Below are 42,114 nucleotides of genomic sequence, written 5' to 3' on the forward strand. Positions count from 1 at the left end.
GTCCGGCAGGCCCGGTTGCCCCGGTTGCGCCGGTTGCGCCGGCGTGACAGTCGCCATCGCCATCGCCGTAGGTCGGCTTGTCCCTGCACTCGTCGCCACCTGCGTGGCTCGGCACGCTCACGTGTGTGCCAAAAGTGTGTGCGGCTGAAGCTGCGGCTGGGCCTGCCACACCCGCTGCCAGAACCAGGACGAGCGAGGTGAGCGAGGCACCGGTAATCCACTTGTCTAGCCGGGGCAGCGGTCCCAGGCGGGATCCGGTCCTGTACTCAGGGCTCATGAACCTACTCCTCGTTCAACGGGATCGGGCACGTTCCCGAGCCCAGCAGCAGCAACCTTGACCCGTGTGCAGTTGATCCATCGCCACCCCCGCCGTAACGCGCCGATTATCAATAAATCGGAGCAATCGAGACTGTGCAGGGAACGTCCGCGGGCCATGCCGCCGAGGGGGAGGCAAAGTCGTCGTGGCTGCGGCGCCATTGGACGGCCGCCCGTCCGGCCCGGTCCGCTCCAGTTGCCCGGTCTGGGCCAGGTTCACGACGTCGCGGACAGACGGGGGGCGTTCTTCGGTGTCATGCCCACTCGACTTCGAGTTCGGCGAGTGCGACTCGTTGGTTGTCGTTCAGCTTGTCGCGGCGGGTCTTGGGGTTGGAGATCCAGGTGCCGAGTTTGACTTGGTGTTCCTGGCCGTCGAGGACGACGGTTTCCGTCCATCTCGTTCGCTCTTACCGCCTGTGCGGGCGGCTCTTGGAGGCCGTGGCAGGCCGCCAGACAGAGGCTCTCTCCCTCGGGCAGCATGTTCTGGCCGTGCGGGCGGTGTCTGGCCTATGCCGCGCCCTGCGGTGCCAGCAGCTCGAACAGGCTGGAGAAGCCCTGGTCGCCATGGCCGTCTGCGATGCGGCGGTCCATCAGTTTCTTGACCTCTCGCATCCGCACGGCCTCCACGCCGAGGGACTCGCGGTGGCCGATCAAGTCGTCCATCAGCGCCGCCTGGACGTCGAGCGAGCCGAGGTCCGGCCCGTACTTCCCGCTCTCGACCGCTTGGGCCATCGAGGTCAGCAGTGCCGGGAAGACGGCCAGGGAGGCGCCGAACCGCTCGGTGAATCCGGCCAGGTCGGCCCCCTCCGCGCGGAGCAGGCGGAGGGTGTGCAGGTAGCCGATGAGCAGTTCGTAGGAGGTGGCGACCTGGGCCAGGAACTCGACGGCGGCGGCGCCGGGTTCCTCGCCGTGGTAGGTGACGGTGCCCAGTTCCCGCAGGGTGGCCTCGTGGGCGGCGAAGGCGCTGCCGGAGCCACTGAAGGCGAAGAGGATGTTCGGGGTGCCCACGTAGGGCGGGTCTCCCATGACCTTGCCGTCGAGGTATCCGGCGGCGCCGTGGTCGCGCGCCCGGCGCTCATTGGCGCGGGCCTGGGAGGGCGAGCCGCTGGTGAGGTTGACCAGTGTGCGGCCGGTGATCGCGGTGCCGACGGAGGTCAGCACCTGCTCGACCGCGGTGCCGTCGAGCAGGGCGACCACCACGAGCGGGCTGGCCGCGACCGCCTCCGCGGCGGTGGGGGCGGTGGTGGCGCCTGCGTCGGTCAAGGGGGCGGCCTTGGCCGCGGTGCGGTTCCAGACGGTGGTGGGGTGCCCGTGTTCAAGGAATGTCCTGGCGATCGCCGAGCCCATGGCGCCGAGGCCGAGCACGGTGACGGGGCGCGCTTCGGCGGCCGTGGGGTTGTTGGTGTCCGTTGCTGTGGTCATGGGGGGACCTCCTGACAGTCAGAACGAGGAAGCAGAACGAGGAATCAGACGAAGAAGCTGTCGTGGCGGACGAAGAACTCCGCGCGCTCCTCCTCGCTGAGTCCTGCCAGCTCGGTGACGCCCTCGAAGTAGTCCTCGCGGGGTGCGCCGGGCGCGAAGAGCATGAGCATGGAGGCGGGTTCGCCGGACTCGTTGCGGAAGGCGTGCAGGCTACCGACCGGCACGTACAGGTAGTCGCCGGAAGTTGCGTCGACCCAGCGGCGGCCGTCGAACAGCCGCATGGTGCCGGACAGGATGAAGAACGACTCCGACATCGCCCTGTGGAAGTGCGTGCTCGGCCCACTGGCCTCCGGCCCCATGTCCACCCGGTAGAGGCCGTACTCGCCGTTGGTCGAGAGCGTGGTGGACAGGTAGTGGAACGCGGTGCCCTGCGAGACGGCGGGGTCGGTGGGCTTCGCGACGAAGTCAGGCGCGGTGCTCGCGGGCCGGAAACCGGCGCTGACCTCGCCGTGTTCACCGAAATAGCGAGGGTCGGGGTAGGACATGGGGATTCCTTTCGGGGTGCGTGGCGCCGACCTGGTCGCCGACCACTAACGGCCTCTGACCGGCCGTGGTGGCCGGCCAGGGCCAAGGGCAGCATGCACAGCCCCTGAGCCCCCTGCAGCGCTCCTTGTTCGTACGGCTGAAGACGTGACCAGCTTCGCCACCGCCGTGACCTGGAACAACACCGATCCGCTGAAGTACCGTGCAGTGCGGCTAAGCAATCGGGGGGCGGGGAGCATGGAGCGACAGGAGCTGGAGGCTTTCCTGACGCTGGCCGAGGAACTGCACTTCGGGCGCACCGCCCACCGCCTGGGTCTGTCGGCCGGACGGATCAGCCAGGTCATCCAGACACTGGAGCGCCGGGTCGGGGTGCCGCTGTTCGAGCGCACCAGCCGTCGCGTCACCCTCACCCCGGTCGGCGAACGGCTCCGCGACGACCTCCTGCCCGCGCAGCGGATCATCAGTGAGGCGCTCGCCCGCGCGGTCGCCGCGGGGCGCGGCGTCACCGGCTCCCTGCGGATCGGCTATTCCAGTTCGATGGCCGCCAACCTGCTGCTCAAAACCATTCAGAAGTTCCGCACGGCCTATCCGGACTGCGATGTGACGATCCAGGAGATCCAGCTCTCCGATCCCTACGGACCACTGCGCAGCGAGCAGGTGAACCTCCAGGTCACCGAACTGCCCGTGGACGAGCCGGACCTCGTCGCCGGACCCGTGCTCTACTCCTCCGAGCGGGCCCTCATGGTCTCCAGCTCCCACCCTCTGGCCCGACGCGAGACGGTCTCACTCGAAGACCTCACCCATGAAACCCTGCTGACCATCGGCGGCGCGGTCCCCCAGCACTGGCTCGACTACAACTTCCCGCGCCGGACGCCCTCCGGACGCCTGATCCCACAAGGCCACGCGGCGATCTCCTGGCAGGAAATCCCCTTCCTCGTCGCCGCGGGCGAGGGTGTCTCGCTCGCCTGCACCGAAGCCGAATCCCACTACTCCACTCCCGGCGTCACCTGGGTACCGATCGAGGAATCCCTCCCCTGCCGCTTCGCCCCCATCTGGCCGAAGCACGGCACGAGTGCCCGCGTACGGGCCTTTCTGGAGGCGCTGCACACCACGGCGCCAGTGGGGCGTCGATAGGGTCTATCAGGAATTGGCCACGCCGTTTCGCTTGGGTATGGCGGGTGATGGGGCAGAAATACGAAAGTGCCTTCCTGACCTGGGACGATGAGCCTTGCTGAGAGGTTCTGTCGGTCCAAGCGGAGGGCACTTTCTACGTGCAGGCTATCTTGCGTCCCCGGGTTCATGTCAGTACTGATGGCTGGGGTGTGGTCGGGTCATGCCGGGGCACGGTTGCTGGCAGATCTTGCCGATGCCACCGGGCTGACCAGCGCATATTCCACCGCGTTGCGCTCGCTTCGCCCGCGCGGGACCGGACATGATCCCGGCAGGATTGCCACCGATCTCGCGGTGATGCTCGCCGATGGCGGCGAGACCATCACAGATCTGGCCGTACTGCGTGACCAGGCCGAGGTGTTCGGCCCCATCGCTTCGACACCGACGGCCTGGCGGATGCTCGCCGACGTTGACGAGCGGGCGCTGGCTTCTTTGCGCTCGGCCCGAGCCCAGGCTCGGGAAGTCGCCTGGCTGCAGGCTGCCGGAGTGGTGATAGCGGGGCGGGCTTTGAACCACGTCCATGATGCGGGCGCCTGTTTGACCGACTTGCGCCGCCCCGGTTATGTTGCGCGCCATGCACCGATCCGCGTTTCTGACGACACGAGGTCATGTCGACCTGAAGCGTGTCTGCTCGGCAGCGTGTCGGAGGTCCTGACCGTCGGCGACCGCTCCGCGGACCCTTCGACCCGGCCCTGCCTCCTGGCGGCCACTCGAATTCCGCAGCGTTCTCGCGTACTGGTGAATCAGCGCTCCTCGCACGGAGCTCTCCGCGTATGCCCCTGCCCTGACCGTCGGATCCTGGAATCGGTCGCCTCCCGGGCTCATTCGGCATGACGCACCACCGCCCAGGATCTGGAAGGCCCCCTCGTGGACAGACCTACGACGTCCGCCAACTACCCCGCTCCGCTGCGCCGCTCCGACATACGGCCCGCGGCGACGCCCCTGCGTCGTGCATCCGGCACCGGTGCCGTACTCGGCGCGATTCTCGATCACGGCCCCGTCGCACGCAGCACCATCGCCCGGCTCACCGGGCTGTCACCCGCCTCAGTCAGCGCCCACTGTGGCGCGCTGATCACCAGAGGACTTGTCAGGGAAGGCCCGGAGACGGCCGGACCCCGAGGGCTGGGCCGCCCGCACATACCCGTCGAGGTCGACACCGGCCGTTACCTCCTCGCCGGTGCGCACATCGCGGTGACCCACACGACGCTTTCGCTGATGGACCTGACCGGGCGGATCGTCGCGGCGAACAGGGAGCCGCACGAAACCACGGAACCCAGCCAGGTAATCGCAGGCGCGGCAGCCGGACTCGCCCGCCTGCTGTCCGCACACGGCACGGACAGGACCGCCCTGGCACTGGGCGTCGCCACCGGGCACTGGGTGGATCCCGCCGCGGGGGTCGTGGTGCACCACCCCCAACTCGGTTGGCGTGGCGTGCCGGTGCGGGACGAACTCGCCCATGCGACGGGACTTCCTGTGCACGTCGACAGCCACTCGCGATCACTCGCACGTGCCGAGCAGCTCGTCGGAGAGGCAGCCACCCGGGCCAGTGCCGTCGTGCTCTTCATCGGCAATGTCGTCGACGCCGCGTTCGTCACGGCGGGCGGTGTACACCAGGGCCCCCGCTTCGGGGCGGGCAACGTGGCTCATCTCCCTGTCGGCTCGAGCGGCGCAGCCGCGTCCTGCACCTGCGGCACGGCAGGTTGCCTCCAGTCGCAGGTCTCGGAACCGGCCATGGTCCGGCGCGCGGCCGAACAGGGCCTGCCTGTTCCGTCGTTCGCCGCGCTGCTGGACCGCGCCGTCGGCGGTGATCCGGCCGCAGGGGAACTGTTCCGAGAACGTGCCCGCCTCGTCGGCAAGGCGGCGGCCGTCCTGCTCGACATGTTCGACCCCGAGGTGCTGGTCGTCGTCGAACCCGGCACCGGCCGGTTGCCCGGATGCATGGCGGAGTTGCGGGCGGAAGTAGGCCGGCGCTCCCTCGTGTGCGACGACGCCGAGCGGTCCGTGGTGCCCAGCAGCTTCACGGGCTCCGTACTCGCAACGGCCGGCGCTGCGGTTGCGCTGGGTGCCCTGCACGACGACCCGCTGGGGCCGTGGCCGGCGCTGCCCGCCGTGTCATGAAACGCCCGCGTCGCGAAGCCCAGCGTCAGGAACCCCTCTGCCATGAACCGCGGTGCCGTGCCCTTCTGGGCGCAACCGCCGTGCACCGCCCGGGAATTCGACTTAATTCAGAAAGTTGCATTGTTGACCGGCCCTGACGCGGAACGGGATGATGGATTCATGAGCAGCCCGCAGGGGATTCGACGGTACGCGCCCGACGTGGCGCGACACCGTTGTGTGATCCGGCCGGCAGAAGCTCGAATCCGGCGCTCCTGTTGTTGCTGTCGAGCAAGCCGGTAATTCTCTGGTCGCGGCCATGGCGCGCCGTCAGTCCGTCTACCGAACACCGGTGCCTCCCTTCGGCGTACCGAAAGACTTCCGGTACGTCACGGTGATCCACCGATGCCGCTGAGCAGGTGTTGTACAGAGTCGTACTCCACCATGCCCTTTTCTGCCTCGATCCGATTCCCGGCGCTGCTGTCCGCCGCATTCCGGCGCTGCCGCGGCCCGCCTCCTCACCCTGAGGGAAACATGACTGTCTCTGTGTCCTCGGACCCGGCGTCCGGCCTCGCGCCCACACGCTTCAGGAAGGCATTCCGCTCCTACCCGGCCGGTGTCGTCGTCATCACCGCCGACACCGGCGCCGGCCCCGTCGGCTTCACCGCCACCTCACTCACCTCGCTGTCCCTCGAGCCTCCGCTGGTCTCCTTCGGTATCGCGACCCGCTCATCCTCCTGGCCGCACATCGAGCAGGCCGACTCCGCGGTCGTCAACTTCCTCGGCGCGGAACAGGAGGAGCTGGCCCGGACCTTCGCGACCAGCGGCGTCGACCGGTTCGCGGCCCCGACCCGCTGGCGGCGCCTGCCGCAGGGCGACCCGGTGCTGGACGGTGTCACCGGCTGGCTGCGGCTCGCCGTCGAACAGTTCGTCCCCGCAGGCGACCACCGCATCGTCGTGGCGCGTGTCGTCGACGCGTGGTTGGACGAGGCCCGCAGGCCACTGCTGTTCCACGACGGCGCCTACCACTCGATCTGACCGGCGACGAGCAGTCGACGCCCCGTCACCAGACCAGGAACAGCCATGCCTTCCCCTTCTTCATATCCGCACCTTGGGCGCAGAGGATTTCTCGCCCTCGCCGGTGGCACCGTCTTGGCCGTCGCCGGATGCGCGCCCCAGGCCACCAACGCCGCTCATTCCGAGCCTGCCGCAGAACTCCCCACGGGTCCGCCGCCGGCCGGCACGTCACTGACCGTCGCCGTGCGCACGTCCCGTATTCAGTTCGCCGAATCCGGGCTCGGCAGGAGGCTGCCCTTCAAAGTCTCCCAATGGCCCAACCTCACCGCCGGCCCCGACATCATCCAGGGATTCCGGGCACGGTCCATCGACCTCGCGAGCAATGCGGGAATTCCGCCGATCCAGGCCGAGGCCATCGGCGTCAAGGCCAGAATCGTCGCCGTACAGGTCCGCAACCATCCCTCGTACGTGTTCGCCACCGCGCCCGGCTCGTCGATCAGAGGCGTCGAGGACTTCAGGGGCAAGAAGATCGGCTTCTCCCAGGGCCAGGCCCAAGGCGTGGTCGTGCTGCGTGCCCTCAAGAAGGCAGGGATCGCGCACGAGGACGTCGACCTCGTCGAGCTGCCGAGCACCCAGTTCCTCACCGCGCTCCAGTCCAAGCAGGTCGACGTGGCGCCGCTGGGCGAACCGACGCTGACCAAGTACCTGAGTCAGTACACCAAGGACGGTGCTCGCGGTGTGCGCACCGACGTCGTCGATCTGCTCACCGTGCTCTGGGCCCCCGTCGAGGTGCTGAACGACCCGGCGAAGGCCGCCGCCGTGCGCAGCTTCGTGGAGCTGTGGGCCAAGGGCCAGGTGTGGGCATGGGAGAACTCCGGACGTTGGATCGACGCCTACTACGTCAAGGACCAGGGCGTCAGCAGGGCCGACGGCCGGCGCATCGTCGACTCCCTCTCGAAGCCGCGGTTCCCGGCCTCCTGGAAGACGGCCGTGGCCTGGGAGCAGGAGACCGCCGACCTGCTCGCCGAGGGCGGCTTCGTGCCGAAGCTCGACGCCGCTTCCCTGTTCGACCGGCGCTTCGAGGGCATCGCAGCCGCTGCCGTGACGGCCCCGTACCGGGAGGGATCATGACAGAGGCACTGGCCGACGTCCGCACGGCACCGGTAGCCGTCGCCGAGCCCCCCGCGCCTCCCGGCGCGGCCGGTCCACCACCGGCCGGCGCTGTCACCGCCGTCGGACGCCGCCCGGCCGGCCGCCGCCGCGGACGGCGCCTCGGGCCGGGCCGCGGCATACGCTTCGGCAGGCTCCTGGGCCCCGCACTGCTCATCGCCGTCTGGTGGGCCGCGTCCGCCGGAGGCTTCCTCGACCCGCGCATCCTGTCAGGACCCGGATCCGTCCTGGCAACGGCCGCAGACCTGGTCGCCGACGGCCGGCTCCAGGGCAACGTGCTCATATCCCTGCAACGCGCCGGTCTCGGCCTGCTGTTCGGTGTCGCCGCGGGTGTCACACTCGCCGTGGTCGCCGGACTGAGCCGCACCGGCGAGTACCTGGTCGACGGCCCGCTCCAGATCAAGCGCGCCATCCCGTCGCTGGCGATGCTGCCCCTGCTCATCCTCTGGCTCGGCATCGGCGAACAGATGAAGGTCACGGTCATCGCGCTCGGTGTCGCCGTGAACATGTACATCAACACCTACGCCTCGCTCACGAGCATCGACAGCCGCCATGTGGAGCTCGCCGAGGTCCTCGGGCTGAGCCGCCGCCGGTTCCTGAGCAAGGTCGTCCTGCCCGGCTCCCTGCCCGGCTTCTTCGTGGGGCTGCGCCTCGGCGTCACCGCCTCCTGGCTGGGTTTGATCGTCGTCGAGCAGATCAACGCCACCAGCGGCATCGGCTACATGATGTTCCAGGCCCAGCAGTACGCCCAGTCCGACGTGATCATCGTCGGCCTGGTGGCGTACGGGATCTTCGGATTCGCCTCCGACGCCCTGGTACGAGCGATCGAGCGGAGGGCCCTGTCATGGCGACGCACCCTGGCGGGCTGACGAAGGACCGTCCCGCACCCGCTGCACCGGCCGCAGTGCGCACCACTCGACTGATCCGCCGCTTCGGCGACCGGACCATTCTCAAAGAGCTCGACCTGGCCCTCGCGCCCGGTGAGTTCACCGCACTCCTCGGCCGCAGCGGCTCCGGCAAATCGACCCTGCTGCGCGCCGTTGCCGGTCTCGACCACGGCGTCGAGGGATCGGGCCGGCTGACCGTCCCCGAGCGGGTCTCGCTCTCCTTCCAGGACTCCCGGCTGCTGCCCTGGCTGCGCGTCCTGGACAACGTGACCCTCGGCCTGCGCGGCTCCGGCGCCCGGGAGCGGGGCATTACCGCGCTCGTCGAGGTCGGCCTCGCAGGCCGGGAGCGCTCGTGGCCGCATGAGCTGTCCGGCGGCGAACAGCAGCGTGCCGCCCTCGCCCGCGCCCTCGTCCGCGAGCCCGAACTGCTGCTGGCGGACGAGCCGTTCGGGGCGCTCGACGCGCTGACCCGGATCAAGATGCACGGCCTGCTGCGCGAACTCTACGAACGCCACCGCCCTGCCGTCCTGCTCGTCACCCACGACGTCGACGAGGCAGTGGAGCTCGCCGACCGGGTCCTCGTCCTGGACGAGGGCCGGATCTCCGTCGATCTCGCCGTCGACCTCCCCACACCCCGCAGCCGGCGCGACCCGCGCTTCCAGGAATACCGCGACAGTCTGCTCGCCGCCCTCGGCGTTACGGAGCGCCCACAATCCACCGCCCCTCACCAGGAGGACCACTCCCATGTCCCGCGCGCCTGACCGCAAGCATCTCCACCTCAATGCCTTCCTGATGTCACTAGGGCACCACGAGGCCGCCTGGCGGCTGCCCGAAAGTCCGGCGCGTGCCGGGACCGGTATCGAGCACTTCACGAATCTGGCCCGCATCGCCGAACGGGGGAAGCTGGACTCGGTGTTCCTCGCGGACAGCCCCGTGCAGCAGGGCGACCCCGGCCGCCGCCCCGTGAGCAAGCTGGAGCCCACCGTCCTGCTGACCGCGCTGGCCGGCGCCACCCGCCGCATCGGTCTCATCGCCACCGCCTCCACCAGCTACAACGAGCCGTACAACCTCGCCCGGCGATTCGCCTCCCTCGACCATGTCTCGAACGGCCGGGCCGGCTGGAACATCGTCACAACGGCCGGAGCCGACGCCGCCCGCAACTTCGGCCTCGACGACACACCGCTGCACCGCGAGCGCTACCGGCGGGCAGCCGAGTTCGTCGACGTCGCCACCAAACTCTGGGACAGCTGGGCCGACGACGCGGTCGTGGCCGACAAGGAGCGCGGGATCCACGCCAGGGCCGACCGGGTCCGGCGCATCGACCACCGGGGCGAGTTCTTCCGCGTCGACGGACCGCTGAATGTGGAGCGCTCCCCGCAGGGCTACCCCCTGCTCGTGCAGGCCGGCTCCAGCCACGACGGAAAAGACTTCGCGGCGCGCTACGCGGAGGCGGTGTTCACCGCCCAGCAGACCCTCGAGGAGGGCACCGCCTTCTACAAGGACGTCAAGCAGCGCGCCCTCGCCATCGGCCGCGACCCCGACGACATCAAGATCCTGCCCGGCATCGTGCCCGTCATCGGCGACACCGAGGCCGAGGCCCGTGAACTCGACGCCGAGCTGGACCGGCTCATCGTCCCCGAGTACGCCAAGCACCAGCTCGCACAGCGGCTGCGCATCGCGCCCGAGGACCTCGACCTGGACGCCGAACTCCCCGACGACATCCCCACCGAGGAGGAGATCGAGGGCGCCAAGAGCCGCTACACACTCATTGTGGAGTTGGCCCGGCGCGAGCGGCTGACCGTACGGCAGCTCATCGGACGCCTCGGCGGCGGCCGCGGCCACCGCACCTTCGCAGGCACCGCGGAGCAGGTCGCCGACACCATCGAGCACTGGTACGAAAGCGGTGCGGCGGACGGTTTCAACATCATGCCCGCCGTTCTGCCGTCCGGGCTCGAAGCCTTCGTCGACCGCGTCGTACCAATCCTCCAGGAGCGCGGACTGTTCCGCACCGAGTACACCGGCACGACACTGCGCGAGCACTACGGTCTGCCGCGCCCGGCCAACCGCCTGTTCGACGCCGTGGACGTGACTCCGGCCACCGTTCATGATCGCGTGTCGTAGGGCCTGGGGATTGACGGTGGCCAGTGGGCCCGGCTTGAGCCGTTGCTGCCGCGCGGTATCAAGCCGGGCCGTCCGCCGGTGTCGACTCGGCGGCAGCTGAGAGACGTCGCACGGTGGCGTGACCCAGACCGGTCCCCGCTGACGGGGCGAGAGACACCCGCCGTGGAAGCTTCTCCAGATCCAGTAGCGCCGATCGTGCACACATCATTGAGGCTAGGCACCTTCAGTAAAGAGGACACGCAGTGACACCGATCGAGGCCTATGTTCGGCCGGACAACGGCCGCTTGGACGACTGGTCCAACCGGGTCGGCGCGACGCCTACATGGCCGACCTCGGCGTCAGCAGCGGCATGAGCCCGCACGAGTTCCTCGCCGCGATGGACGGCCACAAACAGAACGACCCGCAGATGGCGATCGTCCTGATGGCCATCAAGGCCACCGTCAAGGGCGGCATCGGCAAGCTCCGTGAGCGGCCCCGCGGCGGCGGCTGGCGGCCCGTCCAGTCGTGGCCCGCCCTTGGCCGGCCCACCTGGCGGCCGGACATCCGCGCGGCCGTCATCTCCAAGGCGGCGCATCAAACTGCGCGAGTGCGGCCCCGCGTACCGGCAGGCCCGCCGGTATTTCAGTAGCCCGGCTACAAAGGCAGCTACCAGCGCGTGCGCGCCTACCTGCACAAGAAGCGCACCTCACCGCAGCTGGTGACCGCCAGGCCGCGCGGATCTCCTACGCAAGCGAGTGCTGCTGGCGTGACGGCCTATACCGGCTCCTCGTACACATCGATCTCGGAGGGCCTGCGAGCAAGCAACAGTTCGAGGTGCCTCTCCATGGCGGCGAGCCACTCGTCGAGGTCCGCATTGGCGTCGTGGAAGAACCAGGAATCGAAGCTTCCCAGGGCATTCAGGACGGGTTCGCACTCGTAGCGAAGTTCGCAGTGAACCTGTACGTAGTGCTCGTGCTCACCCTCGTCGTCACTGATGCCGAACTGTCGCGTGAGGTCCACAGTAAACATCGGTCGCCCGCTGAAGGCGTACGTGCCGTACTGGAAGAGCAAGCCGTCTGAGTCGGGGCTGGGCGCGGTGGCAAAGCGCTGCCGCGCAAATCGCATGAAGGCCAGCCATGCAGCCCGAGTAGTCAACTCGGTCTTCGTCGATCGCCCGACCTCCAGCTCGGCACGCAGGACATCAAGGGCTTCCTCCATACGCGGTCTGTCATGCACGCCAGCTCTCCTCCGTTCGTGAATCAGCACCCTAACCTCGTAGGGCCGGACCAAATCCAGCCCTGACCAGCGAGGCAACTACCTCCCGAGGCGCAACGCTCAGTCACTGCTGCACGGAACCTGTGCCAGAACCCAACCCGGTTCTGGCACACATTCCGTGAGAGCGGTGGTCCGGAGCCAGTCCCGCTGCATGATGGGCGGCCGCCGCACGACCATCACACCGTCGGCATGCGGATGAGCGGCGTGCCGAGTGGTCAGCTGTTGAGTTTGGCGGCCTGCATGGCGGTCAGCCGATGGACGTAGAGCGCTGCGGCGGCGGATGCCGGTACAACGAGCACGTGCAGGATGAGGCTGATCCAGGTTTCCGGCAGGAATTCGTACCCGTAGAGGGTGCGCAGGTTCCCGTCATCCGAGAATTCGATCCGCTCCCGGAGCAGAGCCATCCAAGGGGTCCAGAAGAGGGGCCAGGTCAGGAAGGTGGGCAGCCACAGCGCCCACCAAGCGTTCAGCGCATGGGCCGGGGCGGATCCGTAGCTGTGGCCGGGCGGGCTGGAGGCATGCCAGACGTCGTTGGCGATCTGCTTGGGGAGGAAGAGGTTCGCGATGGGGATGAACCAGCCGATCACCGCCATGGAGGGGCGGTACCGCAGGCGGCCCGGCGCGAACTTCTCGGCGGTGACCCGTACGCGGGCGAACCAGATGAGCCAGCACACCAACAGGGCTGCGCCAAAGAAGAGCTGGGCGCTCCACAGGAGGTGGTAGGCGGGGCTGCCCCAATTATCCACGAAGAACATTTCCTCCCAAAGCTCGCCTGCTTTCGGGCGAGGGTCGTCGTACAGGCGGCCCAGGTCGGAGGCAACGACGAGCTGGTGGATGACCGTGAGTACGGAGGTCAGGGCGACGAGGGCGAGGAGCCCGTAGACAGCGGCTCGGTACCCGTCGGCCGGGGTCTCGCGGCCGCGTGCGCGGCGGCGTTCGTCGGCGAGCCGCAGCTTGGGCGCCCCCGCCTGACCGTTGCCGTTGCCGTTGCCATTGGCGTCGCGGGCCGCGGCGTCGCCGGCGGGCACGGTCAGCGGCGCGGTGGACGGTTCGGGCAGGGCGGCCGCGGCCATCGCCTCAGCATCCGCCTGTGCGCCGGGGGCCATCCGAGTGCGAGGGTCCTCCTGATCGAGGAGCTGCACCGCTTCTTGCCCCAGCCGGGCCAGGACCTCCGGCGGCAGCCACGGCACCAGCGAGCGGTACTGCGTCTCTTCCCTCTCCCGCAACTCGGCCAGGGACGGCCGGTCGGCAGGGTTCTTGGCCAGACAGTCCTTGATCAGCCCCAGCAGCGGCTCCGGCACGCCGACGAGATCCGGCGGCTCGTGCACCACCCGGTACATCTGGGCATGCAACTGGCCCTCGGTAGCGTTGAACGGCAGCCGTCCGGAGGCGGCGAAAGCCAGCACCGTTCCCAGCGAGAAGATGTCGCTCGCCTCGGTCAGTCTCTCGCCCCGGATCTGCTCGGGTGACATGAAGCCGGGTGAGCCGACCACCACTCCGGTGGAGGTCAGGCCCCTGTGGTGGAGTCCAGGGCGCGGGCGATACCGAAGTCGATCACCTTGAGCCCGTCGATGGTGACCATGACGTTCGACGGCTTCAGGTCGCGGTGGACGAGACCTGCGGCGTGGATGTCACCGAGGGCCTGGCACAGGCCGGAAGCCAGACCGCGCACCGAGCGCTCCGGCAAAGGCCCGTGCTGCTCGGCCACCACCTGGTGCAGGGTCGGCCCGGCGACGTACGCGGTGGCGACCCAGGGGAGTTCCGCGTCGGGGTCGGCGTCCAGCACGGCTGCCGTCCACGCCCCGCCGACCTGCCGGGCGAGGTCGGTCTCCTTGGCGAACCGGAGCCGGAAGTCCGGGGTTGCCGCCAGTTCCGTGCGGATCGTCTTCACCGCCACCATCCGGCCACGCGGGGAGCGGGCCAAATAGACGACGCCCATGCCGCCTTCCCCGAGCCTGCCGATGAGCCGGTAGTCCGCGATCCGATCAGGGTCCTGTCCCTGCAGAGGCTGCACCGCTGATGACTCCCTCCCCGTGAACATCACTACGGCGCACCAAGGCTAGCCTTCGCTCTTCATAGGAATTGGATGATCGGCCAGCCGGGGGGGGGGCAGGAGCTGAACTTGACGGCGCTCGCGCCGCCGACGGGTTGATCTCCGAGTTGGACACGTAGATCCAGCCCGTGCCGTCGCTGTAGCAGGCACCGCCGTCAGGTGCGTTGTGCCAGGTGCAGGAGGTGCCGGTGACGTTCTGGCCGGACCGGGCGATCACCCGGCTGGTGAAACACCGCTGGGGAGCTGGATGCCGTTGGCGTCGGCCGCACCCAGCGAGCCGTACGGGCTGGGCCGTTCTGGGCAGGGGCCGCATGAGCGGCTCCGTGCATGAGAGTGCCGCCGAAAGCTGCAGCCGAGCCCCAGGAAGAACTCCTCCGGACCAACTCGTGAATGGCTGCAGGCGCAACGCCGCCCCCACCGGAGCGTCTTGATCGCGCGACAGACTTGCTCCACTCCACCTGGTCGGGCCCGTGATCATTGGATCGAGGCGGCACCAGAGAGACGGGTTCCAGGAGCAGCGGCAGTCCGGAAGGGAAGGGCAACAGTGCCCACGCGTCCGACCGCGCGAGTGCGGACCGTGAGGGCAAGTCCCCGGAGGATCACGGCGCATGGTGGAGCCGGACGTCACCAGCCGCGCCGGCGGCCCGCTTGCTCCGGGCACCGCAGCCGTGCCACCAGCGCACGCCGGAGCGACCGGTCCCTGTCCGTCTCCACAGCCATGTCGAGCTGGACGGTGTCCACCCCTGCGGCCCGCAGCAGGCTGATGCGGTCGGCGACGGATTCCGGGGAGCCGACGAAGGCGGCGGCGATAGAGCGGCGGATGTAGGCGGTGACCTGCGCCCGGCCCTGCTCCGGGTCGGCGCGCCCGCGTTCCCGGTCGCGGTCGAGCTGGACTGCTTCGGTCCACCGGGCACCGTCGGAACCGGAGGTGAGGCGCATCGCGTCCTGGGTGATCTGCCGGGCCCTGGCGACGGCTTTCTCGTCAGTGGTATCGAGCACGACCGTGATATGCCGCCAGATCCGCAGGGAACGACCGTGGGCGGCAGCCGCGGACCGGATCTCGGCGATGGTCCGCCGGGTGGCGGGAAGCGGCAGCGGAGGTATGGCGTACACCTCGGCATGCCGGGCGGCGAGCTCGCGTCCCTCGGGTGATGAGCCGCCGAACGACAGCAGTTCGCCTCGGGGCTGCGGATACAGGCCGGAGAGTGCGTCCCGTAACGAGTAGAACTCCCCATCATGGTCGAAGCTCTGGCGCTCCGTCAGCGCGCGGCGGAACACGTCCAAGTACTCCCCGGCCCGCCGGTAGCGGTCGGCCTTGCCGAGCCCGTCGCCGTCGCGCCGGACATCGGCGTCGCTGGACCCGACGATGACATGGGCGGCGGCGCGGCCGCCGGAGAGCCGGTCGAGGGTGGCCAGCGAGCGAGCGGCGACGGTCGGTGCCGTCGTGCCCGCCCGGTGGGCGACGACGACACGGAGCCGGTTGGTGGCCGCCAGCGCCCAGGCGGCGACCAGCCAGGGGTCGGGCCAGGAACTCGACTGCACCACAAGGGCGCTGTCGAAGCCGTCCTCCTCGCTCTCCCGCGCGGTGCGTGCCACGTGGTCAGGGTCGGCCGTGCGCTCACGCGGATCGGGCGCGAAGCGCAGCGCCTGCCGCTATTCCGGCGTACGGCCCGCGACGGGAGCGGCGCGCACGCCGCTCCGTATGTCGAGTTCCATCAGTGGTGTCTCCTTCCCTTGTGGTCGTCACGACGCGGCAGGCCCCAGCCGCGCCAGCGTCTCCAGCACCTTGGCGCGGCTGACGAAGACCTCGGGCGGCAGTGAGACGTACAGCTGGATGGTGGTGACGCCCGGACGGTGGTAGCGCAGGATCCGCTCGCGGCACTCCTCGGGCGAGCCGCTGATGAACAGCCCGTCCACGACCTCGGGGGGCAGTGCCTTCTGAGCACCCTCCGGGTCGCCGGCGGCCCACCGTTCGTGGGACTCGCGCAACTGCTCGCCATGGCCGAGCCACTCGTGGAACTTGCGGTACGGCTCACGGTTGAGGATCCAGGCGAGGAAGGGACGCGTGGCACGGTGGGCGTAGTCGGTGTCCTCGGTGGGACAGACGAACACCTTGACCACCAGCTCCTTGCCGGGCGGCTGCGGCCCGACCGAGTCCAGGATCTTCGGCACGTCCTCGGGGAAGAGGAGGTTGGTGATGGCCCCGTCGCCCTCGGTGAATCCGAGCCGGAGCATCCCCGGCCGCAGCGCTCCGAGAATGACCTTCACGGGGTCCTCAGGCGGGTGCGGCAGCCGGTAACCGGTGATGGAGAAGGTGTCGAAGTCGCCGGCGATGTGCTCGCCCCGCAGGGCGCGGGTGACGAAGCGCAGGACATCCCGGGTGCGTTTGAAGGGTTCGTCGAACGGGATGCCGTTGATGTCTGTGACATGGGCCGGCACTGATGCGCCAAGCCCCAGCAAGAGGCGCCCGGGGGCAAGCTGGGCCAGGGTTGCGGCGGTCTGCGTGAGGACGGCGGGGCCTCGAGTGTGCACAGGAACGATGCCGGTGGCGATGCGGAGCGTCGGCGACCAGGCCGCGGTCACGGCGAGCGGGGTGAACGCGTCCGTACCGCCGCCCTCCGCGCTCCAGACGTCCGTGTAACCAAGGTCGGGAAGACGTTCGACAATGAAGCGGTGGCGCTCGATGGTGAGTCCGGGCAGCGGGAGGGTGACACCCCACTTGGGCGTCGGAACGGCCGGGTGGCTCATGACGCCACCCACACCGTCGTGAGGTCGAGGAACCAGGACTGAGGTTGCACGAGCCCGCCTACCTTCGGTGACAGGGCACGTGGATTGCGGTCGTTGACGACGAACAGCCATGGGGCGTCCTCGGTCACCAGGGACAGCGCCTGTCGGTAGTCGGCCCGTCGCTTGTTCTGGTCCGTCGACGTGGACGCGGATGCGAGGAGCTTGTCGACTCGTGGGTTGCTGTAGTTGCCGGTCCAGAAGGGGCTGTCGCTGCCGATGAACAGTGGGAGCAATGCCTCGGACTGGAAGAGCGTCGTCGACTGGGCGATGGCGTCCGAACCGAGCGCGACCTTGCCGTCGGCCTCGGCGCTGATGAGCGTGTTCCAGTCGGTCGTACGGATGTCCGCCTTGATGCCGACGGCGGCGAGGTCGCGCTGGACGGCCTCCGCGATCGGCACCGGCAGCAGATTCCCGGAACCCCCCGTGGGAACGGTGACGGTGGTGCTGAACCCCTTGCCCTGGCCTGCCTCGGTGAGCAGCTTGCGCGCCTTGTCGGGGTCGTACGTGTACGTGTCGCCCTTCTTGTCGTACGCGAAGGTGGCCCTTGGCGCGGCCTGGTGGGCCGGGTCAGCGGTGCCGTGGAGCAGCTTCTCGGCGATGGCCTCGCGGTTGATGGCGTAGTTGGCCGCGCGCCGGACCCTTGCGTCTTTCCAGGGTCCCTTGGACGTGTCGAGGATCCAGTACCAGAGGTGGTCGTAGCTGTTGGTGGCGAGCTGGACGCCGTCGGCCTTGAGGCTGTCGATGTCGTCGGGGTTGGGGTACTCGATCCAGTTGACGTCGCCTGAGCGCAGCGCCGCGGTGCGGGCGGCGGCGTCGGGGAGCGCCTTGATCACCAGCTTGTCGAGTTTGGGAGCGCCGCGCCAGTAGGTCTTGTTCGCGGTCAGTTCGATCTGCTGCCCGTCTTCTTGAGCCTTGAAGGCGAAGGGCCCGGTGCCGACGGGATGTTCGGCGAACTTTTCGGTGCCGGTCTTCCGGATCGCGGTGGGGCTGGCGATGAGTACATGGGCGAGGTCCTCGGGGAAGTGACCGTTGGGTTCTTTCGTGACCAGCTGGATGCGGTCCTCGCCGAGTGTGCGGTAGCTCGTGATGCCTCCGGCGTACTCACCGGCGGCGGCGCCGAGCGCTTCGGTGTAGTGGGCGCTTTTCTTGTTGAGGTAGCGATCCAGATTGAAGATCACGGCGTTGGCGTCGAACGGGGTGCCGTCCTGGAAGGTGACGCCCTTGCGCAGCGTGAAGGTCCAGGTCCTGTTGTCGTCGGCGACCTTCCACGAGGTGGCCAGCGCGCCGGTGATCTCGGGCGGACTGTCGGTCCTGGACAGGTCGTAGCGCGTGAGTCCTTCGTACAGCTGGAAGCTGACGAGCCGCTTTCCCTCGAATCCGGCGCCTCCGATGACGGTGTCGGGGTTGGGCAGCTTGCCGGTCGCGCCGATGACAAGCGTGCCGCCGTGCCCGGAGGCGCCCGCCCCGGACTCCGTCGCCGCGCCTGGGGCGCAGCCGGAGGTGGTCGCGAGCAGGAGCAGCAGAGGGACGGGAAGCGCGATGGTTGCGACGGTGGGGCGGAGGCGTGATCGGAAGCGTGGGCGGTGGTGCGTCATGACGATGGGGTCCTTGTGTTCAGCGGGGAACGGTCGGTTCGACGGGTTCACTGCGGATGGTGGGGCCGGCCGGTGGCGGCGGCGATCAGGGCTTGGGTGTACGGATCCCGGGGGTCGTCCCACAGGCGCGCGGTCGGGCCCTGTTCCACGACGCGTCCGTGGCGCAGTACGAGCACACGGTCCGCGAGCTGCCGTACGACGGCGAGGTCGTGGGAGATGAAGAGGTAGGCGAGGCCCGTGCGTTCGCGGAGGTCGGCCAGCAGCTCCAGTAGGCGGTGCTGCGTGGAGCGGTCGAGGGCGGAGGTCGGTTCGTCGCACACGACCAGTTCGGGGCGTGTGGCCAGGGCTCGTGCGATGGCCACGCGCTGGAGTTGTCCGCCGGACAGTTCGCCGGGTCTGCGGCGGGCCAGTGACGGTTCGAGACCGACCTGGCGGAACAGGGCGGCGACGGCCTCGGACCGCTCACGGCGCGGGGTGCCGTGCACCCGCAGGGCGAAGGCGACGGCCTCGCCCGCGCGCAGTCCCGGGTTGAGGGAGCCGCGGGGATGCTGCGGTACGAACTGCAGCCGGGCGCGTACCGCCCGCCCGGCACGACCGCGCAGCCGGTACGGGTCGTTGCCCGCGAAGCGGACTGTGCCGGCGTCGGGAGCCAGCAGGCCGAGCGCGAGCCGGGCGAGGGTCGACTTGCCCGAGCCGGACTCGCCGACCAGGCCCACGGTCTCGCCGGGCGCGACGGTCAGGCCGACGTCGTCCAGGGCGGGCGGCGACATCTGGCCGTGCACGTACCGCTTGGTGACGTGTTCGATGGAGAGCAGCGGGGCCGTCATCCGCGTACCTCTGACTGTGCGGCGACCAGTTCGGCGGTGAACTCGTGGCCCGGATCCGACAGCAACCGATCGATAGGACCGCTCTCGAGGATGCGGCCGGCGCGCATCACCGCCCCTTGGCCACCCACGCGGCGGGCGACTGCGAGGTCGTGTGTCACCAGCAGCAGGGCAGTGCCGTGCTCGGCCCGCAGTTTCTCGAAGAGATCGAGGACCTGTGCCTGGACGAGGACGTCGAGCGCAGTCGTGGGCTCGTCGGCGATCAGAAGCTTCGGCCCGCAGGCGATCGCGAGGGCGACGGCCGCGCGCTGACGCTGGCCGCCGGACAGTTCATGCGGGTACGTGCGGGCGATGCGTTCGGGCTCGGCGAGCCCGGCGGCGCCGAGCAACCCGGGGACGGCCTCGCGGGCGGCGCGCCGCCCGGTGGCGATCCGGTGTCTCAGCAGGACTTCGGCGAGCTGCGGACCGATCCGGCGCAGCGGATCGAGGGCACCGGTGGGATCCTGGGCGATGTAGCCGATGCGGCGGCCCCGTATCCGGGACATGGCCCCCTCGTCGAGTGTCAGCAGATCGTCTCCACCGAGCTGGACGCTGCCGCCGGTCGCGGCGGTGCTGCCGGGGAGGCCCAGCACGGTCCTGGCGACGGTGGTCTTTCCGCTGCCGGACTCGCCCAGCAGCACCAGCGCGCCTGCGGCCTCGATACCGAACGACACGCCGTCCACGGCCCTTACGGGACCGTACGGACCCGGGTACTCGACGGTCAGGTCGTCGACCGACAGCAGGGGAACCCTCGTCGCGGAAGGGCTCATCGGACGTCCTCCCCGATACCGACCCGGCGGCGCAGTGCCTCGCCCAGCGCGTTGAAGATCACGGAGACGACGAGGATCGTCACGGCGGGCAGGACGGCGACCGAGGCGTGCGTCAGCAGGCCGGGGCGCAATTCGTCGAGCATGGCACCCCATTCGGCAGTGGGTGGTGCGACGCCGAGGCCCAGGAAGGAAAGGCCTGCGGCATAGACGATGGACAGCCCGATGAGCGAGGAGGCGTACGCCAGCACGACCGGTGCGACGACAGGCAGGACCTGTCGCACGGCGATCGCCGTCCGCCCGGCGCCGCTCACCCGTGCGGCCTCCAGATAGTCGGCGGTGCGGATGCGTCGCACCTCCGTGTAGGCGACTCGGGTCACGGCGGGCGTGAGGACCACGGACAGCGAGAGCACCGTGGTGCCGAGGCCGGCCTCCAGGACAGTGGCCACTGCAATGGCCAGAAGAATCCCTGGGAAGGCGTACAGCACGTCGAGAGAGCGCAGCAGCCCCTGTTCGGTGAGGCGGCCGCCGAGTCCGGCGACGATGCCCAGTGCCGTCCCGGCCGCAGCGGCCACCGCCACCGGCACGAAGCCGCCTGTCAGGGAGGGCCGGGCACCCCGGATCAGCCGGCTCAGCACATCGCGGCCCTGGCCGTCGGTGCCGAGGAGATGGCCGGGTGAGCCGGGGTCGACGAACCGGTCCTGGAGAGAGCCCGCGGCCGGGTCGTACGGGGCGATGAGCGGCGCGGCCAGGGCAAGGGCCACGAGCAGTGCGGCGAGCGCTGCCGGGACGAGCAGACCGACGTCACGCAGGGCCGTCGTTCTCACCGACGGCTTCGCCACCGTGGTCGCCGCCGTCTTCGACGGCGTGCCGGTCTTCGTCGACAGGAGGGCCATCATCAACTCCGCACCCGCGGGTCGATCCACGCATGGGCCGCGTCCACGAGGATGTTGATGCCGACGAAGGCGACGGCAACAATCAGAACGCCTCCCTGGACAAGGGGGAAGTCCCTCGCGGAGAGGGCGTCGTAGAGCAGTCGGCCCAGTCCGGGCCAGGCGAACAAGGTCTCCACGAACACAACGCCCTCCAGGAGATAGGCCAGCTGGAGACCAGCGATGGTGAGCAGCGCCGGCGACGCGTTGTGCACGCAGTGCCTGAGCACGGCCGCCCGGCTCAGGCCGCGCGCCCGCAGGCTGTCCGCGAGGTCCCCGGCGAGCACCGAACCGAGCGCCGCCCGGAACACCCTCGCGGTGAGGCCGAGCGGCACGAGTGCGGCGGCGACGGCGGGCAGGAGGAGATGGCGCAGCAGATCCACCGTTCCTCCGTCACCGAAGACGTCATGGGTGCCCCCGGCCGGCAACCAGCGCAGCTGGACCGCGAAGACGGCGATGAGCAGCAGTGCGACGGAGTACTGGGGTGCGGAGATCGCCAGGGTGCCCAGCGCTCCCGACAGCCGTCCGGGCAGTCCGCGCGGGCGTAGGGCGCCGATTGCCCCCAGCAGCGTGCCTCCGACGAGCACCAGCGAGAACGCGGCCCCCGCAAGGATCAGCGTCTGGCCGAGTGCGGGTGCCAGGAGCTCGGTGACGGGGCGCTGGCCGGAGATGGAGATGCCCAGGTCGCCGCTGAGGGCGTGCCCGAGCCACGCCGCGTACTGCAGGGGCAACGGCTCGTCGAGACCGAGCCGGTCGGTCAGTTCACGCCGTGCTTCGGGCGGCGCACCGGGGCCGAGGAACGCTGCGGTCGGATCACCTGGTACCAGAGCGACGGTGGCGAACACCACGACGGTCACGCCCAGCAAGGTCGGTACGGCGAGTAGCAGCCGGCGCAACAGCATCCGTCTCATAAGCGTGGCCGGTCCTTCCCTGGCAGGTGCGGGGTGCCTGACGAACGTTGCGGGCAGGACGCGGCGACAGCCAGTCAGGAATTCATGCTGATATCAGGGGTCATAGGACCGGCCGTCAGAGGGACGCGAGTACCCGCTCCCCGCACCGGGTGTCCGCCCTTGACCGGCATCCGCGGCTCGAATTAGGCTCGCCGTGTGACATATCGGCTGGCTGACTACACGTTGGTCACCATCGGCGGCTCGTGGCACCGCAGGTGCTTCGACGAGCTGTGTTACGCGCGCGCAGGGCGCTGACCTTCCGGCCTTGACTGCCGGCGGCGCCCCTCCTCTTCGCCGCACTGCCGTGCCCGTGGCACGGTCTCGCCATATTCGAGGGGAATCGCACGCGTGTCACACCACAGCAGCAACACCCTCCGGCCGCACGGAGGTTCACCGTGGGAAGACTGACAGCGCTTCACGCGGAGATAGACAACCCGCTGGATCTGATAGCCGGCCACCACTTGCTCGCCGAACCCGAGTCCCCACCGAACCGCCGCCCGCACCGTAAAGCCACCTCCTGCGGCTGCGGCCACACCCTGTGCGGGGTCGCCACGGACAGGGCCACCACCGCCGCGCGTGTGTTCCTGATAGCCCGTCACGCAGTCACCGGGGCCGGACTGCGCAGCGTCCTGGCCGCGGCACCCGACCTGATGGTGGTCGGCAGCACGGACAGTCCACTGCAGGCATGCGGCGCTGTGCGGCGTGTACGGCCCGATGTGATCCTGCTCGGACCCGGCGACTCACTCGGCGACGACTTGGCGACAGTCGTACGGCTGCGCAGCCCCCAAGGAGCACCGCAGGCAAAGGTGTTGCTCCTGCGCAGGGCCGAAGGCACGGCGGAGGCCAGCCGCATGCTGCTGGCGGGTGCCAGCGGCTGCTTCCCGCTGGACCTGGCCGAGGACCAGATCATCAGCGCTGTGTCTCTCGCCGCGGCGGGCGGCTCCGTGTTCCTGCCCGCTCCCACACCGGCCCGGATCCACCTTGCGAGCGTGGCCGGCCACGCCGCCGAGCCGTCTCCGCAGCACTGCGGGCTCACGGAGCGGGAGCGCGAGGTACTCGCGCAGCTCGCCCGGGGACTGAGCAACGCCGAAATAGGGCGTGAACTCGCACTGGCCGAGGCGACCGTGAAGAAGCACCTCACCCAGGCGATGCGCAAGATCGGCCAGTCCGACCGGCTGCGGGCCGCGCTGTACGCACACCGGCACGGGCTGGCCGGCTGAGCGCGTCCAGAGCGGCTGTGCGGTGAGGCTTTCCCTGCCCCGCCGCACCTGGCCGGGAACTGGAGCCCCCTCGACTTCGCTCCTCGCTCTCCCCCTACTCCCTGCGGCGCGCGGCGACCCAGGGGGCTCGAGGACGGCCCGTTGGGGGACTCCAGGCGACACATTGGGGGAGAGCCAGGACGGCCACCCCCGCTCACTCGGCGGGTACTTGGCACCCCAGCCCGGCGGTCGCTCGAGGACGGATGCCCGGCGGTACCGGGCGCCCCTCCGGAGCCCGACCGCAAGGCTTCAGGGCCTGAGGGGCGTGTCCCGCGTGACCACTGGAGGGCGACCTTCAGAGCATCGAGCGGGGCCGTTCGTCGCCGGTCCCGTCGCCCTTCGGGGCTTCTTCATGGGAACCCCCTTCCTTAGCGTTTCGAACCAACGGGACCTGAGCCGTCCGTACCTCGACTCCCCACTCAAGGAGCCCCCATGAGCGACGGGCCTGAATCCTCCGAGGAGCCCCTCGCAGGTAGTCCGCGCACCGCACTTCTGGGCGCGGCCATCCCCGCAGATTCCCGACTGCTGCCCGAACACACCCGATCCCCCTACCGGTCCATGACCGGATCCGAGCGCTCCGCCCTGTGGCGCCAGCGGCTGCACGAGGCCGAGGCGGGCCTCACTCGCTTCCTCGTCTCGCTGGGCGACGAGGTCAAGCTCACCGAATGGTTCACATTGCAGGCAGAGCTTTTCACCGACCTTCCGGAGCCTGAGGCTTCGCCCCAGGACTGGCAACGGCTCTTCTTCAGGGGACAGGCACTGATGGAGCGGTTTCTGGTCGACCACTACGGTGAGGGCGTCCTCACCGAATGGGCCCGTGCGAACGCCGAGGTGCACCGCCAGGTCGAGCCCGACCACGGCCGCGGCGCCGCCGACCCCATCCACCGCATCGCGCGGCAGGCCGAACTGTACGGCTCCGACTACGAGCTCGACGACGACACCCCGCCCTCCACCGCTCGCGCCGCCCTGACCATCACGCACTGCGCGATCTGGGACTACCGCGAGAAGGCCCGAAGAAGCGGCGTCCGCCTCACTCTCGCCTCCCCCTGCACGTACTGCACCGAGGCCCTGTCCGCGAACATCCGCGCCAAGGGCTATCACCCCACGCACCGGCTGCGCAGCGGACCCACCGGACACGGCTGCCGGTGGGAGGCGACCGCCGCTCATGGCGCACAGCAGCCGGCCGACGCCGCCGAAGAACCACGGGAGGCCTAGATGTGCGGAGTCACCGGCTGGATCGACTGGGACAACGATCTGCGCCTGCAGGAGCCGACCGTACGCGCCATGACCGACACACTCGCCTGCCGCGGACCGGACGCGCAGGGTGTGTGGCTGTCCCGCCACGCAGCCCTCGGTCACCGCCGGCTGTCCGTGATCGACGTCGAGGGCGGCGCCCAACCCCTCACCGACCAAGCAGAACCGGCTGCCGTACTCGCCTACAACGGCGAGCTCTACAACTACCAGGAACTACGGAAGGAGCTGACCGCCCTCGGCCATGTCTTCCGTACCCGCTCGGACACAGAGGTCGTGCTGCGCGCCCACCTCCAGTGGGGAGCCGAAGCACCCCGCCGGTTCAACGGCATCTTCGCGTATGCGCTGTGGGACACCCGGCGTCAGGAGCTGCTGCTGGCGCGCGACCACCTGGGGGTCAAGCCGCTGTACTGGCACGCACACGCCACCGGTGTGCTGTTCGGGTCCGAGCCCAAGGCCGTCCTCGCCCATCCGCTCTTCCATGCCGAGCTCGACGCCGAAGGGATCGCCGAGCTGTTCGCGCTGCCGGCCGCACCGACTGCGGGGCACGGGATCTTCCGGGGACTGCATGAGGTTCGCCCCGGGCATCTGGTGACGGCCGGCCGCAGTGCGATCCGCGAGGTGCGCTACTGGCGCGTCGAATCCCGTCCGCACAGCGACGACCCCGCCACGACCCGGCGGACCGTGCGCGAGCTGCTCGCCGACAGCGTCGAGCGCCAGCTGCTCAGCGATGTGCCTCTGTGCACCCTGCTGTCGGGCGGCGTGGACTCCAGCGCCATCACCGCGCTCGCGGCCGAGGCCCAGGAGCGGGCGGGGCACGGCAAGGTGACGACGTACTCAGTCGACTTCCCCGGCAGCTCCGACCGCGCACCCGACGCCTGGCGTACCACGCACGACGCCCCGTACGTCCGCGCCGCGGTGGAGCACATCGGCACGCTGCACACCTCGGTCGTGGTCCCGGACGATGATCTGCTGGCCGCCCGCGACGCCGTGCTTCGTGCCCGGGACCGGCCAGGCTGGGGCGAGATGGACGCCTCGTTGCATCTGCTCTTCCGCGAAGTGCGGCGGCGTTCCACCGTGGCGCTGTCCGGCGAGGCCGCCGACGAGCTCTTCGGCGGCTACCCGTACTTCCACGATCCCGCCGCGCTTGCCGCCGACACCTTCCCATGGCTGCACGGCAAGGCCACACCTGCCGCGCTGCTGCGCCCGGAGGTGCGGGCCGAGGTGCGCCCGGAGGAGTACACGGCGGAGGCGTACCGCCGCTCGCTCGCCGAAGTGCCGCGGCTCGACGGCGAGCAGGGCCACGACCGGCGCACCCGCGAGATGTTCCATCTGGCGCTCACGCGCTGGCTGCCGCCGCTTCTGGACCGGGTGGACCGGGTGAGCATGTCGGTCGGCCTGGAGGTGCGCGTCCCGTTCTGCGACCACCGGCTGGTGGAGTATGTCTGGAACGTGCCGTGGGCACTCAAGGCGCCCGACGGTCGGCCCAAGGGGCTACTGCGGGACGCCGTACGGGACCTGCTCCCGACACAGGTGACGGACCGGCCCAAGAGCGGCTATCCGTCCACTCCGGCGGTGCGCTACACGGAGGTACTGACCGAACGGGCGCACGAGCTACTGGCCGATCCGGACGCACCGGTGTTCGCGCTGGTCGACCGGGCAGCGGTCCGGCGCGCGTTCGACGAGGGCCGCCCGCTGCCCAGTCCCCGTACCGCGCCCAATCCCGTCGGCGGTCTGGACCACCTGGTCCAGGTGGACGAGTGGCTGCGTGCCTACCGCGTGAGTCTGCGATGAGCGCGGACCACGGCACGTCCGAAGCCGTGAACGCCTTCCGCCGAGCCGCCCGAGGCTGGACCACCGGAGTGGCACTCCTGACGACCCGCAGCGGCGAGGAGGTCTTCGCCAAGACGGTGTCATCGCTGTGCACGCTGTCTCTGAGCCCGCTGCTGATCAGTGTCTCCGTGGACCGCCGCAGTCCGCTCGCAGGGGCGGTGCGCGGCAGCCGCCGGTACGCGGTCAGCGTGCTGGCCCACGATCAGGAGCCGCTGGCCCGGCGCTTCGCGGCACCAGGCGCCGGGCGGGCACTCGACTTCTTCACCTCCGCGCCGATGGCAGCCAGGACCACCGGCGCGCCGGTCCTGGAGGACTGTCTGGTCTGGTTCGACTGCATGCTGCACAGGCTCTTGCCCGCGGGCGACCACGTACTGCTCGTGGGCCGTGTCGCGGCAGCCGACGGAAGGCCGGGTGAGCCGCTGCTCTACCGCGACGGCCAGTACCGCATCCTCGGCCCCCGTCCCTCCTCCGCCCCTCGTCCCTCCTCCACCACTTCGGGAGCCCGCACATGACTCTGCTCACCGGCGACCGCTACCGGGCCGGTCTTGACGACGGCCGCGAGCTGTATCTGGACGGCGAGCACATCACCGACCCGGCATCCCACCCCGCGTTCAAACCCGCCGTGGACGAACTCGCCCGGCTGCTGGACCTCCAGCACGATCCCGAGCACAGTGCCCTGCTCACCTGGAAGGACCCGGTCACCGGCCGCCGCGTCGCCCGTGCCTACCAGCGGCCCCGAACCCTGGAGGACCTGCGGCTGCAGCGCCGCAGCGCCGAGTTCTGGCACGCCGAGTCCCTGGGCCAGCACGGCCGCTCCCCGGCCTTCATGGCCTCCATCGCGCTCGGCGTGTACGACTTCCGCCACAGGCTGGAAGCGAGCCGCGCGGGCTTCGGAGCCAACGCCGCAGCCTGGTATCGCCATTGCGCGGACAACGACCTCGTGCTGTCGCACGCGCTCGGCGATCCGCAGATCGACCGCTCCACCGACCCGCTGGACGACCCGGACCTGGCCCTTCGGGTGCTCGAGGGAAACGACCGCGGCATCGTCGTGCGCGGAGCCAAGCAACTGACGACGCTCGCGCCGCTCGCCCACGAGGTCCTGGTCTATCTGTCGGCGTCCTTCACCCAGCGGCGCGGCGAGCAGTTCGTGGTCTGGTTCGCGCTGCCGCTCAACACTCCCGGGCTGGTGACGCTGTGCCGCGAGCCGCTCGGCAGCACGCCCTGGGGACATGCCCATCCGCTGGGAGCACGGTTCGACGAGCAGGACGCGATGCTGTTCTTCGACGACGTACTGGTGCCGTGGGACCGGGTGTTCCTGCTGCGCGACGGCGAGCTGGCCCGGACCGGCCTCGGTCGGATCAACGCATGGAGCGCGTACATCGGCCACGTCCGCTTCCGGGAGCGGCTGCGCACGCTGCTGGCAACGGCGACCCTGGTGGCGGAGAGCATCGGGGTCGACGGCTTCCGCAACGTCCAGGAGGACTTGGGACGGCTGGCCGGCTACGCCGAGCTGACCGAATACTTCCTGGATGCCGCCGAGGCCCGCGCCGGGGTGACCGACAGCGGGCTGCTCGCACCCGGCGACACGGCGGCGAGCCGGGTCTGGTCCGCCGAAGTGGCCGCCGGCGCCGTGGAGATCGTTCGCAAGATCGGCGCGTCGGGACTGCTGATGCAGCCCACCGCCAACGATCTGGCGCACCCGCGGCTGCGCCCGCACCTCGACCGCTACATGCGCGGCCGCGACATCGGCGCCGAGCACAAGTCCCGGCTGTTCCGACTTGCGTGGGAGCTGACCGGCGACGGCTTCGGCCAGCGGCAGGACCTCTACGAGTACGTCCACCGGGGCGATCTGACCCGCAACCGGATCAACCTCTTCAAGCGCTACGACCAGAGCGGCGCGCGCGAGCGGCTGCAGCAGCTCATCGACCCGCCCGCCGCAGTCGACGCGGCCCCCGCGGCCGACGCTCCCGCGGCAGCCGTCACATCCCCCCTAGTCCCCCAGGAGGCCCAGCGATGACCAACCCCGCAGTCGAGATCCAGGCCCGCACGCTCGCCGGGTACGCGGATGCCAGCAGGCTACGCCAGGAACACGACCGCGACTGGGTGCTCAGCCACGTTCCGGGTGAGCCGGGGACGCTGGTGGACCTGGGCAGCGGGATAGGCCAGTTGTTGCAGGCGGCGCTGGAGCGTTTCCCCTCGCTGCGACTGGCGGTCGGTCTCGAGCGCTCCGCACACCGGATCGCCGAGGCGGGCGCGCGGCTCGCCCCCTACGGGGACCGTGCGGTGCTGCTGGAGGCCGATCTCACCGCGCCCGAGCCGGTGCCGTACCGGCCCGACGTGGTGACGATGACCTCGGTGCTGCACTGGCTGTATCCCGTGGAAGATCAGATCCTCGGCTGGGTGCGCGATCAACTCGCGCCGGGCGGGACCTTCCTGCTGACGACCTATCACCCGTCCCGCGACGAGCACGGCCTGGGCGGCGAGGACGACATCGTGCGCGACGCTCTCACGGCGCTAGGGGTACGGCGCGACGCCGTACCGGCCCTGTTCGCCGGCCATGACGTCCTACCCATCGCCACCCGCACCCGGCCCGCCCACGAACTGGAGCAGCACCTGGAACGCCACTTCCGGGTCACTGCCGTCCACGAGCGGGAAGCAGTGGTGAGCGTGGATTCGGCCGGACAGTACGCTCACTTCCACGCCGCAACCTTCGGTGACTACTACGGGCGGCTCGTGGAGCCCTCGAGGCGCGGAGACTTCTTCCGGGAAGTGGGCACGGCCGCCTGGCGGCGACAGGAGCAGCGGGGACGGGTCAGCCACATGCCCGTACGACTGTGGCGGCTCACCGCCAATGACCAGCCGGACGTGTGAGGCCCCGCCTACCCTGAGTTCTCACAATCCTTGCGAACGTGCGATACCGAGGCGGAGGAGCCGCGCACCATGTCAACTCCCCATGGCGGAGCGGAGCTCGGGGCCTTTCTGCGTGCCCACCGCGAACTGCTGAAGCCCGGCGACGTGGGCCTCGTGGCCACGGCCCGCAGGCGCACACCCGGGCTGCGGCGCGAGGAAGTGGCCTCGCTCTCCGGCGTGGGCCTGGCCTGGTACACGTGGCTGGAGCAGGGCCGGGTGACCGCGTCCCGGCAGGTGCTGGAGGCGGTCGCCCGGGCGCTGCGGCTGGACGCTGCCGGCGTCCGGCACGCGATGAGGCTGGCCGGCTTCCATGAACCGGCGGGATCGGCGGACGAGGGCCACCGGGGCAAGCTGGCCTCCGCCGTACAGCCGGTGCTCGACTCCTGGCAGTCGAGCCCGGCGGTCCTGCTGGACCAGTACTTCGATCTGCTGGGCTGGAACACCTCCTGGAGCGCCCTGTGGGGCGCCCCGGAGGCGGTCCCGGCCGAGCGCCGCAACCTGATGTGGCTGATGGCGGCCGACCGGCGGCTGCGTGCCGTGCTGCACGACTGGGAGCCGCTGGCCATGAATGTGTTCCAGCACTTCCGGGCGCAGGCAGGGCCCGCCCTGGCCGACGGCAGGACCACCGAGGTCTACGGCCATCTGGCCGAGGACGTGCCGGAGCTCAGCCACTGGTGGGGCTGCCACTCCGTGGCCGAGCTGACCGCCCGTACGGTGACCGTGGAGCCACGGACCGGACAGCGGATGAAACTGTCGCTCTCCTCCTTCCACCCGGTTGACGACCCGTCGGCGCTGGTCCTGCTGTTCACGCCATGCTCGGACGAGGACCGCTCGGGGATGGCGGCCCTCTCCGACGGCGCTTTGCGCGCCTTGCCTCCTACTCTTGAACGGCAGGCCGGCTGACGGCCTCCGCCGCTGCCGTCCTGCGCAGGCTTGTACCGAGGAGAAGGGCGCCAACGGCGGCAACGAGCGCGAGGCCCGTGCCCACGGTGAGGATCCCGGAGGGGACCTCGCTGAAGGCGCCGACCGCCCAGGCGCCGAGCCCCGTTCCCGCATACATGGTGGAGGTGAGCCAGGCGCTGGAAGTGGCCCTCAACTCGGGCGCGACCGTACCCGCCAGTGTCTGCTGATCGGTCACGAAGCCGCCGCTGGCCACGAACCACATCGTGATGCCCACGAGCGCGATCACCAGGCCCGGTCCCTTTGCCGCCAGGGCGACACCGGCCGCGAGCAGAAGGCCCCAGAGCACGAGGAGCGGCAGATCGGTGCGCCCCGCCGCCCTGGCACGGTCGCCGAGCCGTCCGCCGAGCAGGGAGCCGATCACACTGCCCGCTCCGACCAGCATTCCGACCAGCCCGAGTGCCTCGACAGAGAGACCGAAACGGCTCACCAGCAGCGCACCCAGGAAGGTGTACGCGCCGAGATTGGCGGCGTGGAAGGCCGTGTTGACCAGCAGCGCCTTGCGCAGCGTGGGCGCGCCCCAGCCCGCCAGCACGCCCCGGACAGCCCCGACCTGCACGCCCTGAACGGCCGATGGCCGCACCTGCCGCAGCAGTAGTGGCACCGCGGCGGCGGTGCCGACGGCCATGGCCCAGAAGGCGGAACGCCATCCCGCCGCACCGGCCAGCAGTCCGCCGAGGGGTACGCCGATGACTTGTCCGCACGAGAACAGCGCCATGCCGAGCCCGAGCGCACGGCCCCGATTCCGGTCGGACGAGGTCTCGGCGATGTGCGCCCAGATCGCGGGCCCTGCCGCGGCGGCGGCAAGTCCCGCAACAGCGCGGGAGATCACCAGGGGTGCAAGGCCGGTGGAGAGCGCGGCGGCAGCGTTGGACAGGAGGAAGAGCACCGTCCCCGCCACCAGCGCCCTGCGGCGCCCGAAGCGGTCGCTGAGCAGCCCCAGGAAGGGCGCGCTGATCGCGTACACGAGGACGTACGCGGTGACGCTGGAGGCCGCAGCGGCCTCGCTGACGGCGATGTCGTCGGAAATGGTCGGCAGAAGGGGCGAGACGAGGAACGTCTCGGTCCCGAACAGGAACAGCAGCGCGAACACGCCCGCATAACGCAGCCGGTCGAAGGCGTCGTTCGGACGGGCTCGGCCCGCCTCGCCCGTGGGTACGTCGGAGATGCTGCTCAAGCGGATCACCACCTTGTCGAGCAATGAGGCGGGGCCGCGACCCGGCGCATCGACGGCGTCCGGGACCGGTCGGCGATCAAGCGGCCCCAGGAACGTGTGCCGTCCGGCCCGGCCCATCCTTGAGGCCCCGCCGAACCTCAGCCAGGCAGGCGTTCATCCTGTGACTGCTGGTCACAGCCTTGGCACCGGTGCGGGTGCGCACCTGACTCCATCGGTGTGCGCTCCACCGCGGCACCGCCGCCTCTCACCTCCGCTACCCGCTGCGCATTGCGGCCCCCTGCCTGGGAACTCGTCGCCTGGGCACCCCATCGAGGCCGCCTGCCGCGTCATCGCGCACCAAGTGCCCCGGAACGGTGACGGTGTCGGTGGACGGTCCCAGGCGCCGCGTCCCGCGGCCTGCTGCCGCGGGATGTGGAGCGGCTCGGCGGGTTGGGTTCCAGGACCAAGGCGCCAGCGAGCAGCACCTCCGCAACATCGCCGCCGAAGGCCTCCAGGAGATCTACTTCAAGCACCACGGCCGCCGCGCCCAGGACCTCCAGGTCGAGTTCACCGACGTCGACTACATCGACTTCGAGCTTTAACGGATTTGGGCACGAGCGACTCTGCGACCCGGCTGTTGAGCCGAAGCACGATAGGCGTCACAAAGGCAGCCGTATCGTCACCGGGCTCCTCGTGCCGTGGGGAGCGTGTGAGGCACCCTGTGACGGCGCTTCATGCTCAGTTGACGGCTCTGGCACGGGCGTACAGGCCGGGGGTGATGCCTACGACGCGCTTGAAGTGCCGCGTGAGGTGGGACTGGTCATAGAAACCGGTAGCGGTCGCGACCTCACCCGGTGGCCGTCCGTCGAGTAGCAAACGGCGGGCCACGTCGACGCGGCGTGAGACCACGTACTGGTGCGGGGCGATACCAAAAGCGCCGCTGAAGGCACGTATGAGATGGGTGGGGTGAGCATGGACCAGGCGCGCGGCCTCGTCCAGGGGGATGCCTTCAAGCAGTCGCTCGTCGAGGAGGTCACGCAAGCGGTGTGCAACGCCGCGGTCGGGTCGTGCTCTCCCCAAGAGCCTGGGGCGCAGGTGCTCGCGCAGCCGTTCGCTGATCATGGCCAGACGGCTCTCTGCCTCGAACTCGTCGCCCCGGTTCGCGAGGGCCGTATGCAGTTGTCCGATGCGCCTGCGCAGGACGGGGTCGGTGAGGTCCGGGCCGTCCACCGCCGGCCCGATGAAGCTCTCGTCCAGTTGCGTCATGTCGAGGTAGAGCACGCGCTTGCGAAAACCCTCAGATGTAGCGGGTGAGCCGTTGTGCGGAACCTGCGGCGGGAGCAGGCTCACGGTGTCGCTCGGAGTGGCCCGCTCATGGCGGTCCAGGTCATAGCGGACCGCGCCGTCGTCGACGATCAGCAGGGTCCACACGTCGTGGACGTGCATGGGGTACGCGTGCTCAGCGAAATGGGCGTGGAAGACCTCGACGACACCCGCGACCTGCGGGCGCCAGGCGGAGATCTCCTGCCGGGGCACCATGCAAGGAATGTACAAGACGCAGAAGGCGTGTCCCCCGCAGTCTCGAAGCATGAGAACAAAGGACGAGACCAACGAGGAGACCGGGGCGGGGGCCGGGAGCCGGACCGGCCTGGGTGCGGAGAGCGCGCCTGTCCGCTTCGATACGAAGATCGCCGTCGTGTTGCGCGACGACCTTGAGCTGTGGCAGCGACTGAATGTGACCGCGTTCCTGATCAGCGGGCTCGGCACGGCCTCACCCGAGGTGATCGGCGAGCCGTACGCAGATGCCGACGGCACCGCATACCTGCCGATGCTCCGCCAGCCCGTGCTGGTTTTCGAGGGGGCGAAGGAAACGCTGACCGCCGCACACGGCCGTGCACTGTCCCGTTCGCTGCCGAGGGCCGTGTTCACGTCCGATCTGTTCAGCACGGGCAACGACCGGGACAACCGGGCGGCTGTACGGGCCGTGGGCAAGGACCAGCTCGATCTGGTGGGGATCGCTGTATATGGGCCGCGCAACGCGGTGGACAAGGTCCTCAAGGGCACGCGAATGCACCCCTGAGAACACGGCCCCCACCGCGGAGACCTTGCGACTGCACTGGCCGATGTCGGTCGGCCCGACGGAACCATCACCGGAGCTGACCGGACCACGAAGACGGTGGAACATTCCCCACGCGGCCACACAGGCAGCAGCGGGGGATCACCGATGGGTGCAGGGCCGGAGCTCTGCTGGCAGCCGCAGGCGGTGACGACAAGCCTGTGAATCGGGAGTACGTGACAACAGGAGCGCCTCGTTGGTGACAGCTTTCCTGCTTCGTGTGGCGCTCAGCCCGAGGTCGTCTGGCAGCGACGGCGACACCTACCGTGCTTCGGCTCAGCTACCCGACCACATCCGCGAGGAGCGTCTGCAGGATGAGCACGCCGTGGCGTGCCTGAGCCGGTCTCGGTAATCATGAGCGTCTAGCACAACCGCTGGAGCGGACGGCATACAGGCTCCCATGTCATAGGCAGCCCGTAGCCTCTCGCCATGCTGACAACTCTGATGATCTACGACGGCACCGCACCGGCCGACTCCGACGTCCCGCGTACCGGGGGCGTGCCGCTGGCTCCTGCAGGATTCACCTGGCCCATGTGCGGCTCCTTCTGCGGAGGGCCGCTGCAGTTCTTCGCCCATCTCCCCGTCGAGGACGGTGTCCTGTCGGTATTCGTGTGCCAGAACGACCCCGGCGCATGTGAATTCTGGGACGCAACTTCCGGCGCGAACCGGGTCTACCTGTTTCCCCGGGAGGAACTGCAGCCGGTAGCCGTGCCCGAGACGGGAGTGACGCTACTGCCCGCCACCTCAGCCATCCGCACCCACGTCGTGACGCTCGACCCCGACGAGAACGACGAACTCGCGCCTGACGCATACGACCTTGCCCGCTCGGGATGGAAGCGGGAACCCGAAGAACGATTCGGGAAGCAACGCGAAGTGCTCGGGTCACTCGGAGGCAGCCCCTCCTACCTTGAGGACGACCGACTGCCCGCATGCCCCTCCTGCACCGGCACGACGGAATTCGCGGCACATCTGGAGGAAGGGATCTCCGCAAAGGCCGCGATGAACCTCGGCGGCCAGCTGGGCTACGTCTTCGTATGCCGCGCTTGCCGCGAAGGTGCCTTCCTCACAGACTGAGCACACTGCACCGCAGCCGACGCTCCGTCAGCCTGGCAGCAACCCGACCCAGCCGGATCACCGACTCAAGAATCACAGTTCCGGACAGCAGCCCGCCCGTAGTCGTCACCCGCTGCCCGCGTTCGAACCTTGACGGCCGTCAGGGGCTGAGGATCAGTCCCACCGTCGCCAAGGCGCCGCCCGTGAGGGCCAGGAGCGCCATTCGCTGGGCGTTGCGTACGTAGCCCTGGCGGCGCTTGCGCTCCCTGCGGACCGCGACCTTCGTCCCCAGGTGCACCCGCCTGGTGTTCTGCGGGTCGAAGACGAGGGGGTAGCTCTGTCCGACGACGTGGGCGTGGCCCACGCTCGCACCCTTTTGGTGCCGGCCGGAGCCTTCCGGGGACTGCCACTCGTAGACAGCGCTCGCGTAACCGTTGGTGCCGAACGGCACTAGGCTCACCAGCTCCGCTCGCACCTCGACGCCGGATTCGTACAGCTCCGTCATCTTCTTGAGCTCCGCTCCTTCGCCTTTGATCAGCATCAGGCCGAAGAAGCAGAAGGCCGCGGATGCGAGGACGGCAAGGAGGAGCACGGTCATCACCAGGTTCACAGACGGACGGTACGGCACCACAGGTTCAATTCGAAAGCCCCGCAGACTCTTCACCGCCAGGGACTTCGCCACCTACGATCACGCGCATGTCGATCTCTTCGCCCGTCCCCGTCCTCCGTGGCGACAGGGGCATCGAACTCCGCTCCACCGGTGAGGAGCTGCTGCTGCGGCGTCCGGACGCCGAGCTGCGCATACCGTTCGCCGCGATCGCCCGGGTCCACGCCGAACGGCGCGACATCCTCCTGGAGCTGACCGCTCCGGCGGGAGTCGATCCGACGGTGTACCGCGTCAGCGACGTCAGCGCGGCCGCCGCAGGCGTCTTCGCCGACGCGGTGAACGCCGCTCTGCCGGAACAGACCGCGGACGACGAGACAGTCGACGGCTCGACGCTTGTCGTGATCCGGAGCCTGGTCATCGGTGACGAGGGCGAAGACGAAGCGGACGAGAACCTGGTCCAAGTCGGATTGCCCTCCCACGGCATCCGGCTGATGTACACCGGCTGCGTGGCCATCGCAGCCCTGGCCGTCGTCGTCGGTGTGCTGGGCGGGGACTGGAGTCGGGCCATCGCGACGCTGCTGCTCGGGGCGACGGGCGTGGCCTGCTCCTACTTCGTTGTGATGCTGTTCGCGATGGTGTGGCGGGACTGGTACCTGCCCCGCTACGGCATCACTGTGGAGGGGCGGCAGGTGTTCCGGGAGGACGACGGCGACACCGTCCACGCGTTCTCGGCCACCGACGGCGTGACCCGCTACATCCTCGGCCACAACAAGGGGAAGACTGTCCGGATCGCCTACCACCCGAAAAACCCCGCGTACGCCGCCGTCTGCCCTCCGACGGGCGACAGGGTGCTCATGCTCGTCGTTTCAATGGTCGCCGCCGTCATCGCGGGGTTCATGGACTACGGGACGTACCAGCTCGTGCTCCCCGCCTTCACAGGCTGATCCTCCTCCTGCGCGTCGGGTCGTGCCGCAGCGGCACGGACGGTCGAGGCGTCGAGGAGGGAGGAAGAACCGGGTGCTGGACGTCGAGAAGCACTCCTCACACGCCACGGCCTGTAGCCGCCAGCAGCACAGCGCGGTGACCGAGGTCCGGCGGCGGGAGCGGCCGCGCACGCGGATGACGGGGGTGTGTCCGCGTCGGCCCCAGGTGCGGGCACGGGGCGGCGTCATCGAGAAGCCGGCTTCGTCCTCGAAGACAATCCAGGCCCCGGGGGCCGCCGCGAGCCTTTTACCCGGGGCCACACCTCCTTCTTCCACAGCTCCACCGCGTGCTCGTCCCGCTCGAGGGCTCTGCGGGCAGGTGCTTGCCAGGACCGACCGTGCGTTTCAGCAGCCGCCACACCGTGGCCACAGACAGCTTCACCCGCAGACGCCGGCTGATCACCTTCTGAACCCGGCCAGAGTCCAGCGTTCGTCCTCGCAGCCGTGCGCCGACGGTCCCTTGCCAAGTTCCTCCTCGAGCACGGCGAACTGGGCATCGGTGACGGTCGGGGAGTTCGCCGGGCCCGTCGAGCGCAAGGCCTCCATGCCGCCCTCGCGCCAGGCACGGCGCCAGCGTTCCACCGACCGCACGCTCACTCGCCGCTCTTTCGCGATCAACCCGGTCTTCCCACCCGCCGCGAACCTCTCGCCGGCCTGAAGCCGGATTCCCTCACGAAACGCCCGACGCTCGGCGGTCAGGCCCCCCCACCCTCCGGATACCTCACCTCACCGGCATCCCGCAGGGATCACCAACCGTCACTGCCCGACGACAACCCGAATACCTCAGTAAGAGAGCCGGTGTACGACGATCGGGGCGTCGTCATCCATGCCTCTCTGCGTGCGCCTGCCGCGCGTCCAGCGCACCCGTCGGGCGAGGTTCAGCGCGTCGGGGCCGTTCGGCCAGTGGGGATCGGCCGAAACGCTTCGGGCGACATCTTCGATCGCGCTCGCGGAATGCCTCGCACAGGGCGGTAGTCCATCGACCGACAAGAGGAGCTCGGCACGGCAGCCCGCCCAAGCAATGCCGCGCAGAGGCTCCCTACGTCATGCCGAAGCCCTCAACAGGCGCCGCGATGTCACGCTCTGCTGCCCTGTCGGTGACTGCGCCACTCAATGGCCCGACCGGAAGGTTTGGATCCGCTTGCACGGCGCAGTAGATGATTACTCAGCCATACATCCCGGGAGAGGATCATCATGGGCATCATCGCCTGGATACTCATCGGCTTGCTCGCCGGAATGATCGCGAAGCTTCTGATGCCGGGCAAGGACCCCGGCGGCCTCATCATCACCATGCTCATCGGCATCGTCGGCGGCCTTCTCGGAGGCTGGCTCGGCAAGGTCATCTTCGGCGTCGACTCGATCGACGGCTTCTTCGACCTCTCCACGTGGATCGCGGCGATCGTCGGCTCCCTGATCCTGCTCGCCCTCTACCGGCTCTTCACCGGAAGCAGGCGCTCCCATCGGCACGTCTGAGACGAGCGCGCGCCACCCCTACAGACGAAAGGTGAACCCGTACGAGGCAGGTCGCCTCGGCGCGGTCGGTTGGCCCGAAGCATTCGCCGCGCCGGACGCCTACGCGCTCGGCAGGTAGCTGTTGAGGCCCTCTCAAGGGTCGCCCCATGTTCTGCGAGAGGTCGCCGCGAGGGTGACATCGCGGGTCGCCCTCCGGGAGGCAGGTGGCGGTTCCGCGTAACGTGCGATCGACAGCGGATCCGCCCGGCCGCGTGTCCTGTCAAAGACGGGCCTCTCGCTCGCACGTACAACGCCGCCGTCCGGCACGCGGGGCCCGGGTCGCGGGACGATTCAGCTGAGTTGAACCCCGGGCGACCGCCCGCGCGACGGTCATGCAACAGGGACGAGAGGGAGCCTCCGCATGATCTACTCGACCAGTAGCGCCGGTTTCGCGGTACGCGATCCTGGCCGGCGCCCCGGCCGGGTGGACAACGTGCCGGTGAGGTGGGGGAGGGGACGGCGTGGGGCTGTTCACACGAAGCGCAGCGCACGGCGACAACGACGAGGGCGGTGCAGGTGAGGGGCGGTGGCTGCAGCAGGCGCCGGGCGACGCCCGAAGCCTCGCCCTCCTGGCCGACAAGTGCACCTCGTCGGTGCGGACCAGGTCCAGCGGCTGCCTGCCGGGAAGGGCAGGGTGCCCCCTCGGTCCGGTACGGCCGCCTGAAGGAGGGGAGCACTGTCCTCCTTCCTTCGTCTTCGATGTGTTCGATCACCGTTGCCACGAGCCGCGCCACAGTGGTGTCAAAGGCGTCCTCGCCAGGTCATGGCGGCGGGCCGGATGACGCAGTCCCTGCGGAGCGGCTACAGGCGTCGGCGCGGGGATCGGACGGGCTCAGCACCCGCCGACCGAGCGAAGTTCCGTACCGAAGTATCAGAGCGGGGAACAGTGCCTGACGTGACGAACCATTTGCAGCAGCCTGATGCTGAGCATCAGCGACCCGAAGGTGTGTCCGACGCGACGGTGGAAGCGTTGGGAGCGCTGTCCAAGGCGTTGGAGACGACGGAGCGGGCCCGCGGCGCATTGTACGAGTTCCATCAACTGACGGGCACCGCTGACCTGATTCTGGACGATGCGGTTCGTCTGCTGCGTGAGGCCGGTCATGCGGAGCAGGCGAAGCGGGTGGAGGAGGAGATCCTCGGCCGCAATGTCATCCCCGGCCACTGGACATTTCAGATTGTCGAGGCCTACAACAGCACGTACTACCGGCCGTTTCAAACGCTCGAGGAGGACCTCCGCAACCAGCTCGTCGACGGAAGAGATCATTTGTATGAGTCGGAGATGAAGGAAGCCCGCCGCACCAGAAACCACCCCGACCACATCGCTCGCCTGCAACCGTGATCACACACAGGCACTTCCGCCGACGAAGAGCGGGCGGCATCTGAGGCGTGAAGCGCGCCGTCCACTCGATCTCCTCCAGCCGCAGCCACCGCTCCCCGCCGTCCTGATCGGCAGGCAGAACCGCGCGTCCCCGGCCGCGTCAGCCTCGTACGGGGCGTCCCCGACCGCCCGCAGCAGCGTCCGCAACCTTGGCTACGGGGCCTGCGTCGCCCGGCCGCGTACGCCTATCCGCATGAGCGGGCGAGCGCGAGTGCGCATGCCTCGTCGAGCAGTTTCCGCAGTCTTGAGGTCGTGGGTGCGATGGCGGTAGCGAGCAGTGCCGGGCCGCCTGCCAGTGGTGCGAGGACGGCGCACCCGTCCTTGGTGCCGTTGCCGAGCAGTACGGGGTCTCGTCGGTGGTGGAGGCGCGGGTCCACGATGAGGAGCTGGCCGACGGCGCGGTGTCCGTTCAGTACGGCCGGACCGTCCCAGCCGGGTTCTGGTGCCCCGTATGCCGTGTGCTGGTCGAGCAGCGGGCGTCCGGCGCGGTGGACCAGGATCCGGCTGACGAGGTGGCCGGGTTCCTCGTGGGCCCGGCCCAGGAGTTGCTCTTCTCGCAGCGTCAGCCGTGAGGTGGCGGCGAGTTCGACGGTGTACGTCTGGAGCAGGTTGCTGCCGGCGGCGCTGATCAGCGGCTGTGGCAGCCAGCGCAGGCTGGCGTGCTCCCCTACGGTGAGGCGCACAGCGTAGGTGGCCGCATCGCTGGTGGGGCCGCGGAGGGCGAGTGTGGCGGCGGCTGTGGTGACCTCCAGCTCGGCCCGGTCCTCGGCGGTGATGTCGAGGGTGAGACGGTCGCCGCCGAGGGGTCCGCTCATCGCACCGATGATCCCCACCGTGGCGGCGTTGCGGTGGGTGCGCAGGCGCCGCAGGTGGAAGGGGCCGTCGCTGCGCAGCTGCGGGAGGGTGGTGACGCGTCCGTTGTGTGCGGCCCGGATCCAGGCCGTGGCAGTTACGCCGTCCGGGTGTCCGGCGGGCTCCGGGGCAGCGGGTGAGGAGATGTCGGGGCCGGAGGTGGTTCGGGTGGCGGCGCGTTGGAGTGAGCGGCTGATGCGGTTGCCCCGGCGCGCCACTGGGTGAGGTGGCCGGTGATCCAGTCGGCGACGTCGCGGATGCCGTCGTCGGTGGTGAGGCTGGTGAAGATGACGGGCAGGTCGCCGCGCTGTCGTTTCGCGTCGATGGCCATGGTGTCCAGGTCGGCGCCGACGTGCGGGGCGAGGTCGGTCTTGTTGATGACGAGGAGGTCGGCAGTGGTGATGCCGGGGCCGCCCTTGCGGGGAATGTCGTCTCCGCTGGCCACGTCGATGACGAAGATCTGCACGTCGACGAGGCCCTTGGAGAAGGTGGCGGTCAGGTTGTCGCCACCGGACTCGATGAGCACGAGGTCGAGCGGGTGGAGGGTTGCCTCGAGGTGCTCGACGGCTTCCAGGTTGGCGGAGATGTCGTCGCGGATCGCGGTGCGCGGGCAGGCACCGGTTTCGACGGCGGTGATGCGCTCGGGCGGCAGGACGGCTTCGCGCCGCAGGTACTCGGCGTCCTCGCGGGTGTAGATGTCGTTGGTGACGACGGCGATGGGCCAGCGGTCGCGCAGGGTGCGGCAGAGCGCGGCGACGGTCGCGGTCTTGCCGGAGCCGACGGGGCCGCCCAGACCGACGCGCAGCGCGCGGCGGCTGCCGTCGGCGCGGAGCGGCTCGGCGCTGTGGGTGTGGCGCTGCGACATGGTCCCGGGGTGGTCGAGGTGCACGAAGAACTCCAGGTGGGAAAGGAAGGGAAGGTTTCAGGAGGCGAAGAGCCGGACGGTCCAGGCGGCGTGCTGTTCGCCGGTGATGTTGAGCAGCGGCGAGGACGCCGACGGCAGGATGTCGATGCCCTCGGCCGTGACGCGGCCCGCGGCCTGGGCGGCAGCGGTGGCGACGGCGTCAGTGTCGGAGCCGAGGCGGGCCAGCAGCCCTGAGGCGTCGAGCGGATCGAGGCTCAGCAGGCGCACCGCTGCCGTAGCCGGGCCGCCGACGTTCTCGTACGCCGCGGCGTAGGCGGCGTCCAGTGGGGTGAGCCCGGCGGCCCGGGCTGCCAGGCCCAGCACGATGGGCTGGTGGGCGCCCTGGGGACGTTCGGCGGCCAGCAGTTCCAGGTCTTCTGACGGGAAGGTGGCACGGGCGGCGCGCATCATCTGCCGGCCAAGCCTGCGGGCGACGGCACGCAGTGCGGGGACGGGGGTGCGTGCGTCGGCGGCGTCGTCCAGCAGCAGCGGGTCGATTCCGGCGGCGGCCGCGGCGGCCAGCCCGGCCGTCGTCAGGCCGGTGGTGTGCAGACGTCCGCGGCAGAACGTCTCCAGGCTGTGGGTGTCGTGTACGGCTCCGTGGGCGACGGCGGCTTCGACGCCGCCGGAATGGGCGTGCCCGCCGGCGGGGAAGCGGCCGTCGGCCAGGAGGAGCAGGGCTGCACGGCTCATGGGTGAGCGGCTGACCTTTCGCAGGGGCGGATGGTGACGCGGTGGCCCGGCGGGCACACCCGGCCCGCCAGGCCCCCCTGCAGCCGGGGGGCCGGCGGCCGGGCAGGTGGCCGTTCAGAAGAGGAAGTACCGCTGTGCCAGGGGGACTTCGGTGACGTAGGAGCGCGGTACGGTCGCCCCATTGAGTTCGGTGCGGGCGTCACTCGTCGTCGCACCGCCGATGGTGACCTCGAAGCTGTTGTGGTCGACTTCGAGGCTGTCGGGAACCGTGTCGTTCAGTTTCATGTCGGCCTTCGTGACCTGCCGGGTGCTGGTGATGTCCACGAAGTCCTTGTCGAGACCGAGACCCGGATTACTGCTGGTGCCGTCTCCGTTGAGGCTGCCGGCCACCCCGGGAGCCACGAAGTTCATCGAGTTCCTCCCTGGGGAGCGGCCGGTGGAGCCCCAGAGCGGGCGCGGCAGGTAGGGCTGCGGCGTTGTGATCGACGCGTTGGCGTCGCCGACCTGCGCGTAGGCGAGCTGGCCGCTCTTGAGGAGCATGTGCGGTTTGACGCCGAAGAACTTCGGCTCCCACAGCACCAGGTCGGCGACCTTCCCGGTCTCCACGGAGCCGACGTATGTGGCGATGCCGTGGGTGATCGCCGGGTTCACCGTGTACTTGGCAACGTACCGGCGCGCGCGGGTGATCCGCGCGTTCGGCCTGAGGT

General features: G+C 69.7%; 40 protein-coding genes and 3 pseudogenes. 22 read left to right on the plus strand and 21 right to left on the minus strand.

The window, feature by feature from the left end:
* Window positions 1-822: 822 nt before the first annotated feature.
* Entirely contained in the window at window positions 823-1,737 is a 915-nt protein-coding gene (locus ACWGH4_RS02570) for an NAD(P)-dependent oxidoreductase (protein WP_453454664.1), read from the minus strand.
* 44 nt (window positions 1,738-1,781) lie between these two features.
* A complete protein-coding gene (locus ACWGH4_RS02575) occupies window positions 1,782-2,282 on the minus strand; it encodes a cupin domain-containing protein (RefSeq protein WP_453454665.1) in 501 nt (166 codons plus the stop codon).
* Window positions 2,283-2,427: 145 nt separating this feature from the next.
* Here ACWGH4_RS02575 and ACWGH4_RS02580 point away from each other — a divergent pair, with 145 nt between their 5' ends.
* The 9 genes and pseudogenes from ACWGH4_RS02580 to ACWGH4_RS02620 all read left to right on the plus strand — a co-directional run.
* Window positions 2,428-3,414, plus strand: coding sequence for a LysR family transcriptional regulator (locus ACWGH4_RS02580; RefSeq protein ID WP_453454667.1), 987 nt, complete (start codon window positions 2,428-2,430; stop codon window positions 3,412-3,414).
* A 165-nt stretch (window positions 3,415-3,579) separates the two neighbouring features.
* Complete coding sequence (locus tag ACWGH4_RS02585; RefSeq protein ID WP_453454668.1) at window positions 3,580-4,284, plus strand: hypothetical protein; 705 nt, start codon at window positions 3,580-3,582, stop codon at window positions 4,282-4,284.
* A gap of 33 nt (window positions 4,285-4,317) precedes the next feature.
* Window positions 4,318-5,568: an ROK family transcriptional regulator gene (locus tag ACWGH4_RS02590; protein ID WP_453454670.1), complete on the plus strand. Its 1,251-nt coding sequence runs from the start codon at window positions 4,318-4,320 to the stop codon at window positions 5,566-5,568.
* Between the two features lie 510 nt (window positions 5,569-6,078).
* Window positions 6,079-6,582, plus strand: coding sequence for a flavin reductase family protein (locus tag ACWGH4_RS02595; protein ID WP_453454671.1), 504 nt, complete (start codon window positions 6,079-6,081; stop codon window positions 6,580-6,582).
* Between the two features lie 45 nt (window positions 6,583-6,627).
* On the plus strand, window positions 6,628-7,692 hold the full coding sequence (locus ACWGH4_RS02600) for an ABC transporter substrate-binding protein (RefSeq protein ID WP_453454673.1): 1,065 nt from the start codon (window positions 6,628-6,630) through the stop codon (window positions 7,690-7,692).
* Window positions 7,689-8,600: an ABC transporter permease gene (locus ACWGH4_RS02605; RefSeq protein WP_453454674.1), complete on the plus strand. Its 912-nt coding sequence runs from the start codon at window positions 7,689-7,691 to the stop codon at window positions 8,598-8,600. The genes ACWGH4_RS02600 and ACWGH4_RS02605 overlap by 4 nt, the downstream gene beginning before the upstream one ends.
* Window positions 8,576-9,379, plus strand: a complete 804-nt coding sequence (locus ACWGH4_RS02610) for an ABC transporter ATP-binding protein (protein WP_453454675.1) — start codon at window positions 8,576-8,578, stop codon at window positions 9,377-9,379. Before ACWGH4_RS02605 ends, ACWGH4_RS02610 begins: the two co-directional genes overlap by 25 nt.
* Window positions 9,363-10,739, plus strand: a complete 1,377-nt coding sequence (locus ACWGH4_RS02615; protein WP_453454677.1) for an LLM class flavin-dependent oxidoreductase — start codon at window positions 9,363-9,365, stop codon at window positions 10,737-10,739. Before ACWGH4_RS02610 ends, ACWGH4_RS02615 begins: the two co-directional genes overlap by 17 nt.
* A gap of 233 nt (window positions 10,740-10,972) precedes the next feature.
* Window positions 10,973-11,304 (plus strand): annotated as a pseudogene (locus tag ACWGH4_RS02620) (telomere-associated protein Tap); the annotation flags it as partial.
* A gap of 188 nt (window positions 11,305-11,492) precedes the next feature.
* Here ACWGH4_RS02620 and ACWGH4_RS02625 read toward each other — a convergent pair.
* The 11 genes and pseudogenes from ACWGH4_RS02625 to ACWGH4_RS02675 form a co-directional block, all read right to left on the minus strand.
* A complete protein-coding gene (locus tag ACWGH4_RS02625; RefSeq protein WP_453454679.1) occupies window positions 11,493-11,936 on the minus strand; it encodes a hypothetical protein in 444 nt (147 codons plus the stop codon).
* A gap of 272 nt (window positions 11,937-12,208) precedes the next feature.
* Window positions 12,209-13,465 (minus strand): DUF4328 domain-containing protein, encoded by a 1,257-nt coding sequence (locus ACWGH4_RS02630; RefSeq protein WP_453454681.1) that lies wholly within the window; start codon window positions 13,463-13,465, stop codon window positions 12,209-12,211.
* 35 nt (window positions 13,466-13,500) lie between these two features.
* Window positions 13,501-14,007 (minus strand): serine/threonine-protein kinase, encoded by a 507-nt coding sequence (locus tag ACWGH4_RS02635; RefSeq protein WP_453454683.1) that lies wholly within the window; start codon window positions 14,005-14,007, stop codon window positions 13,501-13,503.
* Window positions 14,008-14,105: 98 nt separating this feature from the next.
* Window positions 14,106-14,375 (minus strand): annotated as a pseudogene (locus ACWGH4_RS02640) (translocation protein TolB); the annotation flags it as partial.
* 295 nt (window positions 14,376-14,670) lie between these two features.
* Window positions 14,671-15,690, minus strand: a complete 1,020-nt coding sequence (locus ACWGH4_RS02645; protein WP_453454732.1) for an LLM class flavin-dependent oxidoreductase — start codon at window positions 15,688-15,690, stop codon at window positions 14,671-14,673.
* Between the two features lie 99 nt (window positions 15,691-15,789).
* Window positions 15,790-16,794 (minus strand): LLM class F420-dependent oxidoreductase, encoded by a 1,005-nt coding sequence (locus tag ACWGH4_RS02650; RefSeq protein WP_453454684.1) that lies wholly within the window; start codon window positions 16,792-16,794, stop codon window positions 15,790-15,792.
* Window positions 16,791-18,428 (minus strand): ABC transporter substrate-binding protein, encoded by a 1,638-nt coding sequence (locus ACWGH4_RS02655; protein ID WP_453454686.1) that lies wholly within the window; start codon window positions 18,426-18,428, stop codon window positions 16,791-16,793. Before ACWGH4_RS02655 ends, ACWGH4_RS02650 begins: the two co-directional genes overlap by 4 nt.
* A gap of 47 nt (window positions 18,429-18,475) precedes the next feature.
* Window positions 18,476-19,255 carry an ABC transporter ATP-binding protein gene (locus ACWGH4_RS02660; RefSeq protein ID WP_453454687.1) on the minus strand — a complete coding sequence of 260 codons (780 nt, stop codon included), beginning with the start codon at window positions 19,253-19,255 and terminating at the stop codon, window positions 18,476-18,478.
* Window positions 19,252-20,061, minus strand: coding sequence for an ABC transporter ATP-binding protein (locus ACWGH4_RS02665; protein WP_453454689.1), 810 nt, complete (start codon window positions 20,059-20,061; stop codon window positions 19,252-19,254). The genes ACWGH4_RS02660 and ACWGH4_RS02665 overlap by 4 nt, the downstream gene beginning before the upstream one ends.
* Complete coding sequence (locus ACWGH4_RS02670; RefSeq protein ID WP_453454691.1) at window positions 20,058-20,984, minus strand: ABC transporter permease; 927 nt, start codon at window positions 20,982-20,984, stop codon at window positions 20,058-20,060. Before ACWGH4_RS02670 ends, ACWGH4_RS02665 begins: the two co-directional genes overlap by 4 nt.
* Complete coding sequence (locus ACWGH4_RS02675) at window positions 20,957-21,901, minus strand: ABC transporter permease (RefSeq protein ID WP_453454693.1); 945 nt, start codon at window positions 21,899-21,901, stop codon at window positions 20,957-20,959. The genes ACWGH4_RS02670 and ACWGH4_RS02675 overlap by 28 nt, the downstream gene beginning before the upstream one ends.
* A 434-nt stretch (window positions 21,902-22,335) precedes the next feature.
* On the opposite strand from ACWGH4_RS02675, the gene ACWGH4_RS02680 reads away from it, so the two are divergent.
* The 7 genes from ACWGH4_RS02680 (at window position 22,336) to ACWGH4_RS02710 (ending at window position 30,096) form a co-directional block, all read left to right on the plus strand.
* Complete coding sequence (locus ACWGH4_RS02680) at window positions 22,336-23,160, plus strand: LuxR C-terminal-related transcriptional regulator (protein ID WP_453454695.1); 825 nt, start codon at window positions 22,336-22,338, stop codon at window positions 23,158-23,160.
* 471 nt (window positions 23,161-23,631) lie between these two features.
* On the plus strand, window positions 23,632-24,414 hold the full coding sequence (locus tag ACWGH4_RS02685) for a hypothetical protein (protein ID WP_453454698.1): 783 nt from the start codon (window positions 23,632-23,634) through the stop codon (window positions 24,412-24,414).
* Entirely contained in the window at window positions 24,415-26,244 is a 1,830-nt protein-coding gene (asnB, locus tag ACWGH4_RS02690; RefSeq protein ID WP_453454701.1) for an asparagine synthase (glutamine-hydrolyzing), read from the plus strand. It abuts the gene before it with no gap.
* Window positions 26,241-26,795, plus strand: a complete 555-nt coding sequence (locus ACWGH4_RS02695; protein ID WP_453454702.1) for a flavin reductase family protein — start codon at window positions 26,241-26,243, stop codon at window positions 26,793-26,795. The genes asnB and ACWGH4_RS02695 overlap by 4 nt, the downstream gene beginning before the upstream one ends.
* Window positions 26,792-28,300 (plus strand): 4-hydroxyphenylacetate 3-hydroxylase family protein, encoded by a 1,509-nt coding sequence (locus tag ACWGH4_RS02700; protein WP_453454704.1) that lies wholly within the window; start codon window positions 26,792-26,794, stop codon window positions 28,298-28,300. Before ACWGH4_RS02695 ends, ACWGH4_RS02700 begins: the two co-directional genes overlap by 4 nt.
* The gene (locus ACWGH4_RS02705) at window positions 28,297-29,154 is read left to right on the plus strand and encodes a class I SAM-dependent methyltransferase (RefSeq protein ID WP_453454705.1); all 858 of its coding nucleotides are present in this window, start codon (window positions 28,297-28,299) and stop codon (window positions 29,152-29,154) included. The genes ACWGH4_RS02700 and ACWGH4_RS02705 overlap by 4 nt, the downstream gene beginning before the upstream one ends.
* Window positions 29,155-29,223: 69 nt before the next feature.
* The gene (locus ACWGH4_RS02710) at window positions 29,224-30,096 is read left to right on the plus strand and encodes a helix-turn-helix domain-containing protein (protein WP_453454706.1); all 873 of its coding nucleotides are present in this window, start codon (window positions 29,224-29,226) and stop codon (window positions 30,094-30,096) included.
* Here the strand turns inward: ACWGH4_RS02710 and ACWGH4_RS02715 are convergent.
* A complete protein-coding gene (locus tag ACWGH4_RS02715) occupies window positions 30,071-31,330 on the minus strand; it encodes an MFS transporter (RefSeq protein ID WP_453454708.1) in 1,260 nt (419 codons plus the stop codon). The genes ACWGH4_RS02710 and ACWGH4_RS02715 overlap by 26 nt on opposite strands.
* A gap of 365 nt (window positions 31,331-31,695) precedes the next feature.
* Here ACWGH4_RS02715 and ACWGH4_RS02720 point away from each other — a divergent pair, with 365 nt between their 5' ends.
* Window positions 31,696-31,911, plus strand: coding sequence for a hypothetical protein (locus tag ACWGH4_RS02720; protein WP_453454710.1), 216 nt, complete (start codon window positions 31,696-31,698; stop codon window positions 31,909-31,911).
* A 136-nt stretch (window positions 31,912-32,047) separates the two neighbouring features.
* On the opposite strand, the gene ACWGH4_RS02725 is transcribed toward ACWGH4_RS02720, so the two are convergent.
* A complete protein-coding gene (locus ACWGH4_RS02725) occupies window positions 32,048-32,848 on the minus strand; it encodes a helix-turn-helix domain-containing protein (RefSeq protein WP_453454711.1) in 801 nt (266 codons plus the stop codon).
* Between ACWGH4_RS02725 and ACWGH4_RS02730 the strand changes: the two genes are divergently transcribed.
* Together ACWGH4_RS02730 and ACWGH4_RS02735 are read left to right on the plus strand one after the other, a co-directional pair.
* The gene (locus ACWGH4_RS02730; RefSeq protein ID WP_453454713.1) at window positions 32,847-33,389 is read left to right on the plus strand and encodes a DUF2000 family protein; all 543 of its coding nucleotides are present in this window, start codon (window positions 32,847-32,849) and stop codon (window positions 33,387-33,389) included. The two genes, ACWGH4_RS02725 and ACWGH4_RS02730, sit on opposite strands and share 2 nt — an antisense overlap.
* A gap of 465 nt (window positions 33,390-33,854) precedes the next feature.
* The gene (locus ACWGH4_RS02735; RefSeq protein ID WP_453454715.1) at window positions 33,855-34,499 is read left to right on the plus strand and encodes a hypothetical protein; all 645 of its coding nucleotides are present in this window, start codon (window positions 33,855-33,857) and stop codon (window positions 34,497-34,499) included.
* Window positions 34,500-34,638: 139 nt separating this feature from the next.
* Here the strand turns inward: ACWGH4_RS02735 and ACWGH4_RS02740 are convergent, their stop codons facing one another.
* A complete protein-coding gene (locus ACWGH4_RS02740) occupies window positions 34,639-35,088 on the minus strand; it encodes a hypothetical protein (protein ID WP_453454717.1) in 450 nt (149 codons plus the stop codon).
* A gap of 86 nt (window positions 35,089-35,174) precedes the next feature.
* Here ACWGH4_RS02740 and ACWGH4_RS02745 point away from each other — a divergent pair, with 86 nt between their 5' ends.
* A complete protein-coding gene (locus ACWGH4_RS02745; protein ID WP_453454719.1) occupies window positions 35,175-36,029 on the plus strand; it encodes a hypothetical protein in 855 nt (284 codons plus the stop codon).
* Between the two features lie 117 nt (window positions 36,030-36,146).
* On the opposite strand, the pseudogene ACWGH4_RS02750 reads toward ACWGH4_RS02745, so the two are convergent.
* Window positions 36,147-36,793: pseudogene (locus tag ACWGH4_RS02750) on the minus strand (IS630 family transposase); the annotation flags it as partial.
* 469 nt (window positions 36,794-37,262) lie between these two features.
* On the opposite strand from ACWGH4_RS02750, the gene ACWGH4_RS02755 reads away from it, so the two are divergent.
* Together ACWGH4_RS02755 and ACWGH4_RS02760 are read left to right on the plus strand one after the other, a co-directional pair.
* Window positions 37,263-37,541: a GlsB/YeaQ/YmgE family stress response membrane protein gene (locus ACWGH4_RS02755; protein WP_453454720.1), complete on the plus strand. Its 279-nt coding sequence runs from the start codon at window positions 37,263-37,265 to the stop codon at window positions 37,539-37,541.
* A 934-nt stretch (window positions 37,542-38,475) separates the two neighbouring features.
* Window positions 38,476-38,919, plus strand: coding sequence for a hypothetical protein (locus ACWGH4_RS02760; protein WP_453454722.1), 444 nt, complete (start codon window positions 38,476-38,478; stop codon window positions 38,917-38,919).
* A 224-nt stretch (window positions 38,920-39,143) separates the two neighbouring features.
* Here ACWGH4_RS02760 and ACWGH4_RS02765 read toward each other — a convergent pair whose 3' ends face one another.
* The 4 genes from ACWGH4_RS02765 to ACWGH4_RS02780 form a co-directional block, all read right to left on the minus strand.
* Window positions 39,144-39,773: an urease accessory protein UreD gene (locus tag ACWGH4_RS02765; RefSeq protein WP_453454724.1), complete on the minus strand. Its 630-nt coding sequence runs from the start codon at window positions 39,771-39,773 to the stop codon at window positions 39,144-39,146.
* Between the two features lie 134 nt (window positions 39,774-39,907).
* Window positions 39,908-40,699 carry an urease accessory protein UreG gene (ureG, locus tag ACWGH4_RS02770; RefSeq protein WP_453454726.1) on the minus strand — a complete coding sequence of 264 codons (792 nt, stop codon included), beginning with the start codon at window positions 40,697-40,699 and terminating at the stop codon, window positions 39,908-39,910.
* A gap of 33 nt (window positions 40,700-40,732) precedes the next feature.
* Window positions 40,733-41,407 carry an urease accessory protein UreF gene (locus tag ACWGH4_RS02775; RefSeq protein WP_453454728.1) on the minus strand — a complete coding sequence of 225 codons (675 nt, stop codon included), beginning with the start codon at window positions 41,405-41,407 and terminating at the stop codon, window positions 40,733-40,735.
* 114 nt (window positions 41,408-41,521) lie between these two features.
* Window positions 41,522-42,114 (minus strand): amidohydrolase family protein (locus ACWGH4_RS02780; protein WP_453454730.1); only part of this gene is annotated, 593 nt, incomplete at its 5' end.

The sequence above is a fragment of the Streptomyces sp. NPDC054847 genome (assembly GCF_053610925.1).

Excerpts from the sequence above, each read along its gene's own strand:
- ACWGH4_RS02570 (WP_453454664.1), bottom strand. The coding sequence starts at position 1,737 with ATGACCACAGCAACGGACACCAACAACCCCACGGCCGCCGAAGCGCGC.
- ACWGH4_RS02575 (WP_453454665.1), bottom strand. The coding sequence starts at position 2,282 with ATGTCCTACCCCGACCCTCGCTATTTCGGTGAACACGGCGAGGTCAGC.
- ACWGH4_RS02585 (WP_453454668.1), top strand. The coding sequence starts at position 3,580 with ATGTCAGTACTGATGGCTGGGGTGTGGTCGGGTCATGCCGGGGCACGG.
- ACWGH4_RS02595 (WP_453454671.1), top strand. The coding sequence starts at position 6,079 with ATGACTGTCTCTGTGTCCTCGGACCCGGCGTCCGGCCTCGCGCCCACA.
- ACWGH4_RS02600 (WP_453454673.1), top strand. The coding sequence starts at position 6,628 with ATGCCTTCCCCTTCTTCATATCCGCACCTTGGGCGCAGAGGATTTCTC.
- ACWGH4_RS02605 (WP_453454674.1), top strand. The coding sequence starts at position 7,689 with ATGACAGAGGCACTGGCCGACGTCCGCACGGCACCGGTAGCCGTCGCC.
- ACWGH4_RS02610 (WP_453454675.1), top strand. The coding sequence starts at position 8,576 with ATGGCGACGCACCCTGGCGGGCTGACGAAGGACCGTCCCGCACCCGCT.
- ACWGH4_RS02615 (WP_453454677.1), top strand. The coding sequence starts at position 9,363 with ATGTCCCGCGCGCCTGACCGCAAGCATCTCCACCTCAATGCCTTCCTG.
- ACWGH4_RS02625 (WP_453454679.1), bottom strand. The coding sequence starts at position 11,936 with ATGGAGGAAGCCCTTGATGTCCTGCGTGCCGAGCTGGAGGTCGGGCGA.
- ACWGH4_RS02630 (WP_453454681.1), bottom strand. The coding sequence starts at position 13,465 with ATGTCACCCGAGCAGATCCGGGGCGAGAGACTGACCGAGGCGAGCGAC.
- ACWGH4_RS02650 (WP_453454684.1), bottom strand. The coding sequence starts at position 16,794 with ATGAGCCACCCGGCCGTTCCGACGCCCAAGTGGGGTGTCACCCTCCCG.
- ACWGH4_RS02655 (WP_453454686.1), bottom strand. The coding sequence starts at position 18,428 with ATGACGCACCACCGCCCACGCTTCCGATCACGCCTCCGCCCCACCGTC.
- ACWGH4_RS02660 (WP_453454687.1), bottom strand. The coding sequence starts at position 19,255 with ATGACGGCCCCGCTGCTCTCCATCGAACACGTCACCAAGCGGTACGTG.
- ACWGH4_RS02665 (WP_453454689.1), bottom strand. The coding sequence starts at position 20,061 with ATGAGCCCTTCCGCGACGAGGGTTCCCCTGCTGTCGGTCGACGACCTG.
- ACWGH4_RS02675 (WP_453454693.1), bottom strand. The coding sequence starts at position 21,901 with ATGAGACGGATGCTGTTGCGCCGGCTGCTACTCGCCGTACCGACCTTG.
- ACWGH4_RS02685 (WP_453454698.1), top strand. The coding sequence starts at position 23,632 with ATGAGCGACGGGCCTGAATCCTCCGAGGAGCCCCTCGCAGGTAGTCCG.
- asnB (WP_453454701.1), top strand. The coding sequence starts at position 24,415 with ATGTGCGGAGTCACCGGCTGGATCGACTGGGACAACGATCTGCGCCTG.
- ACWGH4_RS02695 (WP_453454702.1), top strand. The coding sequence starts at position 26,241 with ATGAGCGCGGACCACGGCACGTCCGAAGCCGTGAACGCCTTCCGCCGA.
- ACWGH4_RS02700 (WP_453454704.1), top strand. The coding sequence starts at position 26,792 with ATGACTCTGCTCACCGGCGACCGCTACCGGGCCGGTCTTGACGACGGC.
- ACWGH4_RS02705 (WP_453454705.1), top strand. The coding sequence starts at position 28,297 with ATGACCAACCCCGCAGTCGAGATCCAGGCCCGCACGCTCGCCGGGTAC.
- ACWGH4_RS02710 (WP_453454706.1), top strand. The coding sequence starts at position 29,224 with ATGTCAACTCCCCATGGCGGAGCGGAGCTCGGGGCCTTTCTGCGTGCC.
- ACWGH4_RS02730 (WP_453454713.1), top strand. The coding sequence starts at position 32,847 with ATGCAAGGAATGTACAAGACGCAGAAGGCGTGTCCCCCGCAGTCTCGA.
- ACWGH4_RS02725 (WP_453454711.1), bottom strand. The coding sequence starts at position 32,848 with ATGGTGCCCCGGCAGGAGATCTCCGCCTGGCGCCCGCAGGTCGCGGGT.
- ACWGH4_RS02735 (WP_453454715.1), top strand. The coding sequence starts at position 33,855 with ATGCTGACAACTCTGATGATCTACGACGGCACCGCACCGGCCGACTCC.
- ACWGH4_RS02745 (WP_453454719.1), top strand. The coding sequence starts at position 35,175 with ATGTCGATCTCTTCGCCCGTCCCCGTCCTCCGTGGCGACAGGGGCATC.
- ACWGH4_RS02755 (WP_453454720.1), top strand. The coding sequence starts at position 37,263 with ATGGGCATCATCGCCTGGATACTCATCGGCTTGCTCGCCGGAATGATC.
- ACWGH4_RS02765 (WP_453454724.1), bottom strand. The coding sequence starts at position 39,773 with ATGAGCGGACCCCTCGGCGGCGACCGTCTCACCCTCGACATCACCGCC.
- ACWGH4_RS02775 (WP_453454728.1), bottom strand. The coding sequence starts at position 41,407 with ATGAGCCGTGCAGCCCTGCTCCTCCTGGCCGACGGCCGCTTCCCCGCC.